Below are 56,815 nucleotides of genomic sequence, written 5' to 3'. Positions count from 1 at the left end.
ATTCGCACCTGTACAGCGGCTATTCGGTCCCGCCGAACTACGATTCGCTTATCGGCAAGCTGATCACCTATGGCGCCACCCGTGAAGAAGCCATGGCGCGTATGCGAAATGCGCTAGACGAAATCGTTGTCGATGGCATCAAGACCAATATCCCGCTGCACCGGGATCTGGTTCGCGACGAGGGGTTCTGTAAAGGCGGGGTGAACATCCATTACCTGGAAAAGAAACTGGGTATGGATAAGCACTAAGCTGCAAGCTGCAAGCTGCAAGCTGCAAGCTGCAAAAGTATGATGTTGGGGGATCGGCGCTAGCCGATCCCCTTTTTTTATCGATCGCTTCAAGCTTGCGTCTTGAAGCCGTTTGCGGAAGGAAACCCCATGCCCTGGTTACAACTTCGTCTCGCCATCTCTCCGGAACAGGCAGAGGGCCTGGAAGACGCACTGCTGAGCGTTGGAGCAGTGTCGGTCACCTTCATGGATGCGCAGGATCAGCCAATTTTCGAGCCTGACCTGGGCACCACGCCGCTATGGACGCACACTCATCTGCTGGCGCTGTTCGAAAGCGATGTAGATGAGAGCAACCTCCTCGCCCACCTGCAGCTACTGACCGGAGGCGAACTGCCCCAGTACCAGCTCGAGCACATCGAAGATCAGGACTGGGAGCGAAGCTGGATGGATAACTTCCAGCCCATGCGCTTCGGTCGACGGCTATGGATCGTGCCCAGCTGGCATGCAGCTCCTCAACCCGACGCGGTAAACCTCCTGCTCGATCCGGGGCTTGCCTTCGGCACGGGAACGCACCCCACCACCGCGCTCTGCCTGGAGTGGCTGGATGCGCAGACGCTAACGGGCCTGCAGGTACTGGATTTTGGGTGCGGCTCGGGCATTCTCGCCATCGCCGCCTTGCTTCTCGGCGCCGAACGGGCGATCGGCACGGATATCGACATCCAGGCGATCGAAGCATCGCGTGACAATGCGGGACGCAACGGGATAGAGCCAGAGCGCTTCCTGCTGTATCTGCCGGAGCAGTTGCCGGCAGGCCAGGCAGATGTCGTGGTTGCCAACATTCTCGCCGGCCCGCTCGTTACGCTGGCACCCCAAATCATCGAGCGGGTCAAGCCGGGCGGTCGGCTGGCCCTCTCGGGGATTCTGGCCGAGCAGGCTGACGAAGTACGCGCGGCCTATTCCGGGCAGTTCCACCTCGACACGACTGCAGAGAAGGATGGCTGGGTGCGCATCACCGGTACCCGTCACGCCTGACCCCACTCCTCAGCATGCATCTGTCGAGCCTGAGCGTTGGCACTGCCGCAGGCTAGCGGGGATGCGCTAGACTAGCCGGCATTTCCGCCGGACCAGCGCATGACCACTTTCGTCACCCAGTGCCCGCATTGCCGAACCCGCTTTCGCCTCAGCCGCACCCAGCTCACCGCTGCCCGCGGCGCAGTGCGATGCGGTGCCTGCCTTGAAATCTTCAACGCTGCCCGGGACCTGGAAAACGACGACGTATCGCTGGTAAAGGACGTGGGTGTTCGAAGCGCCATTCCTGGCGCTGCGAGCCCTCAACCGCCGTCACCGACGACACCTACTCCTACAGACGAGGCCCGTTGGCTTCACGACGATCTGGACCTTGATGAGCTGGATCTCGATGCAGAGCTGGCAAAGCTGGAGCGGGAGGAGCACGAGCTGGCTCGCGAGCTGCTCCAGCTGGACGCACAGCGAACCAAGGATGACGAGGCATGGGCCGAGCGCCTGATCAGCGCCGAGGATGACCGGCTGCCATCTACGGCAGTCGGCGCTGATTCGACCTCGGCAGCAGAGACCGAGCAAAGCCTCCAGTTGACGCATCTCACCCCTGTGACGACGGCCAACCCCGCTCCGCCAACCCCCTTGAAAGGCACCCACCGCGTTCTGAGCGAACCTGTCACGACGCAGCCCCCACCACGCGCTGAGCCGGCCCTTGGCGCGGGCCCGCCAGATGAGGACGACGAAACCGATGATGCCGTCAGGATCACCGCAACTGGCGAGACCCTCGACTCGCAACCAAGCTCCCGCAATCGGGAAGAGCCGCTGTTCGAACTTGACGAAGAACCCTTGCAGCTGGACTGGGAGGCCCGCCGCAGGCCATGGGGGCGCTGGCTCGGCTGGGGCCTGTTGAATCTGATCGCGCTCCTGGTGCTGGCCGCTCAGTACGTGACCTACAACTTCGACGAGCTCTCGCGCCAGGACGAATACCGTCCCTGGCTCGAAAAAGTCTGTTCATCGCTGGGCTGCGAGTTGCCAGCCAAGGTCGACATCGCCCAGATCAAGAGCAGCAATCTGGTGGTGCGCAGCCACCCGGAGTTCACCGGTGCGCTGGTAGTCGACGCGATCATCTACAACCGTGCCCCGTTCGCACAGCCGTTTCCGCTGCTGGAGGTACGCTTCGCCGACATCAACGGCCAGACACTGGCCAGCCGCAGCTTCAAACCAGGTGAATACCTATCCGGCGAACTCGCCGGGCAACGGGAGATGCCGTCACAGGTCCCCATCCACATTGCGCTGGACATCCTCGATCCCGGTACCAAGGCGGTTAATTACAGCCTGAGTTTCCGCTCTCCCGATTAGGGTTCAGCTTGCCGTAGCACCGCTCCTGGCATCGCGAAACCTGCCACCGCCGGTCGCATTGACGTGCCAATCCGGCTGCCGGTTATAAGCTTGAGGCTGTTCAGATTTTGTTCAGAACAGCCTTTAACCGGTCATGCGTAGCGGGTATTATGCACACCCTTTTTTGCTGTCCCGATCGACCTAACAAGCAGGCTCCAAGCAGGGAATCTCCATGTCAGCGGTACGTATCGGCCCCTACACTCTTCCCAATCGATTGATCCTCGCCCCCATGGCTGGCGTGACCGATCAGCCGTTCCGTCAGTTATGCCGGCGGCTGGGTGCCGGGATGGTGGTTTCGGAAATGGTGACCAGCGACGTGCGCCTCTGGAATAGCCGAAAGTCGCGGCTGCGCCTGCTGCACGACGGCGACCCGGAACCCCGCTCGGTGCAGATAGCGGGTGGCGATCCGCAAATGCTTGCCGAGGCAGCCATGCGCAACGTGGAGCTAGGCGCACAGATCATCGACATCAACATGGGTTGCCCGGCCAAGAAGGTTTGCAACAAGGCGGCCGGTTCGGCGCTGATGAAAGATGAAAGCCTGGTAGCCGAGATCCTCGAAGCGGTCGTAGGAGCGGTTGACGTTCCGGTAACGCTGAAGATCCGCACGGGCTGGGACAGACACAACAGAAACGGGCTGAAGGTGGCAAAGATCGCCGAGCAGTCCGGTATCGCAGCACTGGCCGTACATGGCCGAACGCGAGCGGACCTGTACACGGGAGAAGCCGAGTACGAAACCATCGCTGCGATCAAACAGGCGGTATCGATACCGGTTTTTGCCAACGGAGACATAGACACACCACAGAAAGCCAGACAGGTACTGAACGCCACCGGCGCCGACGCGCTGCTTATCGGCCGCGCCGCTCAAGGCAAGCCTTGGATCTTTCGCGAGATCAATCACTACCTGGCAACGGGCGAGCTGCTGGCGCCACCCACGCTGACGGAAGTCGAAAGCATCCTATTGCAACATCTGGAGGCGTTGCACGCCTTCTACGGGGATGTCATGGGCGTGCGTATCGCCCGTAAGCACGTCAGCTGGTATCTGGCGACACAACCCGGTGCGCGGGAATACCGTGCCCGGTTCAATGGTTTGGAAGACAGGGATGCGCAATGCGCCAGCGTGCGGGCATTTTTTGCCGAGCGCCGAACAGGCCCTGACTCGGGGGATGGAAAAGGGGTGGCTGCATGACGCTGTTGAACGAAACACTGTTAACTGGAACAACATCCGTGAGCGACAACGTAAACCTCAAGCAACACCTGAATACGCCGAGCGAAGCAGGCCAGACCTTGCGCGGGAGCGTGGAAAAGGCGTTGCATAACTATTTCGCCCACCTGGAAGGCGCGGATGTCACGGACGTCTACAACCTCGTGCTTTCCGAAGTAGAAGCGCCGCTGCTCGAAACCGTGATGAATTACGTCAAGGGCAACCAGACCAAGGCCTCGGAACTGTTGGGCCTGAACCGCGGCACCCTGCGCAAGAAACTCAAGCAGTACGACCTGCTGTAAGCCGGAAGTTTTTGCAGCCTCGACATACAGCCAGATCGCTAGCTTTTAGCTTTTAAGCTTCTAGCTTCTAGCTTCTAGCTTCTAGCTTCTAGCTTCTAGCTTCTAGCAAGCTGACCCGAATTGCCCAATCGACTGGAATAACAATGACCGACCAAAGCACTCGCCTTCCCGTCCGCCGCGCGCTGATCAGCGTGTCCGACAAGACCGGCGTCGTTGATTTTGCCCGCGCCCTCGCCGCCCTCGGCGTCGAAATCCTGTCCACCGGCGGCACCTTCAAGCTGCTGCAAGACAACGGCATCGCTGCGGTGGAAGTCGCCGATTACACGGGCTTCCCGGAAATGATGGATGGTCGGGTCAAGACGCTGCATCCGAAGATCCATGGCGGCATTCTTGGCCGCCGTGACCTGGATGGCGAGGTCATGGCTGAGCACGGCATCAACCCCATCGATCTGGTTGCCGTCAATCTCTACCCCTTCGCAGCCACCGTGGCCAAGCCCGGCTGCACGCTGCCCGATGCCATCGAGAACATCGACATCGGTGGACCTACAATGGTCCGCAGCGCAGCGAAGAACCACAAGGACGTCGCCATCGTGGTCAATGCCGACGATTATGACGACGTCATTGAAAATCTCGGAAATGGTGGGCTGACCTATGCCCAGCGCTTCGACCTGGCGCTCAAGGCCTTCGAGCACACTGCTTCCTATGACGGCATGATTGCCAACTACCTTGGAACGGTTGACCAGCGCAGCGAGACACTTTCCACAGAAGGTCGCAGCCTGCTGCCACGCACCTTCACCACCCAGTTCGTCAAGGCGCAGGACATGCGCTATGGGGAAAACCCGCACCAGATTGCAGCCTTCTATGTTGAAACCGCCGACGAAGCCTGTATCGCCACGGCTCGTCAGCTGCAAGGCAAGGAACTCTCGTTCAACAACGTCGCCGACACGGACGCCGCGCTGGAATGCGTGAAAAGCTTCGTCAAGCCAGCCTGTGTCATCGTCAAGCATGCCAATCCTTGTGGCGTTGCGGTGGTTCCGGAAGCCGATGGTGGCATTCGTCAGGCCTACGAACTGGCCTACGCCACCGACAGCGAATCAGCCTTTGGCGGCATCATCGCCTTCAACCGTGAACTGGACGGCGAAACCGCGAAAGCCATCGTCGAGCGTCAGTTCGTCGAGGTGATCATTGCGCCGAGCATTTCCGCCGCAGCCCGTGACATCGTGGCAAGCAAAGCAAACGTGCGGCTACTCGAATGCGGACAGTGGCCAGCAGAACGGGCACCCGGCTGGGACTTCAAGCGAGTCAATGGCGGTTTGCTGGTACAGAGCCGTGACATTGCGATGATCAGCGAAGCCGACCTAAAGGTAGTGACTCGCCGCGCACCCTCCGAACAGGAAATCCATGATCTGATCTTCGCCTGGAAAGTGGCCAAGTTCGTCAAGTCCAACGCCATCGTCTACGCCAGGAACCGCCAGACCGTGGGCGTCGGTGCCGGCCAGATGAGCCGGGTCAACTCTGCCCGCATCGCTGCAATCAAGGCCGAGCACGCCGGGCTGCCGGTAGCTGGAGCGGTCATGGCCAGCGACGCTTTCTTCCCGTTCCGCGACGGCATCGATAACGCAGCCAAGGCGGGTATCACCGCAGTAATCCAGCCTGGCGGCTCCATGCGCGACGCCGAAGTCATCGCGGCTGCAGACGAGGCGGGAATCGCCATGGTATTTACCGGCATGCGCCATTTCAGACACTAACAGCGAGCCGCAGGCCACAAGCTGTAAGCCACAAGCGAGAAGCGTATATGCCTTTACTTGCAGCTTGCAGCTTGCCGCTTGCAGCTCTCTGCGCAGGAGAGACCCATGAATATCTTGATCATCGGCAGCGGCGGCCGCGAGCACGCGCTGGCCTGGAAGGTCGCGCAGGACCCACGTGTCGATAAGGTTTTCGTTGCCCCAGGTAATGCCGGCACCGCAACCGAGACAAAATGCGAAAACGTGGCAATCGACGTCCTGGCCATCGAGCAACTGGCAGACTTCGCAGAGAAGAATGTTCAGCTGACCATCGTGGGTCCTGAAGCCCCACTGGTCAAAGGCGTGGTCGACCTGTTTCGTAGCCGCGGCCTCGATTGCTTTGGCCCGACCGCTGCCGCTGCGCAACTGGAAGGTTCAAAGGCCTTCACCAAGGATTTCCTGGCTCGCCATCAGATTCCCACCGCCGACTACCAGAATTTCACCGAGATCGAGCCGGCGCTGGCCTACCTGCGGGAAAAAGGCGCACCAATTGTAATCAAGGCCGACGGCCTGGCGGCCGGCAAGGGCGTGATCGTCGCCATGACGCTGGCAGAAGCCGAGGAAGCGGTACGCGACATGCTTTCCGGCAATGTCTTCGGCAGTGCTGGCTCGCGGGTCGTCATCGAGGAGTTTCTCGACGGCGAAGAGGCGAGTTTCATCGTGATGGTCGACGGCGCGAACGTGCTGCCAATGGCCACCAGCCAGGACCACAAGCGCGTGGGCGATGGAGACAGCGGACCGAACACTGGCGGCATGGGGGCCTACTCACCGGCGCCGGTCGTAACCGCAGATGTGCATCAGCGGGTCATGGACGAAGTCATCTGGCCCACCGTCAAGGGCATGGCCGCCGAAGGCAATGTGTACACAGGCTTCCTCTACGCAGGCCTGATGATCGACCGCAGCGGCGCACCCAAGGTGATCGAGTTCAACTGTCGCTTTGGCGACCCGGAAACGCAGCCAATCATGCTGCGGCTGCAGTCCAGCCTTGTGCTGCTCGTCGAGGCAGCGTTGGCCAAGGCGCTGGACAGGATCGAGGCGCAGTGGGATCCACGGCCAAGCCTGGGTGTGGTGTTGGCGGCTGGCGGCTATCCCGGCGACTATGCCAAGGGGACCCCGATTCAGGGACTGGACGAGGCTGGCAAGCTGGACGGCAAGGTCTTCCATGCTGGAACGGGCCTGAAGGATGGCCAGATCGTGACTACCGGTGGTCGCGTATTGTGCGCCACGGCCATGGGCGAAACGGTAGCCGATGCCCAGCAGAATGCTTATGCGCTGGCCGCGCGCGTGGAGTGGGACGGGCATTTCTATCGTCACGACATTGGATACCGCGCCATTGCTCGCGAACAAGGCGAGAGCTGACGTCCCTGGACGTGATGCGCGCTGCTGCCTATCCGCTCGTGGTTGCGTGCATTACAGCATCTTGTTCTCATGCCTATAATCCGCCGTCAATGAGCTGAAGGGACTTCAATCGTGCGTCGACTCCGGGTCGCCATCGCTTTAACCTTCAGTCTCATGCTGGCTGCGCTGAGCGCTTCTTTGCCCAGCGTGGCAGCACCGGTCGAGCCCTCTGCCCCATCACCAGCAACCGACACCCAGGCTTCGCCGCAGAACTGGCGCCTGCTGATCGATCAATCAGGCCAACTCACACTCGAGGAGATACTCGGTCAACGCGGCCTGTTCCAGCGTATCGAAAAACTGTCCTACGCAGCGCCAGCCAGCGAAAATGCCGTCTGGCTACAGGTAAGCCTGCCACCCTTCGCCCACCCCAACTGGCTCTGGGTCTTCGCACCCCGTGTGCAATATCTCGATTTCTACCTCCTGCGCGACGGCGAGCTGGAGCGGCATGTTGAAACAGGCGAGCTGAAACCGCTTGAATCGCGCCCTCTGCCGGCCCGTGCGTATCTGTTTTCGTTGCCAAATGACGGGGCACCTCGCGAGGCGTACATACGCCTGCAGTCGTCGCATCCGATCACCGCCTGGTTCTATACGGTCGACGAGCGAGGCCTCGTGGAACAGGCCCGCCCGGCTTATCTATTCGGTGCATTGTTCGGCGCCTTGTCCCTGTTGCTGATCTACAACCTGCTGCGTTTCGCCTACACGCTCAGCTATAGCCATATCTGGCTGGCGCTGCTGCACGGCGCATTACTAACCTGCGCCGTAGCCAATCTGGGCCTGCTCGCTGTGTGGGTACCTCGGTTGCTTTACAGCCAGCCACTGGTTGCGGACATGGCTGCCCTGCTTGCCTGCATTTCGCTGCTGGTGTTCACCCTGGGCTTTTTCCAGCACCGGCGCAGGCGCTGGGTCAGCTGGATGCTGTCGACCCAGGTGGCCCTTGTCGTGGCACTGGCGGCGATCATCATCTTCACAGGCCAGCTTTGGTACAGCTGGCTTATCTATGTCATGGTCCTGGCGGCCGCCGCCAGCGTGACGCTGGTTGCCTTTCACCATTGGCGACTCCAATACGATCCAGCTCGGCTGCTGGTCGCCGGCATGCTCATCTTCGACGCAGGTTTCATATCTGTTCTGCCGGTTCTGCTGGGTTTGAGCGAACTTGATCCCAACTGGCTCACCGGTGTGGTGTTCAGCATGGCGACCTGTTCGGGGCTGATTCTTAGTTTCGCTCTGCTTGAGCGGCAGCGGCAGATCCAGGCTGACAATCGTAATCAGCACACTGCCGAGGCGGTCACCAGCGCAGAACTGCGCACCAAGGCAGACTTCCTGGCCAAGATCAGCCACGAAATTCGTACACCCATGAACGGCGTACTGGGCATGAGTGAGCTGTTGCTCAGCACTTCGCTGTCCGCGAAGCAGCGCGACTATGTCCAGACGATCCACAGCTCGGGCAACGAGTTGCTCAACCTCATCAACGAGATCCTGGATATTTCCAAGCTGGAATCGGGACAGATCGAACTGGATGACGTTCAGTTCGACCTCAACGCACTGATCGAGGACTGCCTGGGTATCTTCCGTGCCAAGGCGGAACAACAAAAGGTCGAACTCATCAGCTTCATCCAGCCGCAGATGCCGCATGTAGTCGCCGGGGACCCGACACGCCTGCGCCAGGCCTTGCTCAACCTGTTGGATAACGCATTCAAGCAAACCGACGAAGGCGAAGTGCTGGTGATTGCCGCCATCGATGACAGCAATGAGCAACCGCGCCTGCGCATAACGGTCCAGGACAGCGGCCGCCCGCTGGAAGCGCAGGAACGCGACGCGCTGCTCAATGCCGCCCTGGACAGTCGCGACTTCCTCGCCGCGACCCGTCATGGCGGTCGACTAGGCCTGATCATTGCCCGCCAGCTTGTTCATCTGATGGGGGGCGAGTTCGGCATACAAACCAGCGGTCTGGCCGGAAATACCCTTTGGATCAGCCTTCCGCTCGGCGCCGAGGTCCTCGAGCAGCCGCACGGAGATCTGGACCTTTCGTTGAAAGGCACCCGTTTGCTCGTTGTGGACGACAACGACACCTGCCGCAAGGTACTCAGTCAGCAATGCAGCAGCTGGGGCATGGAAGTCAGTGCCGTCGCATCCGGCAAGGAGGCTCTGGCGCTACTGCGCACCAAGGCCCATCTGAACGAGTATTTCGACGTAGTTCTGCTCGATCAGGACATGCCCGGCATGACGGGCATGCAGCTGGCCAGCAAGATCAAGGAAGATTTCAGCCTCAACCATGACATTCTCCTGGTGATGCTGACAGGCATGAGCAGCGCACCCAGCAAGATCATCGCTCGCAACGCCGGCATCAAGCGCATCCTGGCCAAGCCTGTTGCCGGTTATACCCTGAAGACGACACTGGCCGACGAACTGGCCCGACGCAACACAGTCCCGACGTTGCGTCCCACCACCACCCAGTCGAGCACGCCCTTGTCAGTACCGGATGACTTCCGGATTCTGGTTGCCGAGGACAACAGCATTTCCACCAAGGTCATCCGCGGCATGCTGAACAAGCTGAACCTCAAGCCGGACACGGCCAGTAATGGCGAGGAGGCTCTGGCCGCCATCAAGGCGCAGCCCTACGACCTGGTGCTGATGGATTGCGAGATGCCGGTGATGGATGGATTCCAGGCCACCGCACAGTTGCGCAGCTGGGAAATTGCCGAGAACCGGCCGAGAACGCCTGTGGTGGCGCTGACCGCTCACATTCTCAGCGAACATCGCGAGCGTGCCAGGGAGGCAGGCATGGACGGACATATGTCCAAGCCGGTCGAAATGTCCCAGCTTCGCGAGCTGATCGAGCACTGGGTCGAGGTTCGGGCCACCAAGACCGAGCCCGACCCGCAACCCTGAGTGCTCTACGCCCTCCTCTCGCGAACGTCGGCGATGATAAACAGGCTTTCCGGCTGCGCAGGCATCCGTGAGGGAGCCATCTGTAGTTCCTGAGCCGGCACCGCATAGTCCATATGGCGTGTCAGCATGCGCAGGGCAGCCATCAGCAAAGCGATGGCCAGGGGTTCCCCTGGACAACGGTGTCCGGTCGCAGCATCGCCCCCTCCCTGGGTAATGAAATTGAACGCCCCTTTATTCCACTCGTGAAAGCGCTCGGGGCGAAACTCTTCCGGATTCTCCCAGAGCCGTTCGTCACGGTTGGTGCCATAAAGATCCAGCAGGACCCGGGTTCCCTTGGGAAACAGGTAGCCACGCCACTCGAAATCCTCACGCACCCTCGCCGCGGTAAAGGGAAAGAAGGCATGGAGCCGCCGCACCTCCTGCGCAAAGGGTTCGAGCATGTCGTCATCCTGCTGCAGCCGTGCGCGCCACTGAGGATGGGCGAGCAATTCCAATGCGGCGTAGATGACAAAGCGCGCTACCGCAACCGTGGGCCGCAGCAGGTTGAGCATTTCTACCGCCGCGGTTTTCTCATCCAGTGGCTGTCCGTCCGCATCACGATGCCGTGCGACCACGGCCAACGCCCGAGACTCATCAAGCGCAACACTGCCGCTGCGAACCTCCGAAATCAGCGTGACGAGCCAGCTTTCGGCCTCCCGACGCGCCTTGCGTGCCTTCCAGTGCCGCGCACCAATGCCACCGGCCCCGTCGATCAATGCGGCCAACTGGTCACGTCGCACGGGCAACTCGTCCGCAGTTACCGGTACACCGGCCCACTCACATACTGAGCGTGCAAGTATCGCCTGTACTTCGGGCAGCAAGGTTATTCGCTCGCGGCCGGCCCAACCCGGGATCGCATCCTGCCAGTTGCGCTCGGTCAGTTTCACCAAGTCATGCACGGCACCATCTGTCAGCAATGACATGAACATTCGTTTGCGTTGCTTATGGCGCTCGTCATCTAGCCCTTGCACCCCGCCCTGACCAAAGAGGGTCTTTTGCAACATGCGTGGGGCGGCGTGCCGACGCTGGAACAGCCGCTCGTCATAGAACAGCTTTGCGGCGTCCTCGCCGGTCATGCAAATGGTGTCCTGCATCAGGAGGCGGACCTGAAATACATCGGTACCAAGTGCGCGACAACGGCTCGAAATGAAGGGGTATCCTTCCCGCAGCAATGCCAGGGAGCTGTCCACATCGGGAATGCGTGGAATATCGGCCATAAATCACACCTTTTCTGGAGACTGTTGTGGTGGACCACCCACGGCGCTGCGGGTGCCGCGTTTGCCGTGGCCGCAGGCAGCAAACTGAACAAATCGCGCCGCTAGCTGCCGATAACAGACCGGCTGAATGAATTCGCGACGCGCCACGCCTGTTATGCCAGCCTCGCCTGAGCCCTGCGCAGCGTCGCCAAGGAGCCCCACGCAATGATGAAGAGGAGCGATGTCGCCTGGACGCTGATCGGCATCACGGCAGTTCTGCTTTCCGGTTACCTGCTTTTCCAGGAGATACGCAATCTCTCACTCGCTGAACTCACCGACAGCCTTGACGCCATCAGCGATCGCAACTGGCTGCTGGCAGCAGGAGCGACGCTTGGTGCCTATGTCGCGCTGGCCTGGTACGACCGTATCGCCGTAGCGCATCTTGGCAAGAGCATCTCCTGGTGGTTCATCACGCTCTGCTCGTTTACGACCTACGCGCTAGCGCACAATATCGGCGCCTCGGTGTTTTCCGGCGCCGTGGTGCGCTATCGCGCCTATCGCAGCAAGGGACTGACTCCGCAGGAAATCGGCGTGCTCATCGTCTTCTGCTCTTTTACTTTTCTGCTGGGTACGCTCCTGGCTGGCGGCAGCGTTCTCTTGCTGCGGCCTGAATTGCTGGGAAGACTGGTCGATGCCGAGCCATGGGTTTCCCAGGCGATCGGCTCTGCGCTGCTGTGCCTGGTGGGCCTTTACCTGATCGGCGCATGGCGACAATTCCCACCGCTGCATCTTGGCAAGTGGCGTATCGAGTATCCCCGCCTGCCAGTTGTAGGCCGACAGCTGGTAGCGGCGCCCCTGGAGCTTGCCTGCGCTGCGGCCATCATCTACTTCACACTGCCCACCGCCGATAATCCCGGTTACCTGATCGTGTTAGGTGTGTTTCTGGCATCGTTCTCCCTCGCTCTGCTATCCCACGCTCCCGGCGGGCTAGGTGTGTTGGAAGTGACATTTCTCGCCGCCCTGCCCGGCATGAAGACGGCCGACGTGCTGGCAGCTCTGATTGTCTTCAGGGCCTTCTACCTCCTGCTGCCGTTCGCCCTGGCGATTCTGGTGGTAGCGGTATTCGAGGCCGGCCAATGGTCTACCAGGAAAAAACGCGGACAGACGCCTGGCCAGTGATGCCCTTTCGCAAAGACACCATTGGCCTATGGCCAAGCGAACGCCCACGGGCGATCATGCCTGTCCGCTAAAGACGAACTGAAAATCCATGACCGACGACACCCGCAGCAACCAACCGGGCACTACTCCAACGGCCGAGCACAAGCCCAGACCGCTGATGGATCTGGCGATCAGCATCGTGATTCCTTCGCTGATCCTGATGAAGCTCAGCAGCGAAGACCGTCTCGGTCCAGACGGAGCGCTGCTGCTGGCGCTGGCATTCCCGCTCGGCTGGGGCCTGTTCGAACTGGCCAGATACCGGAAGATCAACTGGATCGCGCTGCTCGGGCTGTTGAGCGTGCTGCTGACTGGCGGGATCGGCCTCCTCAAGCTCGACCCCCAATGGCTGGCGATCAAGGAAGCGGCAATCCCGGGCGTCATCGGGATTGTTATCCTGGCCTCGACGCGTACGCGCTTTCCTCTGATCCGCACGCTGCTTTACAACCCCAGGGTTCTAAACGTCACCAAGGTTCACCAGCAACTGGAACTGAGGGGGCATGTCGACTATTTCGAAACGCGCCTGTTACGCGCCACCTACTTTCTCAGCGGGACCTTTTTCTTCTCGTCGTTCATGAACTACGCCCTGGCCAAATGGATTGTCCACAGCCCGGCCGGCAGCGAGGCGTTCAATGACGAGTTGGGACGCATGACGCTGCTCAGCTATCCCATGATTGCCATACCCAGCATGCTGATGATGATGGCAATCTTTTACTACCTCTGGCGGACGATACACGGCCTGACCGGGCTCCGGCTGGAAGACATCATCGCCAACAACGCCCACCCCGATCACCAGGGCAAAAACGATTGAGCGTGCCGGTAGGGTTACGCTGACATCGAGAGCATCCATAACGGCAAACTGACCGCAGCCAGCACCGTGGAAAGAAACACCACGGAGCTCACCACGCGGGTATCTTCGGGGTTGTTTACGAACGCCAATACGTTGACCCCACTAGGACAGGCGGCGAGCAGTACCAGCACGCTACGGGCCTCCGCGCTTAACCCTGGCAGCCATCGGCTGAAATACCAGACCAGCAGGGGAAACAGCCCGAGCTTGACCAGCGTGAGTCCCAAGGCCGTTACGCTGGGGCGCAGCCGATAGCGTGAAAGACTTATACCCAGCACCATCAGCGCACAGGGAAGCGCCGCCTGTGCCAACCAGTCGGCGACACGCCAAATCGCTGATGGCAATTGCAAGCCGGACAGGTTGAGCAGCGCGCCAAGCATCAGGCCGACAATGAGCGGGTTGGCCAGATTCTTCGCTAATGCCCTGCCGCTGACCTGCTGACCGGAACCGAAAGCTGCATAGAAGCTTTGCAGGGAAAACAGGATCAGGCTGTGGAATACCAGCACGGAAAACACATATACCAGGCTGGCCGGTCCGAGCAGCGTGGTGACCAGCGGAATCCCAACCAGGACGTTGTTGGAATAGGCTGCGGTCAGTCCCAACGGGGACGCTCGGCCAAGAAAACGGTGCGCGACCACCCCGACCCCGGTGAAGACGGCCACTACCGGAACAAAATAGGCCAGCAGCAACATTGGCGACATGCCCTCACTCAACTCTGCCCGCGCAATGCCGGTAAACAGTACTGCAGGCATGAACAGTTTGAAGGTCACGTTGGCGAGACCAGTGGCCGCCTCGCCGGCTAGCCACTGCCGCCAGCCCAGCAGGTAGCCAAGCATGATCAGGCCAAATATAGGCAATATCGCCTGAAAAACTACCACTCGCCTTTCTCCACGACTACGGCAGCTGAATGCCGCCCTGCGGACCCAAGGTTACCTGACCGTCGGGTGCGAATCACGGTGCGCTTGAGTTGCCGTCAACAGTCGATGGCAAGCTCTTCGATTCGCTGAACCCCGTCTGCGATCAGGCCTGGGAATGATGGGTGGCTTCCAGCTGGCGAGCCTCGGCTTCGGCCAGGGCATCAAGCACAACCGAAAGCTCATCGCGCCAGTCTCGTGTTGGAATGCCAAAGGTGGCTTCGAACTTCGAACAATCCAGAACCGACCATGCAGGCCGGCGCGCTGGCGTAGGGTATTGCGCGGTAGTGATCGATGAAACCCGGGGCTGCTTGGCCAGCAACCCCTTGGCGACTCCCTGGCGGAAGATTTCCACCGCAAAGTCGTGCCAGGTACAAGGCGAACGGCCGGTGTAGTGGTAGAGACCCCAAGCGAGGCTACCGTCCTGCTCATAGCGTCGTGCCAACTCCAGCAGTACGTCAGCGATACTGCCTGCCTGGGTCGGGCAGCCATACTGGTCGGCGACCACTGACAGCGCATCGCGCTGACGCCCCAATCGCAGCATGGTCTTGACGAAGTTATGCCCGTGCACGCCATACACCCAACTGGTGCGCAGGATCAGGTGTCGATCCAGGCAGGTCTGGATGGCTTGCTCTCCAGCCAGCTTGCTCGCACCGTAGACACCGCCTGGTGCGACCGGATCAGATTCCTTGTAGGGCGTACGCGCGTCACCGGAAAAGACATAGTCGGTCGAAATATGAAGCAATGCGATGCCGGACTGCCGTGCCGCCTCGGCCAGGCGCTCCGCTCCGCAGTGATTCACCGCATAGGCTTTCTCTGTGTGAGTCTCGGCATTATCGACGTGGGTATAGGCGGCGGCATTGATAATCAAACCTGGCTTGAACTGACGGATAGCGTCCGCAACCTGTTCAGCGTGAGTAATGTCCAGGTGCGCGCGAGTCAAGCCAAACGCCTCAAGGCCATATGCCTGGGCGCGGTCTACCAATTCACGGCCAACCTGGCCGTTGGCACCGCATACAAGGATCCGCATCTGGTAGCGCCTCACAAATAGCCCGCCGGACAGCGCGGGCATGGTTTTTTACAACAGGTTCGATGCACGTCTGTGCCCTGCAGAAGCCCGTCAGCGCGGGACGTGCTTCGTTCAGGCCGAAATAAACGGCTTTTGTTCCCGTAAATCCAGAGAGCCGTAGAATTTTTCGAATTCACAGGACGGGGTGGTTGCTGCCTGAAACCAGCGATCTTGACGTATTCGTCACCTGGGTTCAGGAATGCCGCGCCATCCTACCATGGTGAAACTCGCGACCCGCCATGGACTCAAACATGACAAGCCCCAGCTGGTTAACGCCACCTTTCTGAACCTGGAGAAACGTCATGCCTAGAGGTGACAAGTCCAAGTACACAGAGAAACAGCAACGCAAAGCCGAACATATCGAAGAAAGCTACGAACAGCGCGGCGTTTCCGAAAAAGAGGCTGAGGCGCGAGCATGGGCGACCGTCAACAAGCAGTCCGGAGGCGGCGAGCGCAAGGGTGGCTCCGGACAGGGAAAAAGCGAGACCGCCAAGCGTGCCGACCGCAAGGACTCTGCGCATCGGGCAGCCAAGTCACGAGACGGCGAGTCTCCAAACAAGGGATCAGCAGCTCGCAACGATCGCTCCGGCAGTACCTCACTCACCGACCTGACCCGTGACGAATTGATGCAAAAGGCTCGGGAACGTGACGTTCACGGTCGATCGAAAATGCGCAAGGACGAGCTAATCAAGGCACTAAGCTGAGGTGATCAATCATGCAGGAGCCTGACCCGCGCGATGACGGGACACCCGCTCCGGTACCTGTCCCGGAGCGCGACGAGCCGGGCGAGCCGGTGCCCATCGAAGAACCGACACCACCCGGGCAGCCAGACCAGGCCCTCCTATAAAACTTTCCTCACACAGGCCTATCTCAATAAACGGCCTGCCCCAACCCGCTGGGCAGCAGTCAGCATGTGGTCACAGAACACCACAACGCATTACATCAAGGAGACCGTGATGAGTTTCGTACAACTAAGCGACAAGCAGACCCTGCGCGAGCGCGCACGCCAACATGTCGAAAATGGCGCAGTGACCGAAAGCTATTCGGCCGACCGCGACACCGTGATCAGGCTTCTCAACGAAGCATTGGCAACCGAGCTGGTCTGCTATCTGCGTTACAAGCGCCACTACTATATGGCCACTGGCCTCAAATCGAGCGTTGCAGCCGATGAGTTTCTAGAGCATGCCAATGAAGAGCAGGAACATGCAGATCGGCTGGCGGAGCGCATCGTCCAGCTTGGCGGCGAGCCCGACTTCAATCCGGACAGCTTGACCGAGCGAGCCCATGCGCAGTACGCCGAGGGCAACGGCCTGCGTGACATGGTCTTTGAAAACCTCGTTGCTGAGCGCATCGCCATAGACAGCTACCGCGAAATTGTCCAATACATCGGTGACAAGGACCCCACCACCCGCCGCATCTTTGAAGACATCCTTGCTCAGGAAGAAGAGCACGCCGATGACATGGCTGGCCTGCTCGACGGTATGAATTGACCCCAACGCAGCAATCGCAGGTCGGCTGTACTGTCGCCGCCGGACCCTTGGATAATAAAAAAGGCCACCTGAAAGGTGGCCTAAAAAGGAAGGAGGTACTACTCAGCCGGCAGCTGCCGGACGCATGTAGGAGATCGGTGCGGTCTGAGACTCCTCGAACGTCACCATTTCCCACGCGTCCTTCTGGTCCATCAGAGTGCGCAGCAAACGGTTGTTCAAGGCATGTCCGGATTTGAAGCCGCGGAATTCGCCGATCAGGCTGGTGCCCAGAAGATAGAGATCACCGATAGCATCGAGAATCTTGTGCTTCACGAATTCGTCCTCGTAACGCAGGCCGTCTTCGTTCAGCACATGGTCCTCATCCACCACGATTGCGTTGTCGACGCTGCCTCCCAGGGCCAGGTTGTGCGAGCGTAGGAACTCAATGTCGCGCATGAACCCGAAGGTCCGGGCTCGGCTGACTTCCTTGACAAAGGAAGTGCTTGAGAAATCCACGCTGGCAGTCTGGGTTCGGCCGCGGAAAACAGGGTGATCGAAATCGATTTCGAAGCTTACCTTGAAGCCTTCGAACGGCAGGAACGTGGCGCGCTTGTCGCCGTCCTCCACCGACACTTCACGGGTGATGCGAATGAATTTCTTCGGGGCGTCCTGCTCCTGCAGGCCGGCCGATTGAATCAGGAACACGAAGGGGCCAGCGCTGCCATCCATGATGGGCACTTCCGATGCGGAAAGCTCGACGTAAGCGTTGTCGATCCCGAGCCCGGCCATCGCCGAGAGCAGGTGCTCCACCGTATCGACCTTGACGTCACCACTGACCAGCGTCGTTGACATAGTGGTTTCGCCAACGTTCTCGGCCCGTGCGGCAATCTGCACGGGCGGATTGAGATCGGTGCGACAGAACACGATTCCGGTGTCCACGGGTGCGGGCTTCAGAGTGAGATATACCTTTTCACCCGAATGCAGGCCAACGCCCGTAGCGCGAATGATGTTCTTCAGTGTGCGTTGTCTGATCATGGCTTGGTTTCGCTATATCGCTGTTGCGAATGGTTTCCAACAAAGGTGGCGATCATAGCAGAACCCAACTTTGCTGAATACCAATCACCCCAATAGTCCTGATACATGCAATCAATCAGCCTGACGACGCAGGAACGCAGGAATATCCAAGTAGTCAAGGTCCTCCTGGGGGTTCATCTTCGCTGCAGTCGCGGCGGCATGAGCCTGGTTGCGCATGACCGTTGGGCGGTCCAGGTCGCGGTAATTCACAGCCGCCTGGTCCTGACGAGGCGCAGGTGCCGGCTGGGCGGCTACCGCAGCGGTATGGAGGGTGTTATCAACGACTTTCACGGGCTTCTCGTTGCGCGGACCGAGACCCGTGGCGACCACTGTCACATGCAGCTCGTCGAGCATGTCCGGATCGATCACGGCACCCACCTTGACGGTCGCTTCGTCGGATGCGAAGGCCTCGATGATTTCGCCGACTGCTGCGTATTCGCCCAGCGAAAGGTCCAGACCAGCGGTGATGTTGACCAGAATGCCGCGCGCGCCCTGCAAGTTGACGTCTTCGAGCAGCGGGTTGCGAATGGCTGCCTCGGTCGCTTCGCGAGCCCGGTTCGGACCAGAAGCGCAACCGGTGCCCATCATGGCCATGCCCATCTCGCCCATGACGGTTTTCACGTCAGCGAAGTCGACGTTCATAAGGCCGGGGCGCTGCATGATGTCGGAGATGCCGCGGACCGCACCGGTCAGCACGTCATCGGCTTTGGCGAAAGCGGACAGCAGACTGGCGTCCTTGCCGAGAATGGTCAGCAGCTTCTCGTTGGGGATGGTGATCAGCGAGTCGACGCACTCGGACAGCTGACGGATACCCTCGTCAGCCACCTGCATACGGCGGCGCCCTTCAAACGGGAACGGACGCGTCACCACAGCAACGGTCAGAATGCCCATTTCCTTGGCAACCGAGGCGATGACAGGCGCAGCACCAGTACCGGTGCCACCACCCATACCGGTGGTAATGAATACCATGTCAGCGCCCTGGAGTACTTCGGCGATGCGCTCACGATCATCCATGGCAGCCTGACGTCCGATGTCAGGATTGGTGCCAGCGCCCAGGCCTTTGGTAATGGCGGAACCCAGTTGCAGCACGGTCCGCGCTTCGATTTTCTTCAGCGCCTGGGCATCGGTGTTGGCGCAGATGAATTCCACGCCTTCGACGCTGTTGCGCACCATGTGATTGACGGCGTTGCCGCCACCTCCGCCTACGCCAATGACCTTAATCACTGCATTTTGCGGGGTATGATCTACGAGTTCGAACATTTCCCTCTCTCCTTCCAGCTTTCTAGTTTTAGGTACAGCCACACTGCTCAGAAATTGCCCTGGATCCAGCTCTTGAGCCGGTCCACGACAGATGTTTTGGGTTCTTCGCTGAAGTTGCCGAGACCCGACATCGGTACGCCGTCGGTCTGCTTGCGCATGCCATAGAGCAAAAGGCCTACGCCTGTTGAATAGATGGGGTTGCGCACTACGTCCGCCAGCCCTTTGATGCTGTGCGGTACGCCCAGGCGCACCGGCATATGGAATATTTCTTCGGCGAGCTCGACGGCGCCTTCCATTTTCGCCGTGCCACCGGTCAGGACGATCCCGGCCGGTACGAGGTCTTCGTAGCCACTGCGACGAAGCTCGGCCTGAATCAGGGTAAAGAGCTCGTCGTAACGAGGCTCGACAACTTCGGCCAGTGCCTGGCGCGAGAGTTCCCGTGGCGGACGGTCTCCGACGCTCGGTACCTTGATGGTCTCACCCGGCCCCGCCAGCTTGGCCAATGCACAGGCATAGCGGATCTTGATCTCTTCGGCGTATTGGGTTGGCGTGCGCAACGCCATTGCGATGTCGTTGGTGACCTGGTCGCCGGCAATGGGAATGACCGCGGTATGGCGGATGGCGCCTTCGGTAAAAATGCAGATGTCGGTCGTACCGCCGCCGATGTCTACCAGACACACGCCCAGCTCCTTTTCGTCATCGGTCAGTACCGCATGGGCCGAGGCGAGTTGCTCGAGAATGATGTCGTCGACTTCCAGCCCGCAGCGGCGTACGCATTTCTCGATGTTCTGGGCGGCGTTCACTGCGCAGGTGACCACGTGCACCTTGGCTTCAAGGCGGACACCCGACATGCCCAGCGGCTCGCGAACACCTTCCTGATTGTCGATCACGTAATCCTGCGGCAACGTGTGAAGCACGCGCTGATCAGCCGGTATCGCCACGGCCTGTGCCGCATCCAGCACCCGTTCGAGGTCGGCACTGCTCACTTCCCGATCGCGAATCGCGACGATGCCGTGGGAATTGAGACTGCGAATATGGTTGCCGGCCAGACCGACAAAGGCGGAATGGATACGGCAGCCCGCCATCAACTGCGCTTCTTCGACGGCGCGTTGAACGGACTGCACCGTCGACTCGATATTCACCACCACGCCTTTCTTCAGGCCACGCGACGGATGAGTGCCGATCCCGACGATTTCGAGTTCGCCGTCCGGGGTCACTTCGCCCACCAGCGCCACCACTTTGGAGGTGCCGATATCAAGACCGACGATCATCTTGCCGCTTTGCACGCTAGACATGTGTTTCATTCCTCAATTCTTCGCCACGACGGCTTCATCCGCCGTGGTCGGATTCGGCTCGCGCCAGCCCACGGCAAGGCCATTGGCATAACGCAGGTCGATCCGCGCAATTTTCTCGCTGTCCTGCACCAGCGATTGCTGGTAGATGGCAGTGAAGCGACGCATTTTTTCGACTACCTGATCACGCCCCAGCAGCAACTCGACGCCTTGTTTGGTCGTCAGAAACCAACTGCCCCGAGCCCGGAGTTCCAGGCGGGCAATGGAAAACCCAAGGGGTCGGAGCATCTGGCTGAGCATCTGGTATTGCTGCATCACCCGCTGCTGGGCCCGCTTCGGACCGTACAACTGCGGCAAGTGTTCATATTGAGTCAGGTCATTCGGCGCAAAGGCCTGGCCGTTATTGTTCAGCAGCGCTTCGTCGCCCCAGCGGGCGATCGGCAAGTGCTCGTCGAGGCGCACCATGACCTGATCCGGCCAGACCCGGCGGACCTCGACATGGGCAATCCAGGGCATCTGTTCAAGGTCATGCCGCAGGCCATCGAGATCAACCTTGAAGAAGCTGGCTTCGACGAACGGTGCCATGCGGGCCTGAACGGCTTGCTGGTCGACGTAGGTCAGGTCGCCACGCACGCTGACCTGCGATATGGGGCGATCGGCATAGGGCGCCAGGTACCGGCCCAGTTCGTAGAGTCCCACTATCAACACGACCAGCAGGATCGGCCAGAGCCCCCGTTTCAATGCGGTCAGGCTAGGGCGTGGCAAGCGCGCCGACAACGGCTCGCGCTGGACCAGTCGGCTCGCACCCCGCTGCACCGGCTTGCGTGAGGCGCGACCAGTCGATGGCTGGGAATGACGCAGCGTGGCGATCATCGATCAGCTCCCTGCCGCCATGCTGGCATCGAGGATGGCCAGCACCAGCTCTTGGAATTCCAGACCGGCTGCACGAGCAGCCATGGGAACGAGACTGTGGTCGGTCATGCCGGGAACCGTGTTGACCTCCAGCAACCAGAAGGCCCCGGCCAGGTCCTGCATCACGTCGACACGCGCCCAACCCTGGATGCCTACAGCTTCGCAGGCCCGCGCAGACAGGTTCTTGAGCTCCTGCTCCTTTGCGGCGTCCAGTCCACACGGGATGCGGTACTGGGTATCGTTGGCCAGGTACTTGGCATCGTAGTCGTAGAAGGTATGCGGCGTGCCCAGCCCAATGGGCGGCAGGACCTCCCCACGCAAGGTCGCAATGGTGAATTCCGGCCCCTGGATCCACTGCTCCACCAGCACCTGGGCGTCATAAGCGCTCGCGGCACGCCAGGCCTCGATCAGTTCGGCGATGCCGCTCACTTTGGCCATGCCGATGCTCGAACCCTCGTGTGCGGGCTTGACGATCAACGGGAAGCCCAGCGCGTCAGCCGCAGCATGGCAATCGGCCTCGCTCGCCAGCACCGCATGCCGCGGGGTAGGCAAACCAAGGCTCTGCCAGACCTGCTTGGTACGCAGCTTGTCCATGGCCAGCGCCGAGGCAAGAATGCCGCTGCCGGTGTAGGGGATCCCTGCGCACTCCAACAGCCCCTGCATGCTGCCGTCCTCGCCGCCACGACCGTGCAGCACGATGAAGGCTCGATCGATGCGCTCGTTGCTCAGGCGCTTCAGGAAATCATCGCCAACGTCGATGCCGAACGCGTCGACGCCAGCCGATTGCAGCGCCGATAGGACGGCGGCGCCGGATTTGAGAGATACCTCACGTTCGGCGCTCTTGCCGCCGAACAGCACGGCGACTCGACCAAACGCCTTGGGATCGCGAGTCGATTGCAGGGCCGTCATTCGCTTTTCCTCGCGGCGAGCACATCGCCAGCAAACAGTGGGCTGTTGATCAGTTGCGGGGCCAGGCCGCCAATATCGCCGGCACCCTGACACAGCAGGATGTCCCCAGCGCGCAGCAACGGCTTGACCAGCGGCGCCAGGTCGATACCCCGCTCGATGTAGATCGGGTCGAGCTGGCCTCGCTGGCGAATGCTGTGGCACAGGTGACGGCTGTCTGCACCGGGGATCGGTTCTTCGCCGGCGGGATAGACTTCCATCAGCAAGAGCACGTTGGCGTCGTTCAATACCTGGACGAAGTCGTCATAGAGATCCCTCGTGCGGCTGAAGCGATGTGGCTGGTAAACCATGACCAGCCGCCGCTCGGGCCAGCCACCACGGACCGCCTGGATCACCGCGGCGACTTCCCGCGGGTGATGACCGTAATCATCGACAAGCATCACGCTGCCACCATCAACCGGCAGCTCGCCATAGACCTGGAAACGACGGCCCACGCCGCCGAACTCCGACAGTCCGAGCACGATGGCTTCGTCATCGATGCCCTCGTCGGTGGCAATGGCAATGGTTGCCAGTGCATTGAGCACGTTGTGGTTGCCGGGCATGTTCACCGACACATCGAGGGGAGCAAAGCCATCCCGAAGCACGGTGAAATAGGTCCGCATACCCTCCTGGCGCACATTGATCGCGCGGACATCGGCATCTTCGCTGATGCCGTAGGTCGTGATCGGACGGCCGACCTGCGGGATGATCTCACGTACCACCGGATCGTCGACGCAGAGCACCGCCAGGCCGTAGAACGGTAGGTTATGGAGAAACTCGACGAAGGTTTTCTTCAGCTTCCCGAAGTCTCCGCCATAGGTGCTCATGTGGTCAGCGTCGATGTTGGTCACGACAGCGACCATCGGCTGCAGGTGCAGGAAGCTGGCATCGCTTTCGTCGGCCTCGGCGATCAGGTAACGACTGCTGCCAAGCTGGGCATTGGTGCCGGCTGCAGTCAGCCGCCCGCCGATCACGAAGGTCGGGTCCAGGCCGCCGGCGGCAAATACTGACGCGAGCAGGCTTGTAGTAGTGGTCTTGCCATGGGTACCGGCGACGGCGATGCCATGGCGATAGCGCATCAATTCGGCAAGCATCTCGGCACGCGGCACGACCGGGATCCGCTGCTCCAGCGCGAATGCCACTTCAGGGTTGGCTGAATTCACCGCACTGGACACCACCAGCACGTCGGCCCCAGCCACATTGCCGGCCTGATGACCGATGAAGATGTGCGCACCGAAATTCTGCAGACGTTCCGTGCTGGCCGAGGTTTTCAGATCCGAACCCGACACATCGTAACCGAGGTTCAGCAGCACCTCGGCGATACCGCACATGCCCACCCCGCCGACGCCGACGAAATGGACCCGGCGGATCCGGCGCATGCGGCGCACTTCTGCCTTGACCGCTGCGGGAGATTTAGCCATGGGCCACCTCCAGGCAAATGTCGACGACTGTACGCGTAGCGTCTGGCCGGGCCAGACGGCGAGCCGTAGCCCCCATGGCCTTAAGTGTGTCCGGCTGCATCATTACCTCGGTAAGCCGCGCGGCGAGCGCGGCGGCATCAGTGTTGGCCTGGGGCAGGAGCACGGCGGCACCCTCCTTGGCCAGATATTCGGCGTTGCGGGTCTGGTGATCATCAATGGCATGTGGCAAGGGCACCAGAAACGACGGCAACCCAGCGGCAGCCAGTTCGCATACCGTCAAGGCGCCGGCACGACAGATCACTAGGTCGGCCCAGGCATAGGCGCGCGCCATGTCCTTGATGAACGGCGCCACCTCGGCCTCGACACCAGCGGCGGTATAGCGCTCCTGAGTAAGGTCGGCATGCAGCTTGCCCGCCTGGTGGAATACTTCCGGGCGCAGCGCCTGCGGCATGAGCCCCAGCGCCTCGGGAAGCAACTTGTTGAGCGGCTCCGCCCCCAGGCTGCCACCGAGGACCAGCAACCGCGGCCGACGATTGGCCAGCGTTTGCCGTGGCGTCTCGAGGAACAGCTCATGCCGCACCGGATTGCCCGTGGTACGGCGCTTGTCGCTGTTGCTGAAGGTATCCGGAAAGGCTTCGCAAACCCGGCAGGCAAACGGCACCAGGCTGCGATTGGCAGTGCCCGCCACCGCGTTCTGCTCGTGAATGATCAGCGGGACGCCAGCCAGCTTTGCAGCCAGACCGCCAGGCCCCGTGACGTACCCGCCGAGTCCCAGCACGCAAACCGGCTTGAGCTCTTGCATGATCCGCCGTGCCTGCCAGAGCGAGCGCAACAATTGTAGCGGAGCCTTGAGCAGGGACACGACGCCCTTGCCGCGCAGTCCGCTGACCTGAATCAAGTGCAATGGCAGACCCGCAGCGGGAACCACCTCGTTCTCTATACCGCGCGGCGTGCCCAGCCAATGCACCCTGTAACCCCGGTCCTCGAATTCCCGGGCGCAAGCGAGGGCAGGAAACACGTGGCCTCCGGTACCGCCAGCCATGATCAGCACATTACCGCCCATGCGGAACCCCCTTGGCCTTCGCCGGAGGGGCTTCAGCGAAATCCTCCTCGCTGAACTCGGCATCCTCGCTGCCCAGCACGGTGCGACTTTCCCATTCGATGCGCAGCAGTAGCGCCATACTGGCGCAGGTCACCACCAGCGAGCTGCCGCCATAGCTGAGAAATGGCAATGTCAGCCCCTTGGTCGGTAGCAATCCCACGTTTACGCCGACATTGATCAGAAACTGACCCAGCCAGAGGAAAGCGAGGCCCCAGGCGATGTAGGCGGCAAAGAACTGCCGCGCCCGCTCAGCGGCCAGGCCGATATACAGGGCGCGCACGCCAACGAAGGCAAACAGCAGGATAGTCAGCAAGGCACCCACCATGCCCAGCTCTTCCGCTAGTACGGAAAACACGAAGTCGGTATGCGCTTCCGGCAGATAGAACTGCTTCTGCACGCTGTTGCCCAGACCAACGCCCAGCCATTCACCTCGCCCGAACGCGATCAGCGCCTGGGTCAGCTGGTAGCCGGCGCCATACTGATCGGCCCAGGGGTCGGTAAAGGTGATCAGGCGCTGCAGTCGGTATTCCTGGGTTTGCACCAGCACGAAAACGGCCCCCACGGCCAGCAGCACGAGCAGGCTGAAGCGGATCAGGCCGACGCCTCCGAGGAAGAGCATCGCCACGGCGGCGCCCATCATCACCACGGTCGCACCGAAGTCAGGCTCAAGCAGCAAGAGGAATGCCATCGGCAGCAGAACGAGGAACGGCTTGAGAAAGCCCCAGAGGCTTTCCCGCACTTCTTCCTGACGCCGCACCAGATAACCCGCCAGGTAAACCACGACGAACAGCTTGGCCAGTTCGGAAGGCTGGATATTGAATGCGCCGAAGCCGATCCAGCGCATTGAGCCGTTTACTTCACGACCGACCCCGGGGATCAGTACCAGGATCAGCAAGGCAAAGGCAGCCAGTAGCAGCATCCAGTCCAGCCGTTGCCAGGCCGATAGCGGGACCATCAGTACAGCAGCCGCCGCTCCCAGCCCGAGCACCAGGTATACCAGGTGGCGGATCATGTGATACATGGCGTTGCCGGAATTCACCGCAGCCACCTCTGACGACGCCGAGGTGATCATGACCAGGCCGAGGCCCAGCAACGCCAGGCAGCCGGCCAGCATCGAAAAGTCCAGATCCAGACCGCGACGACTGAACAACGGCGAAGGCGCACCACGCAGGAAAGCCAACATCAGCTAAGGGCCCCCACTGCAAGGGCGAACTGCTGTCCGCGATCTTCGAAGTTGGCAAACATGTCGAGACTGGCGCAGGCCGGCGAAAGCAACACCGCGTCTCCCGACTGAGCAATCTTGGCCGCCTGCTGTACGGCTTCCTGAAGCGTTTGCGCACGCTGGATCGGAGCCGCTCCGTCGAGCGCCTGCTGCAGACGGTCCGCATCCCGACCAAGCAGGACAACGGCCCTGCAGTGACGGCTCACAGCACTGTGCATGACCGAAAAGTCAGCGCCCTTGCCGTCGCCGCCAGCAATCAGAACCAGCTTGCCGTCGATATCACCACCCAAGCCGTCGATCGCCGCCAGTGCCGCGCCGACATTGGTCGCCTTGGAGTCATCGTAGTAACTCACGCCCCGACGCTCGCCGACCCACTGACAGCGATGGGCCAAACCGGCAAAGTTGCGCAAGGTTGTCAGCATCGGCTCGAACGGCAGGCCTGCAGCATACCCAAGGGCCAATGCGGCCAACGCGTTCGATTGGTTATGTGCGCCACGGATCTTCAGCTGATTGGCGGGCATCAGGGCGTCGAACTGGAATGCCAGATACTTTTCCCCACGTTCCTCGAACAGGCCGAAACCCTTGAAATCAGGTTTGCCCAGGCCAAAGGACCACACCGGCACATCATCGCCAATCAGCGGACGGCTCAGCCGGTCGTCCCGGTTGATCACCACCTGCCTTGCGCCGCGGAAAATGCGGTGCTTGGCCTGATGGTAGGCCGGCAAGCCGTCGTAGCGATCCATGTGGTCTTCGCTGATGTTCAGACAGGTCGCGATCTCGGCGTTCAGCTGATCGGTTGTTTCCAGCTGGAAACTCGACAGCTCGAGTACGTACAGCTCGACCTCATCATTCAACAGATCCAGCGCGGGCGTGCCAAGGTTGCCACCGACTGCAACCTTTTTTCCGGCCGCGATGGCCATCTCGCCGACAAGCGTGGTGACGGTACTTTTCGCGTTCGATCCGGTGATGGCGACGATCGGCGCTTTGGCCTCACGGGCGAACAGCTCGATGTCTCCGGACAGCTTCACGCCCCGGGAGGCAGCCACCTGCAGCGCCGGTGTGCTCAAAGGCAGCCCGGGGCTGACCAACAGCTCGCTCGCACGACAGAGGAAGTCGGCGTCCAGCTCGCCACAGCGAACCTCGATATCGGGGTACTGCGCCTGCAGAGCGGCCAACTCCGGCGGGTTCGCGCGCGTATCAGCCACGGCAAACGGCTGCCCCCGGCGCGCCAGATAGCGAACCAGGGACATACCGCTCTTGCCGAGACCGACGACGATGCGGAACTGATCGGAAGCGATGAGCACTCTTTATTACCTCAGTTTCAGGGTGGCGAGGCCGACCAGCACCAGGATCACTGTGATGATCCAGAAGCGCACGATGACCCGAGGCTCGGGCCAGCCTTTCAATTCGAAGTGGTGATGGATCGGCGCCATGCGAAACACGCGCTTGCCGGTGAGCTTGAAAGAGGCGACCTGGATCATCACCGACAGCGTTTCCATGACGAATACGCCTCCCATGATGAACAGCACGACCTCCTGCCGGACGATCACCGCAATGGTGCCCAAGGCAGCGCCGAGCGCCAGTGCGCCAACATCGCCCATGAACACCTGCGCGGGATAGGTGTTGAACCAGAGGAAGCCAAGCCCGGCGCCAATCAACGCGCCGCAGAAAACGATCAGCTCGCCGGCACCAGGGATATAGGGGATAAGGAGATATTCGGCGAAGTTCACGTTCCCTGACAGGTAGCAGAAGATGCCGAGGCCGCCACCCACCATCACCGTAGGCATGATCGCCAGCCCGTCGAGGCCGTCGGTGAGATTCACGGCATTACTCGAGCCGACGATGACGAAATAGGTCAGCACTACGAAGCCGATGCCCAGCGGGATCTCGATGTTCTTCAGCAGCGGCAGGATAAGCGTCGTCTCGACCGGCGTCTGGGCAGTCGTATAAAGAAAGACTGCGGCGCCAAGCCCGAACACCGACTGCCAGAAATACTTCCAGCGACTCGGCAGACCACGGGAGTTCTTCTCGATGACCTTGCGATAATCATCTACCCAGCCAATCGCGCCGAACAGCAGGGTAACCGCCAGCACCACCCAGACATAGCGGTTGGCCAGATCGGCCCAGAGCAGGGTGCTGATGCTGATAGCGCTGAGGATCAGTGCACCGCCCATCGTCGGGGTGCCTGACTTGGAAAGGTGGGATTGCGGGCCATCGGTCCGCACGGACTGCCCTATCTGGCGCATCTGCAGCGTGCGGATCAGCCATGGCCCCATCCACAGGGAGAGCACCAGAGCGGTCAATACACCGAGAATGCCGCGCAGCGACAGGTACTGGAAAACTGCGAATCCCTTGTGGAATTGCTGCAGATACTCGGCAAGCAACAACAGCATCAGTGTTTCTCCATGCCGGACGCGGAAAGCGCGGCGACAACCTTGTCCATCGCGGCGCTCCGTGATCCCTTGATCAAGAGGGTGGTCCCGTTGCCCTGCTCCAGGCGCAACGCGGCGATCAGGCTCTGCTGATCGGCAAAATGTCGTCCACCGGCGCCAAAGGCGTCGACTGCAGAATTCATGAGCGGGCCAACTGCGAACAAGGTGTCCACCTTGCCTACCGCGTACAGGCCGACCTCACGGTGACCCTGTTCGGCCCATTCTCCCAGCTCACCCATGTCTCCCAGCGCCAGCACCTTGCGTCCGGCAAAACTGGTTAGCACATCGATTGCCGCGCAGATGGAAGTCGGGTTGGCGTTGTAGGTGTCGTCGATCAGGCGTACGCCGTTGGCGAGCATCTGCGCAACGCCACGGCCCTTGACTGGCTGCAAGCTCTCAAGCCCGGCGACAATGTGTTCCGCCTTGACACCCAGCGCATACGCCGCTGCGGCGGCCGCCAGGGCGTTAGCCACGTTATGGCGCCCAAGCAGGTTGAGCTGGACGCGTACGGCTCCAAAGGGACCGGTAAGCACGAAATTTGGACAGCCGCGCGGGTCATAGCCGATCGAACCGGGGTGGAAGTCAGCAAGCGGACTCTGCATGGCAAAGCTCAGCACGCGCCGACCTGCTGCGCGCTGCTCCCACGTCGGGTAGGCCTTGTCGTCGCGATTGAGCACGGCGATGCCAGCGCCGGAAAGGCCATCAAGGATCTCGCCCTTGGCTTCGACGATGTTTGCAGGGCCGCCGAACTCACCAACATGAGCGGTACCGGCATTGGTAATCAGGCTGACATCCGGCGCTGTCAGGCTGACGGTATAGGCGATCTCGCCAACCCGCGAAGCACCGAGTTCGATGACCGCAGCCCGATGCTGTGGCGCCAGTTCGAGCAAGGTCAGGGGTGCGCCCAGGTCGTTGTTCAGATTGCCACGCGTGGCGAGCACTGCATCGTCGCCATAGGCCGCCCGCAGAATGCTGGCCAGCAGTTCCTTAACGCTGGTCTTGCCACTGGAGCCGGTTATGGCCGCGACCGGTCCCGAAAATGCTGTGCGATTGAGCGCACCCAGTTGCCCCAGCGCCATGCGAGTATCGGCTACTACCAGCTGCGGCAATCCGGCACCTTCGACGTAGCGCTCGACCAGCGCCGCCGCCGCGCCCTTGGCGGCGACGTCGGCCAGGTATGAATGGCCATCGAAGCGGGGGCCAGCCAAAGCCACGAACAACTGGCCCGGCTCCACCGCACGGCTGTCCGTACTGACAGAGCGGAACGAGGCATCGGCGCCGATCTGCGCACCTGACAATGGCATGACGAGATCGCTCAAGCGAAGGGCATCAAGCATGAGCATTTCTCCAGGCAGTCAGGGCCATCGCGGCCTGTTCGAGGTCGGAGAACGGCAGACGCTCACCTTTGATTTCCTGATAGTCCTCATGGCCCTTGCCGGCAAGCAGCACCACGTCCTGGACTTCGCTGTCGGCAATGGCACGAGCGATCGCATCGCCACGGCCCGGTATAAATGTCACGCGCTCCGGTGCGCTGAAACCAGTACGAATATCGTCGAGAATGGTTTGCGGATCTTCATTTCGCGGATTGTCATCGGTCACCACGACTCGATCTGCCAGCCGCTCGGCCACTTCTGCCATCAACGCCCGCTTGCCGCGGTCGCGCTCGCCACCGCAACCAAACAGGCATGTCAGCGTTCCCTGAGTGTGGGGACGCAACGCGGACAGAACCTTTTCCAGCGCGTCTGGCGTATGGGCGTAGTCCACCACCACCAGTGGCTGGTCTCCACCGCCGAGACGCTGCATCCGCCCAGCCGGGCCCTGGAGCTCAGGCAGCACCGAAAGGATCTCGTCCAGCGGATAGTTCATACCCATGAGGGCACCAACTGCCGCCAGCACATTGCTGACATTGAACCGTCCGAGCAGCGGGCTGCGCAAGGAGCGCTCCCCTTGCGGGGTAACCAGCCGTGCGTGGATACCATCGTCATCCAGACGCGCATCGATGCAATACAGATGGGCAGCGGAGTCTTCGAGGCTGTAGGTAATGAGGCGCGATTCATCCTGTTGGACGGCCAGGGAGCGTCCGAACGGATCGTCCAGATTGATCACCCGACAGCTGACACCAGGCATGCTGAACAGGCGGGCCTTGACCTCACCATAGGCCTCCATCGAGCCGTGGTAATCAAGGTGATCACGGGACAGATTGGTGAACACGGCGACATCGAACGCCAGCGCGGCCACTCGCCCCTGTGCCAGACCATGGGACGACACCTCCATGGCAACGGCTCGAGCGCCAAGCTTGCGTAGACCCGCCAGGTTCGCCTGTACACCGATCGCGTCTGGCGTGGTGTGACGCCCAAGAACCAGCTCACCATGAAAACCCGTACCCAGTGTGCCGATGATGCCGCAGCGCTCATTCAATCGATCAAGCGCCTGGGCGATCAGGTAGGTCACGCTGGTTTTGCCGTTGGTGCCGGTCACACCGACCAGATGCAGGCTACGACTGGGCTCCCCATAGAAACGCCCGGCAATGCCGGACAACTGCCCTGCCAGGTTGCGTACCGGCACCAGCACAGCGCTTGCTGCGCTCACCTCGGGGGCGCCGCTTGCTTCGTAGGCTACCGCGGACGCGCCGCGGGCTATGGCGTCCGCGATATGAAGCCGACCGTCCTGCTGCAGACCAGGCACGGCGAGAAACAGATCCCCCGGACGTACCTTGCGGCTGTCGAGTGTCATCTCGCGTATCAGGGTCGAACTATCGGCCTGAGGAAACAGCTGATTCAGGGGCATCGACATCAGATCCGTCCTCCCTTCGCCTTGGCGGTCTGAGCGGTCTGAACCTCTTCCGGTGGCGGCAGATTGTCAGGTGCGATGTTCATCAGGCGCAGCGCACCGGACATCACCCGGCTGAACACCGGGGCAGACACCAGACCACCGTAGTAACCACTCTTGCTCGGCTCATCGATGACCACCGCAATGGCGATACGCGGATCCTTCATGGGTCCGAAACCGGCAAACATCGAGCGATAGGCGTTTTCCTGATAGCCACGACTGCTCGTCGAGGCCTTGCGCGCGGTACCGCTCTTGCCTGCTACGTGATAACCCGGCACCTGGGCGCGAAACACCCCGCGCGGCGCCTCGATGACTTCCTGCAGCATGCCTTGAAGTGTCTTGGCGACCTCCGGCGAGACCACTTCGACGCCTTCCGGCTGCCGGTCGACCCGGGTCAGTGACATCGGCACCAGGCGGCCATCGTTGGCCAGGGCCCCATAGGCATGGGCCAGCTGGACGGCCGTTACCGACAGTCCGTAGCCATAGGACAGCGTGGCGGTTTCGGCCTGGCGCCATTCGCGATGGGTAGGCAGATTGCCAACCCGCTCACCAGGGAAGCCCAGGCCGGTGTCCTGCCCAAAACCGATCTTGCGCATGACGTCGTGGATTGCCGCACCACCAATGTCGAAGGCGACCTTGCTCATGCCGACGTTGGACGAGTTGATCAGGATACCGGTCAGACTCAACTCCCGGCCCTCCGTCCTCGAGACGTCCCGAATGGTGTAGCGGCCGATGCGCATTGACCCAGGCCAGACCTCGACGAGGTCGCTCGGTTTCCAGCGGCCCGTTTCGAGCGCCGCACTCATGGAAATGGGCTTCATGGTCGACCCCGGCTCGAAGAGGTCGGTCATCGCTCGGTTACGCATCGCCGCCGGTTGCAGGTTGCGGCGGTTGTTCGGGTTGTAGGTCGGCTGGTTGACCATGGCCAGGACTTCCCCGGTCTTCACATCGAGCATCACCAGACTTCCGGCCTTGGCGCCGAACTCCAGCAGCGCATTGCGCAACTCGCGGTGCGCCAGGTACTGCAGACGCAGGTCGATGGACAACGCCAGGGCCTTGCCGGCCTTGGCATTCTTGACCACCTGCACATCCTTGATCAGCCGCCCGCGCCGGTCCTTGAGCACCTGGCGCTTGCCGGGCACCCCGGCCAGCCACTCGTTGTACGCCAGCTCCATGCCTTCTCGGCCATGGTCATCGATGTCGGTGAAACCGACCACATGGGCGGCCACTTCGCCGGCGGGGTAGAAGCGACGGAACTCTTCCTGGGCATAGACACCCGGAATGCCGAGATCCAGGACACGCTGTCCCTGCTCTGGAGTCAGCCCACGCACAAGGTAGGTGAACTCCCGCTCAGCCTGCTCCTTCAGACGCTGTTGCAAGGTGGCGGCATCCTGCCCGAGCGCCTGTGCCAGTTCGGGCCAGCGCGCCTGGGCAGCTTGCAGCTCCCGAGGGTTGCCCCAAAGCGTGGTGACCGGTGTGCTGACGGCCAGCGGTTCGCCATGACGGTCGGTGATCAGGCCTCGATGCGCTGGGATGGGGATATGCCGCACGCTACGCGCATCGCCCTGACCTTTGAGGAACGCCTGGTCGAGCACTTGCAGGTCGACGATTCGCCAGGCAATGGCGCCAACCATCAGCGCCAATAGGGCCAGCACGATGCGGAAACGCCACGGGTACAGCGCGCCTTCAAGCCTCATGGCGCCACCAGCCTGACGTCAGCAGCCGCCGGGATGTTCATTTTCAGCTGCTCGGCGGCTAGCGTCTCGATCCGGTTATGGGCCGTCCAGGTGCTCTGCTCCAGGATCAGCCGCCCCCACTCGGCCTGCGCCTTGTCGCGCACGCTGAGTTCACCGTACAGCTCGTTCAGCAGCTGGCGATTCCAATGCGCGCTGTAAGCGACCCCGATGGCGGACAGCAGCACCGCTATGAACAGCACCAGCATCAGCAGGCTGCCACGGGGCATCTGACGGCGAGACGTGCTCATCGCAACTTCTCCGCGACACGCATGACGGCACTGCGCGAGCGAGGGTTGTGCTTTACCTCTTCGGCGGAAGCGTATTGCGGCTTGCCCAACACCTTGAGGCGGGGCACAAATTTCTCGGGAATGATCGGCAGGTCGCGAGGCAGCGAGTCGGCCTCGCCTTTCGCATGGCGGCGCATGAACTGCTTGACGATGCGGTCTTCCAGCGAATGAAAGCTGATGACAACCAGTCGCCCACCCACCTCGAGGGCTTCAAGCGCTGCTTCCAGGCCTGTTTCCAGGTCTCCAAGCTCGTTATTGATGAAGATACGCAAGCCCTGAAAAGCGCGTGTCGCCGGGTTCTTGCCTTTCTCCCAGGCGGGGTTGGCAACTGTCAGCACCTGAGCGAGGTCGGCGGTGCGCTCAAAAGGCTGCTCGGCGCGGCGCTGAACGACCGCACGCGCCATACGCCTGGCGAAGCGCTCCTCGCCATACTCCTTGAATACGCGGGCAATCTCGTCTTCAGCAGCGGTTGCGATCCAGTCGGCAGCGCTCTGCCCCCGACCCGGGTCCATGCGCATATCGAGTGGGCCATCATGAAGAAAACTGAACCCCCGCCCCGGATCATCCAGCTGCGGCGACGACACACCCAGATCCAGCAGCACACCGCTCAAGGTCCCGTCCCAGCCGCGCTGCGCGACCTCAATACCCAGCTCGGCGAAACTTCTCTGCACAACGACAAAGCGGCCATCCTCGGCCGCCAGTGCTTGCCCCGTAGCGATTGCTAGCGGGTCTTTGTCGAACCCTAGCAAACAGCCATCAGGCCCTAGCTGGCGTAGCAGGAGCCGGCTGTGGCCGCCGCGACCAAAGGTCCCGTCCAGGTAACGGCCGCTCGGGCGCACGGCCAATGCCGCAACGGCCTCGTTGAGCAATACGGTCACATGGGTGTAGGGGCTGGTCTGGGTCACAGGATTAGGTCACGCAGTTCTTCCGGCAAGGCACCGGGTTGTTTTATGGCCGCCAGGTCCGCATCGGCTTGTGCGTTCCAGTCGTCTTCGTTCCACAGGCTGAACTTGTTCAGCTGGCCGACCAGCATGGCCCGCTTGTCCAGCCCGGCGTATTCGCGCAGCCGCGGCGGCACCAGTACACGCCCGCTGCCGTCCATTTCCAGATCGACAGCGTTACCAATCAACAAACGCTGCAGCCTGCGGCTCTCCTCTCGCAAGGAAGGCAGCTCCCTCAGCTTGGCTTCGATCTGTTCCCACTCGGGCAAGGGATAAAGGCAGAGGCACCGATCGACCGCGTCGATGGTGATGATCAACTGGCCTTCGCAGCGCGAAACGAGCTCGTCGCGGTACCGGCTGGGCATGGCTAGCCGGCCTTTTGCGTCGAGACTGATGGCGTTTGCTCCGCGAAACACGGCTGCGCTTCCCCTGAACTAGCTATCCTTGCCCATAAATACCCACTTCGTTCCACTTTCTACCACTTGTGCGCACTATAGAAATGCTGCCGCCCCACCGTCAAGGTGAGCCTGACGGGAAAAACCCTTATGTGACGGGAATTTAGCTTTCCGCTCAGCGACGAACGGTCGGCCATAGAGAGTGGCCGCTGGAGAACCTGAAGACGACCAGAAACCTGCGCTTCAAAGTTAAAGTGCTTTGTTAAGAGCAAGAATTTTTTGGACTAAAGATGCGGGATGTTTCTGCAGGGAATCGGAGAGTCGATCTGTAAGCCGGGTTCTGTCGAGGACAGTCATTCCTCTACGACAGCCATCACTGACTGCCTCTAGCAACCTACCCGGATCCAGCGCGGGCCACGCCAATGGATCCCTATTTGGTCTTGCTCCAGGTGGGGTTTACCTAGCCACGAACTGTTGCCAGCCGCGCGGTGCGCTCTTACCGCACCTTTTCACCCTTACCGGCGCCGAAGCGCTTAGGCGGTTATTTTCTGTGGCACTTTCCGTAGGCTCGCGCCTCCCAGGCGTTACCTGGCACCTCGCCCTATGGAGCCCGGACTTTCCTCCCTCCCTTCTTGCGGAACAAGAAGAGACAGCGACTGTCCGATCGACTCTCCGGCCGTCAGGGTACGTGGACGGGCTGTAACCTGCAAGCTGATCGTCCGCGCCAGGCCGAGGCAAAACGGCATGAAAACCGGCCACAAACTTACTCGGGATTCGGCTGCTTTTGCTGAAGCGCCAGCTGATAGAGCAGATTCTTGCGAACCCCGGTGATCTCAGCCGCCACAGCGGCCGCCCGCTTGACCGGCAACTCATCCAGAAGCAGCAGCAAGATCCGGCGCGCGTTTGCGTCGACAGCCTCGTCTCCCTGAGGTGCTTGCCAGCCACCTACCACCAGCACGCACTCACCCCGCTGCTGGTTAGGGTCGGACTCTACCCAGGCGCGCAGGTCGGCCAGTGGCAGGCCCTTCAGTGTTTCGAATGTCTTGGTCAACTCGCGCCCCAGCACGGCAGGCCGGTCGCCACCGAAGATCGTTTCCATGTCCTGCAGACATTCAAGGATGCGGTGCGGGGCCTCATAGAAGATCAGCGTTCGCGACTCCTCGCGCAAACGGTCCAACCGAACCCTGCGCGCCACCTGCTTTGCCGGCAGAAATCCCTCGAAGCCGAAGCGGTCTGATGGCAGCCCGGCCGCGCAAAGCGCCGCGACAAGAGCGCAGGCCCCAGGAACCGGAACCACTCGGATACCGGCGGCACGGGCCTGGCGCACCAGATGGAAACCGGGATCGGAAATCAGTGGCGTGCCAGCATCTGAAATCAGAGCCACATCCTGCCCCGCCTGCAGTCGCCCGACAAAACGCCCGCCGTCATCACGCTCGTTATGCTCATGGCACGCCGCCAGTGGCGTGGTGATCCCGAAGTGCTGCAGTAGACGCACCGAATGCCGGGTATCTTCAGCAGCAATCAGCGCAACCTCCTTCAGGACGCGCAAGGCACGGGCACTGATGTCCTCCAGGTTGCCGATCGGCGTGGCCACCACGTAGAGCGTGCCTGCAACGGAATTCACGGCATCTGGCGCAGTCACAGGGCGTACCTCGACAAAGGAAAACGCGCATTGTAGCCCGTTTGGCGTCGACGACATCGCGACACCAGGATCGCTTGGGTACAATCCGCCGAGACCGCTAATGTTTCACAGGGAAACCATTACATGATGGCTCGCTTTCGCCTCCTTCTACTTGTTTGCGTTGTCGCCGTCCTGGCGGCCTGCGCCAGCTCGCCCTCCTCGACACTGGGTGAGCTGCCACGCACGCCCCAGGCCTCGGCGCAGCAATTGCTGAAGGAAGCCCAGGACAGCGATCCAGCCAAGGCAGCGCTGCTGCGTTTGTCGGCAGCCGACCAGAGCATCCGCCAGGGCAATCCGGCACAAGCAAGGCAGATACTCGAGCAGGTAAAGCTGGACTCGCTGATGCCCGCCCAGCAGATGTTTGCCAGAACGCTGCTGGCTGAGCTGGCACTGGCCGATAGCGACCCCGAGCGCGCTCTTCAACTGCTTCAGCACCCGTCCTTCGAGCGGATTGCCGAGCTTCCGATCGAGCAGCAACTGCGCACCCAACTGGCACGCGCCAACGCTCTGGAAATGAACGACCAGCTGCTCGAGGCAGCTCGCGAGCGCACCTTTATTGCACCGCTGCTTAGCGGCACTGCCGGCGAGGAGAACCACGAGAAAATCTGGGCTCTGGTTTCTGCCATTTCGCCAACCCCACCGCAACCCACAACCGATACCGACCTGTCCGGCTGGCTTGCACTCGCCGCAGCCGTGAAGCAGGCCGGGACACTTGGCCAACAGCAGCGCGCCATTGACGCCTGGACACAACAGCACCCGAACCACCCTGCGGCCCGACAGTTGCCCGACCCTTTGGTAAAGCTACGCGAGCTGGCGGACCGACCTCTCTCTCATGTTGCGCTGTTGCTTCCCATGGAAGGGCCGCTGGCCAACGTCGCGCGCGCTTTGCGTGATGGCTTCCTAGCCGCCCACCTGCAGGCGCAGCAGAAGCTGAACATCGAAATCCATGACAGTACACGCCTGTCTTCGCTGGATGACTTCTACCGGAAGGCAGCGGCAGCGGGCGTCGAACTGGTGATTGGCCCCCTGGATAAAGACCTGGTACGTCAGCTTGCCGACCGCGAAGAGCTGCCCATCACCACCCTCGCGCTCAATTACAGCGACGCCAACCAGAGCACCCCCGCGCAGCTGTTCCAGTTTGGCCTTGCCGCGGAGGACGAAGCACGCGAAGTCGCCCGCCGCGCCTGGGACGATGGCCACCGTCGTGCCATAGCCCTGACGCCACGGGGAGACTGGGGCAACCGTGTCTTCGATGCGTTTCGCCAGCAATGGCAGGAACTGGGCGGCACGGTAGTGGCCGCCGAACCGCTCGCCGAGCCGATCGAACTGGCCAATCAGATAGCGCGCCTGCTTCAGGTACGCAGTGGCGAAGGCCAACAGCCCTCGCGCCGCCAGGACGTCGACTTCCTCTTTCTAGCGGCGACCCCTCAGCAGGCACAGCAAGTGAAGCCAACGCTGATCTTTCAGTACGCAGGGGACCTGCCGGTCTATGCAACCTCGCACCTGCATGCCGCCACTGACAATCGCAGTCAGTACCTGGACCTCGAGGGCATTCGCTTCGCCGAGACGCCGTGGCTCCTGGATCCGCAACTGCCACTGCGCCAGGCGATCGAAAACAAATGGCCACAAGCCCGTGGCAGCCTTGGCCGCCTATATGCGATGGGAGCGGACGCGTACCTGCTGGCGCCGCGCCTGAACCAATTGCTGGCCCTGCCGGATACCCGCCTCGAAGGTCTTTCCGGAACGCTCAGCCTGACGCCGCAACAGCGCATCGAGCGGCAGCTACCCTGGGCCGAGTTTCATGATGGACAGGTTCAGCCACTACCGGACCTTTCCTATTGAGCAGCACCGGCAAGCAGCAGAGTGGTCAGCAGGCCGAGGACCGCGCACAAGCGCAGCTGGAGAAGGAGGGGCTCCGCCTGCTTGCACGCAACTGGTCCTGCCGCAGCGGGGAGCTTGATCTGGTCATGCTCGATGGCGATACAGTAGTATTCGTCGAGGTTCGCTACAGGCGCCATGCCGAATGGGGCGGCGCACTTGAAAGCGTCGACCGGCGCAAGCAGCAGAAGCTTATCAAGACTGCCCAGCTGTTCCTGCAGAAGGAAAGTCGCTGGGCGAGACACCCCTGCCGTTTCGACGTCATCGCCATCGACGCAGCGTCTGGCAGGCAAGCACCCAACTGGATACGCAATGCGTTCGAGAGCTAATCGCTGCATCGGCGCTGCCAGGGGCGTTTAACGACTGTTTTCGGCTTGGCCACCACTTTGCCCAGCCCGTCATTTGAAAGGTCAACATAGATGGACATGCAATCCCGTATCCGCGAGCTGTTCCAGGCCAGCATCGAAACCAAGCAGCAGGCCATGGAAGTACTTGCTCCCTGCATCGAGCAGGCCGGACAAGTCATGGTCAACACGCTGCTCAGCGAAGGCAAGATCCTGACCTGTGGCAACGGGGGATCAGCCGGCGACGCGCAGCATTTTTCATCCGAACTGCTGAACCGCTTCGAGCGGGAGCGCCCCAGCCTGCCGGCAATTGCCCTGACGACGGACAGCTCGACCATTACCTCGATTGCCAACGACTACAGCTACAACGAAGTATTCTCCAAGCAGATCCGCGCACTGGGGCAGCCCGGTGATGTACTTCTTGCCATTTCCACAAGTGGGAATTCGGCCAACGTCATCCAGGCGATCCAGGCAGCCCACGACCGAGAAATGGTGGTCGTCGCATTGACTGGACGAGACGGCGGCGGCATGGCCTCGCTGCTACTGCCGGAAGACGTCGAAATACGCGTCCCGGCGAAGGTAACCGCGCGCATTCAGGAAGTGCATCTGCTGGTGATTCACTGCCTGTGCGACCTGATTGATAACCAACTGTTCGGGAGTGAAGAATGACCTCGGTGCGATTTCATGCGGTTACGCTTGCGTTGTGCCTGGCAGCCACGGGCTGCAGCTCAGTACTGACCGCCACGCGCGATGACCCGATCAACGACAATCGTGGTACCCGCACCATCGGCAGCAAGATCGATGACTCGCTGATCGAAACCAAGGCCGCGGTGAACATCGCCAAGGCTCACCCGGACCTGGACAATGCATCCCACATCATTGTGGCAAGCTACAACGGAGTGGTGCTGCTAGCGGGCCAGACACCACGTAATGAGCTCAAGCAAATGGCCGAGCAGGCGGCCAGTGCTGTCCAACGCGTGAAGCGGGTACATAACGAGCTGCAGGTGATCCAGCCATCGTCAGCGCTGGCACGAAGCAACGACTCCTGGCTGACCACCAAGATCAAGGCACAAATGCTGGCGGACAACAGCGTGCCGGGCTCCCGCATCAAGGTCATCACGGAAAACGGTATCGTCTATCTGCTCGGTCTAGTGACGCGGCAGGAAGGCAACCAGGCAGCAGGCATCGTGCAAGGCGTGTCAGGCGTGCAGCGTATCGTCAAACTCTTCGAATACATCGACTGACATCCACAGGGCTGATATGACGTGGCGGCCGGCGTTAACAGCCGCCACGCCACATATCGTCCAGCTGCAGCTTCTCGCAGCCTAAGCTTATTTGACAACCTTCAGACTGGGACGCCCCGCCGAAGCCGGGCGCGCCCCTGCTTTTGCCGAATCATCAGCGGAGCCATCATCCGGCGCATCGTCATCGGGAGGTGTTGGCTCGATCTCGAACACCATTCCCTGCCCGTTCTCGCGGGCATAGATTGCCATGATGGCCGCCGACGGCAGATGGAGACTATGCGGTACGCCACCAAAGCGCCCTTCGAAGCTGACGGCATCATTGCTCATCTGCAGGTTACGAACTGCACCCGGCGCGACGTTCAATACGATCTGGCCGTCATTGGCAAAACCTGCAGGCACCTGAACACCCGGGTGCTCGGCGTTGACCAGCAGGTGCGGCGTGTGTTCGTTGTCCACGATCCACTCATAGAGTGCACGGACCAGATAGGGACGACTAGAAGTCATATACAGCCTCTCTTAGCGCATGCCGCGCTCAACGGCGGATAGACTGACCTGAAAGGCCTCGCGAGCGAAATTGGTGTCCATGTAGTCGAGCAGCGGCTTGGCCGCTCTTGGCAACTCGATCCCAAGTCTGGGCAAACGCCACAGGATAGGCAACAGGCAACAATCCACCAGAGTGATCTCGTCGCTCATGAAGAAAGGCTTCTCACCAAACACCGGAGACACACCCGTCAGGCTCTCGCGCAGCTCTTTTCGCGCCAGCGCACGATCGGCCTCTGACGTGCGCCGATCCGTGATCCGATCGACCAGCGAGCACCAGTCACGCTGGATTCGATGAACCAGAAGCCGTGTATTCGCCCGAGCCACCGGATAAGCCGGCAACAGCGGTGGATGAGGATAACGCTCCTCGAGATATTCGCTGATGACCCCGGGCTCATAGAGCGCCAGATCACGATCAACCAGCGTAGGTACACTGGCGTACGGATTCACCTCGGTCAGCTTGACCGGACAATTCGCCGGGTCCACATCGATTATTTCGACGCTGACACCCTTTTCGGCGAGCACATAACGCACCCGGTGCGAATAATGGTCGGCGGGATCGGAATAGCAGGCCAACCAGTTGGTCACGGCCATAGGGTCCCTCCTCATTGGAATTATTGAGTCGCAGAAAAAAACGCGCGCCCAACAGGGCGCGCGCAGAGTAACGCATTACAGCCTGACGTCAGTGAACGTCTTTCCAGTATTCGCGCTTGAGCAGATAGGCAAATACAAAGAAGACCGCCAGGAACAGCAGCACGTAGGTGCCGATGCGCTGACTTTCAAGCTTGACCGGGTTGGCCGAATAGGCGAGGAAGGTCACAAGGTTCTTGATCTTCTCGTCATACTCAGCCTCGGTCAGCTCGCCTGTTCCCGGAACGACCGTCATTGCATGGCAGTCTTCGTGAGTTATCGGCGTGCCTGTCAGCGGATCGAACTGCTTGCGACCATCCTCGACCACCTGAACCTGCTTGCATGCAACCGACTCGCCCTCAGGCAGCTTGCTCGGCAGCACCTGGCGCCCCTGAAGGGGTGCCAGGACATGCGGCATACCCACATTGGGGAAGACAGTGTTGTTGACGCCATACGGACGGCTCGGGTCTTCGTAGAAGCTGCGCAGATAGGTATAGAGCCAGTCGTTACCACGCACGCGCGCGACCAGGGTCAGGTCAGGCGGCGCAGCACCAAACCAGGTTTTAGCCTCCTGCGGGTCCATGCCGATCTTCATGTGATCGCCGATCTTGGCACCACTGAAAACGACGTTGTCCAGCATGACCTCTTCCGGGATACCCAGGTCGGTCGCGACACGCTCGTAACGTTGGTACTGGGCGCTGTGGCAACCCATGCAATAGTTACTGAAGGTACGCAGGCCGTCCTGCATCGCGGCCTTGTCGGTCAGGTCAATATCGACTTGATCCAGATGGACACCAGTACCAGCGGCAAAGCCGAATGCTGGGACCAGCGCAAGGATCAACGCAGCAAATTGCTTTTTCATCAGCCATCCACCCTTTGCGGAACTACTTTAGTCTTCTCAAGCTTGGTGTAGAACGGCATCAGGATGAAGTAGCCAAAGTAGACGGCTGTACAGATCCGAGATACCAGCGTGCGCTCCGGCGTCGGAGACAGCACACCCAGCACGCCGAGGATGACAAAGGAAACACAGAACAATAGCAGCGCAATCTTGCTCAACCAGCCCTTGTAGCGCATCGCCTTGACCGGACTACGATCCAGCCAGGGCAGCACGAAGAGCACTGCGATCGCTGCGCCCATGGCGATAACGCCCAGCAGCTTGTCCGGAACCGCGCGCAGGATGGCGTAGAACGGCGTGAAATACCAAACCGGTGCGATGTGCTCAGGCGTCTTGAACGCGTTCGCTACTTCGAAGTTGGGTTTTTCCAGGAAGTAGCCGCCCATTTCCGGGAAGAAGAACACGATGGCGCAGAACACGAACAGGAACACCACCACACCCACGATATCTTTCACCGTGTAGTAGGGATGGAACGGGATGCCATCCAGTGGTACGCCTGCCTCGTTCTTGCTCTTCTTGATATCCACACCCATCGGGTTGTTCGAGCCGACTTCGTGCAGCGCCAGAATGTGCAGCACGACCAGCCCCAGGATCACGATGGGCAGCGCAATCACATGGAGCGCGAAGAAGCGGTTGAGGGTGATACCTGAGATCAGGTAGTCACCACGGATCCACTGGGTCAGATCATCACCGATGACCGGGATGGCCCCGAACAGCGAAATGATCACCTGTGCGCCCCAGTAGGACATCTGGCCCCAAGGCAGCAGGTAGCCCATGAAGGCTTCGGCCATCAGCGCCAGATAGATCATCATCCCGAAGATCCAGACCAGCTCGCGAGGCTTCTGGTAGGAACCATAGAGGATGCCACGGAACATGTGCAGATAGACGACGACAAAGAATGCCGAAGCACCGGTGGAGTGCAGGTAGCGGATGATCCAGCCGTACTCGACGTCACGCATGATGTATTCGACGGACGCGAACGCACCTTCGGCCGAAGGTTCGAAGCTCATCGTCAGCCACACTCCGGTCAGGATCTGGTTGACCAGAACCAACAGGGCAAGCGAGCCGAAGAAATACAGAACGTTGAAGTTCTTCGGTGCGTAGTACTTGCTCAGATGGTCTTCCCACATCTTGGTCGCGGGGAAGCGCGCATCGACCCATTCCATGAACTTACTCATCATGCGCTCTCCTGATCCACGCCGACGATGACGATGGAATCCGTCTCGTATGTATGCGGGGGAACTGGCAAGTTCAACGGAGCGGGCTGCCCCTTGTAAACACGGCCAGCCAAGTCATATTTCGAGCCATGGCAGGGGCAGAAATAGCCGCCCAGCCAATCGGCACCCAGATCAGGCGCCGCCACTTCCGGACGGAACGACGGGGAGCAACCAAGATGGGTACACAGCCCGACCACGATCAATACTTCCGGCTTGATCGAGCGAACCTGAGGGTCCACGTAGGCAGGCTGCACGGAGGCTTCGGATTTCGGGTCTGCGACCGTACCGGTGAGCTTGTCCAGATTCGCCAGCGCCTCTTCGGTACGACGAAGAATAAACACCGGCTGACCACGCCACTCGGCAACCATTTGCTGGCCCGGCTCGATCTTGCTGATATTCACCTTTACCGGTGCACCGGCCGCCTTGGCCTTGGCACTTGGGAACCACGATCCCACGAACGGGACCGCGGCACCCACCGCTCCTGCAGCACCTACTACCGAAGTAGCGGCTACAAGGAAGCGACGCCGGCCAGCATTCACGCCGTCATTGCTCATTCAGTCGTCTCCCATCAGTTTCTTATGGCCCACCGAAAGCAGGCGTCTACTACGTAAAATCAGGCCGCGAAAAATTCGCCAAATGGTAAAGAAAACCCCCTCCCATGACAAGGTAATAACCGGATACAACCGGGCGGCAGGCCGCGAAAATCGGGGCCTGCCGCGTGACAAGCTGTCGCAGCACAGAAAATGAACCACAAAAAAAACGCCCAGCTCCGTGAGAAGCTGGGCGTTTTTTGGGAAGCCTGAATTAGCGCTTCGAGTACTGCGGACGCTTACGCGCTTTACGCAGACCGACTTTCTTACGCTCGACTTCACGCGCATCACGCGTCACGAAGCCAGCCTTGCGCAGAGCAGGGCGCAGGGTCTCGTCATACTCCATCAGGGCACGAGTGATACCGTGACGGATCGCACCGGCCTGACCGCTGACACCACCACCGAGAACGGTGACGTAGATGTCGAACTTTTCGACAGTCTCAGTCAGCTCGAGCGGCTGACGAACAACCATGCGAGCAGTCTCACGACCGAAGAAGTTGTCCAGCTCACGGTTGTTGATGGAGATCTTGCCAGTACCCGGGCGCAGGAAGACGCGCGCGGTTGCAGTCTTGCGACGGCCAGTGCCGTAGTTTTGAGTCGCCGACATAATGAACTATTCCGTTAAATCTTCAGTTCTTGGGGCTGCTGAGCGGTGTGTGGATGGCTGGCACCCCTGTACACCTTCAGCTTACGGTACATGTCGCGACCCAGCGGATTCTTGGGCAGCATGCCCTTGACCGCGGTCTCGATCACACGCTCTGGCGCCTTGGCGATCAGCTTTTCGAAGTTGATCGACTTGATGCCACCCGGGAAACCGGAGTGGGAGTAGTACATCTTGTCGGTGGTCTTGGCACCGGTAACACGCACTTGCTCGGCATTGATAACGACGATGTAATCACCGGTATCGACGTGAGGGGTGTATTCCGCCTTGTGCTTGCCACGCAGGCGGCTAGCGATTTCGGTTGCCAGACGACCCAGGGTCTGGCCGGCAGCGTCGACGACAAACCAGTCGCGCTTGACGGTTTCCGGTTTAGCAGTAAAAGTCTTCATTCGTTATAGCCTCAGGGGCCGCCCTGAAAATAAGACGGCGAATCTTACTGAATGGTGCTCGCCCTGGCAAGGCCAGGACAGCCGGAAACAGACGCTATCGGGGGCTCGGGTCAGCGCGTCCGCTACGGCAGTGGTTCGGTAGGCTAGGCATCCCCTACCTTGGTTTTGCGTCAGCGGGCTAGGCATCCCCGGCGACAGGCTGCGGAATTATCCTGATTACGAGCAGAATAGCAAGCGACTTCGCCGCTTCTGGCGCACCCAGGTGCCCAGGCGGGACGACCGGTAGTCATCACACCATGATCGGCCGCAAGGGTGCGACAGCCCGCCAACCAGAGGCAGGAAACTTATCCCCCTGCGTTACCATCCCACTTTCCAGAGCACTCACCCGACTAAGGAAATCGAATGGACAAGCGCCCGCTAGGCCGCACCGAACTCAATGTCACCAAGCTATGCCTGGGCACCATGACCTGGGGAGAGCAAAACACCGAAGGCGAAGCCTTTGCGCAGCTGGATTGCGCCAAGGCAGCCGGCATCAATTTCATCGACACCGCGGAAATGTATCCGGTACCGCCCAGACCCGAGACCTACGCCACCACCGAGCGCTACATCGGTAACTACTTCAAGGCCCGCGGGAACCGCGCCGACTGGATTCTGGCAAGCAAGATCGCCGGGCCTGGCAATGGCATTACTCACATTCGCGACGGCCAGCTGAAGATGAACCGGCAGCACATCGTCGCCGCGCTCGACGCGAGCCTGGAACGACTGCAGACGGACTGGATCGACCTGTATCAGCTGCACTGGCCCGAGCGCAGCACCAACTTCTTCGGGCAGCTCGGCTACCGTCACCAGGAGCAGGACTTCACGCCTCTGGAGGATACCCTCGAAGCACTGGACGAACAGGTCAAGGCAGGCAAGATCCGTCACATCGGCCTGTCCAACGAAACCCCCTGGGGCACGATGAAGTTCCTGGAGCTGGCCGAAGCCAGGGGCTGGCCGCGAGCGGTATCCATCCAGAACCCGTACAACCTGCTCAACCGCAGCTTCGAGGTCGGCCTCGCGGAGATTGCGATTCGTGAACAGTGCGGACTGCTGGCCTATTCGCCCCTGGCGTTCGGCATGCTCAGCGGCAAATATGAAGACGGCGCCAGCCCTGCCGGCGCCCGCCTCACCCTGTTCAGCCGCTTCGCCCGCTATAACAACCCGCAAGCACGTACCGCCTGCTCCCGGTACGTCAGCCTGGCTCGCGAACACGGCCTCGACCCCGCACAGATGGCCTTGGCCTATGTGACCCAACAACCCTTCGTCACCAGCAATATCATTGGTGCAACATCCATCGAGCAGTTGGAAAGTAACCTTGCTAGCGCCGAGCTCCAGCTGTCCACCGAGGTCCTTGAAGCCATCGAGGCGATTCATATCGCGCAGCCCAATCCGGCACCGTGACTGATCGATACTGGCTGTAGCAGGAGGGATAAGGATGATAACCGCAGAGCTGCTGGCGCCTTCCAGCCTTGTACTGGGCTGGCTGTTGTATGCCGCCGGGCTTGCCTGGGCCTGCCTGCGTGCGCCCTGGGTCGAGCTGTTCAGCGACACGCGGCGACAGCACCTGTTGTTCGGCGCCGTGCTGGCGATATTCCTGCTCTGGCTGGTTCGCCGGGATTTCGATTCCGGCCTTTCCTTTCACTTCATTGGACTGACTGCCGTCACGCTGCTACTGGATTGGCCGCTGGCAATCCTGGCGGCCTTCCTTGCCCAGCTTGGCCTGACCCTGACCGGACACCAGCAACTGAACGCACTCGGCGTCAATGGCGCGCTGCTGGTGCTCATTCCCGTGGCGGTCACGGAAGGCTGCGCGCTGCTGGTCGAGCGCACTCAGCCCAAGAACCTGTTCGTCTATATCTTTTTTTCGGGCTTCTTTGCCGCAGGACTCGCGGCCCTGTTCTGCATCCTGGCCGGGCTTGGCGTGCTACTGCTCGATGGACGCTACTTGATGCCGCCCTGGCTGGATGACTTTGCCGGCTACATCTGGCTGGTCATGTTCCCGGAAGCCTTCATCAACGGCACCGTGGTCAGTGCGCTGGTGGTCTTCTACCCGGACTGGATGGAGACCTTCAACCGCAGCCGCTATCTCCAGGCGCCCTGGAAGGACGACGGCAACAAGAAAGCCTGAGCTGCCCGTCAATGCTGCCGAGGCGGCATGTCCTCCGAGAAAAGATCATCCTCAAGCTCATTACCCGGGATCGCATGCTCTTCCGATGCCCAGGCACCTAAGTCGATCAGCTTGCACCGCTCGGAACAGAACGGCCGGCTGGGGCTCTGCACGCCCCACTCCACCGGCGCACCGCAGGTTGGACACTCAACTACTGTTGCATTCACGCCTGACCTCCTCGTAGCGTCAGATAAAATTGGTGCAGCCGCTCGACCTCGGTCTTCAGCCACCCCAGGTCACGGTCATTGACCAGCACATCATCGGCATGGCGGAGCCGGTCTTCCCTGCTGGCCTGGGCCTTGAGAATCGCGCGGATCTGTTCTTCGCTGGCCTGGTCACGCTGCATCGCGCGCTGCAATTGAAGCGGCTCGGGCACATCCACCACCAGCACACGACTGGCCTGCCGGTACTGCCCGGACTCCACCAGCAGGGGCGACATCATGATCGCGTAGGGCGACCCGGCCCGGGCCAGGTGCTCGGCCACTTCCTGAGCGATCAAGGGGTGCAGCAAGCCTTCGAGCCACTTGCGCTGCTGCGGATCTTTGAAGACCAGTTCGCGCAGGGCCGGACGATTCAAGGTGCCATCGGCGGCGATGACCCCTTCACCGAAACGCTGCTCGATCAGCGCCAGCGCCGGCCTGCCCGGCTCCACCACCCAACGGGCGGCGTGGTCGGCATCCACCCAATGCACGCCAAGCGCGCCGAAATGTTCGGCTACAGCGGACTTGCCACTGCCGATACCGCCGGTCAACCCGAGAACCCAAGGCTTCATCGTCAACTGCCCAAACCAGAACGACGCGCAGTAGTAACGTCTGTGGCTCGTGGATGCAAGAAGGAGAAGACAAAAGCTGGAAGCTGGAAGCTGGAAGCTGGAAGCTGGAAGCTGGAAGCTGGAAGCTGGAAGCTGGAATTCAGTGTGAGGGCAGACGCTACCTGTACTGACAGAGAACAGAGCTTTGCAGGAACCCACCGCGCCAGCTGTGCGATGAGCTCTGCCCCGGCGTCAGAACCTGACGAACTGAAGGTAACTGGCGGTGATCTGATCACCCCATAACAGCGCGATCCAGCCGGCTATCGCCAGATAGGGCCCGAACGGAATCGGCGTATCGGTCTCAGCCTTCTGCATGCGCAGCGTGATAGACCCAAGCACCGCGCCCACCACGGATGACAACAGGATGGTCAGCGGCATTATCTGCCAGCCGCCCCAGGCGCCAAGCATGGCAAGCAGCTTGAAATCGCCATAGCCCATGCCCTCCTTGCCTGTCACGAGCTTGAACAGCCAGTACACCGACCACAGGCTCAGATACCCTGCCACGGCGCCCCACATGGCATCCGCCAGAGATGCAAACAGGCCGACGCTGTTGAGGATCAACCCCAGCCAGAGTAGCGGCAGCACGATGGAATCGGGCAGCAGCTGGTGATCGACGTCGATCATGCTCATCGCCAGCAGGCCCCAGGTCAGCAGCAGCATTGCCCCGGCCTGCCAGGAGAAGCCGAAGTGCCATGCCACGTAGCCGGACAGCAACCCGCAGGCCAGTTCTACCAACGGATACCGCCGGCTGATGGGCGCACGGCAGGACGAACACTTGCCACGCAGTGCCAGCCAGCTCATCAGCGGAATGTTTTCCCAGGAGCGAATCCTGTGATCGCAGTGCGGACAATGGGAATGCGGCAAGACCAGGTTGAAGGTCATTGCAGGCTCGGCCGGCAGCTCGAGAAACTCACGCGCCTGCGCGCGCCAGTCGCGCTGCATCATGATCGGCAGACGATGAATCACCACGTTTAGAAAGCTGCCCACCAGCAAACCCAGCACCAGCGCGCACAAAACAAAGGCCAGCAGGTTGCTGGCCAATAAGTTGACGACATCCATGGTCAGACCACTGCACCCAGCTGGAAGATCGGCAGGTACATGGCGATGATCAGGCCGCCCACCAGCACGCCCAGCACCGCCATGATCATCGGCTCCATGAGGGCGGTCAGGCCATCGACCATGTTATCGACCTCTTCCTCGTAGAAGGTGGCCACCTTGGCCAGCATTTCGTCCAGCGAGCCGGACTCCTCGCCGATGGCAGTCATCTGGATAGCCATGCTGGGAAAGGTCCCCGTGGTGCGCATGGAGAAGTTCAGCTGCATGCCGCTGGAAACGTCACCCTTGACCTTCATCGTGGCATTGCGGAACACCACGTTGCCCGTAGCGCCGGCCACCGAATCCAGGGCATCGACCAGGGGCACGCCGGCCGCGAACGTGGTTGCCAATGTCCGTGCAAAGCGTGCCACCGCCGACTTGTAGAGGATGTCGCCCACCACCGGCATCTTCAGTAAGAGGCGGTCGAACCAGTTACGAAAACGCTCGGATTTGCCATGGGCGGCCTTGAAGGCATAAGCAGCGCCGAACAAGCCAAGCAGCACGACATGCCACCAGGCCTGCAATGCTTCCGATAAACCGATGACCATCAAGGTAAAGGCCGGCAGCTCGGCGCCAAAGTTGGCAAACACATCCTGGAACTGTGGCACCACCTTGATCAGCAGGATGGCCGACACGATGATCGCCACCAGCACCACCGCAATGGGGTAGTTCATGGCCTTCTTGATCTTGGCCTTCAGCTGCTCGGTCTTTTCCTTGTAGGTGGCGACCCGGTCCAGCAGGGTTTCCAGCGAGCCGGACTGTTCGCCCGAGTCCACCAGGTTGCAGTACAGATCATCGAAATACTGCGGCTTCTTGCGCAGGGCCGCGGCAAAGCTGTTACCCGCCGCCACCTCCTGCTTGAGGTCGTCCACCAGCTTGCGCATGGTCGGGTTATCGAAACCCTCGCCAATGATGTCGAAGGATTGCAACAGCGGAACGCCGGCCTTCATCATCGTTGCCATTTGCCGGGTAAACAGCGCGATGTCCATCGGCTTGATCTTCTTGCCGGCGCTGAACAGCGACATCGACTTCTTGCGCACCTTTTGCGGGTTGACGCCCTGCTTGCGCAGTTGCGCCTTGACCATCGCCGGGCTCACACCGCTGAGCTCGCCCTTGATCTTCGCGCCCTGCCGGTTGATGCCTTCCCAGGTGAACACACTGGTTTTGATCGCTTTCTGCGCCATGTTAATCCTTGGTCACCCGGTTGACTTCTTCCAGGCTGGTCACGCCCTGCATGGCTTTTACCAACGCCGATGTACGCAGATCGTTGAAGCCGTCTTTACGCATCTGGGTGGAAATGTCGATGGAGTTGCCGTCCTCCATGATAATCCTGGCCAGTGCGGGCGTGTTTTTAACCACTTCATAAATACCGACACGGCCCTTGTATCCACCCTTGCAGTTGTCACAGCCGACCGGCCCGTAGATCTTGAAGGTGCCGATCCTGTCGGCAGGGAAGCCTTCTTCCAGCAGGGCTTCACGCGGCAGATCCACTTCCTTCTTGCAGCTGCTGCACAGCTTGCGCGCCAGGCGCTGGGCGATGATCAGGTTGACCGAAGTAGCGATGTTGAAAGCCGCCACGCCCATGTTGCGCAAACGGGTCAGGGTTTCCGCCGCGCTGTTGGTGTGAAGGGTAGACATCACCATATGCCCCGTCTGCGCCGCCTTGATGGCGATCTCGGCGGTCTCCAGGTCGCGGATCTCGCCTACCATGATCACGTCCGGGTCCTGCCGCAGAAACGCCCGCAACGCCTGGGAGAAGTCCATGCCCTGGCGCGGATTGACATTGACCTGGTTGATCCCCTCAAGGTTGATCTCCACCGGGTCTTCGGCCGTAGAGATGTTCACATCGACGGTATTGAGGATGTTAAGGCCGGTGTACAACGACACTGTCTTTCCCGAGCCGGTGGGGCCGGTCACCAAGATCATGCCCTGCGGTTGCTTGAGGGCATTCATGTACAGCTCTTTCTGATCCTCTTCGTAGCCCAGCGCATCGATGCCCATCTGCGCGCTGGAGGGGTCGAGAATCCGCATCACGATCTTTTCGCCCCACAGGGTCGGCAGCGTGTTCACGCGAAAGTCGATGGCCTTGGTCTTGGACAGCTTCATCTTGATCCGGCCATCCTGCGGCTTGCGCCGCTCGGAAATATCCAGCCCGGCCATGACCTTGAGCCGCGCCGAGATACGCGGCGCCAGCTGGATCGGCGGGCGGGCGACCTCATGGAGAATGCCATCGGTACGCAGGCGCACACGGTAGGCTTTTTCATAAGGCTCGAAATGCAGGTCGGACGAGCCACCGCGAATGGCATCGAGCAGCATCTTGTTGACGAAACGCACCACAGGGGCGTCATCGGCAGCCTCTGTGGCCTCCTCGCTCGCGCCATCATCCGACACCGTCTGGACATCGACGCCGTCCAGATCCACGTCACCCAGCTCTTCCAGGCCGGTCGTAGCGCTCTCGTAAAACTGTTCGATGGCCACCCCAAGCTTGTCGTCCTCGACGAGAATCGCCTCGGTCGTCAGCCCGGTGCTGAACTGGATGTCCGTGACGGCCTGGTGGTTGGTCGGGTCCGACACCGCCACGAACAGCTTGTGGCCGCGCCTGATCAGCGGCAGCACCCGATGCTGCCGGGCGAGCTTTTCGGACACCAGGTCCCTGGGCTGGCTCTCCCTGTCCAGCGCGCTGAGGTCCATATAGGCCACGCCAAACTGGTCGGCCGCAAGCTCCGCAACCGCCCGGCCATTGGCGAGCTTGTTCTGTACCACATAGGTCACCAGCGACAGCTTGTTGCTCGCCGCCTGCTGCTGCGCCTGCTGCGCCATGCGCTCATCCAGCAGGCCGGTCAGCACCATCTGCCTGGCAAGGCCGGAAAGGACCATGTTGTCCGTCATGGGCGTGATTCTCCCGTATTAATCCCCGCCTTATAGCGCAGATAAGCGAGAGAGCCAAACGGCGTCAGACCGGGTGACGATATTTGTCACAAGGGCGCGAAACAAGGCAGCGTGCATGGTTCACAAAGGGGCTGCAGGCTGCATCCCGCGCGGGGTCGAGAAGTTGGCACGGCGGCTGCAGTAGGGAGAACAGGCTCAACCGCCTGAACATTTCAAGGAGAAACACATGAAAGCTCAGATGCAAAAAGGTTTTACCCTGATTGAATTGATGATCGTTGTGGCGATCATTGGTATTTTGGCTGCGGTGGCGTTGCCGGCTTATCAGGATTACACGAAACGGGCAAAAGTATCCGAAGGCCTGGCGTTAGCTTCCAGCGCTAAAACCGCGGTAGTTGAGAATGCCGCAAATGCAAAACCGTATAACGCAGGTTGGACCAGCCCGAGCGCTACGGCAAATGTGAAATCCGTGTCAATTGACAATACTAACGGGCAGATCACCATTACGTTTGACAAGCCAGTCCAAGACGATGCCACCTTGATTCTCAGACCATTTACTGGCCCTAACACTACACCAGTCGCTCTTCCGACATCCGCCGCTGCGTATACCCCGCCAGCGTCTAATATCTCTTGGGCTTGCGGAGCAAAGGGAGCAGCTGCCCCTGCTGTGGCAGGAACTCTGGAGGCGAACTTGGCCCCTAGCAATTGCCGTTAACACGGTTAGGCGGATCAATTCGTAAGATGGATTAGCGAAGCGTAATCCGTCACTTATCCGACCCGCCATGCAAATCAAACGCCTCGCCTTCGTGCGGGGCGTTTTGCTGTTTGTGGCCACTGCGGTACGGCGGATCGCTTTTCGTATGATGGAATCGCCGGAGGCGCTTCCGTCGTCGGTTACCGCGGTGTAGGCCCCGTCCTCTCGGCCAAACACCCCAATCGTCCCGCCCCTCCCGAACGTGGGAATACGCCTTCGGCTATTCCAACCTACGGTGGCTGGGCGTTGGTTGTGGTTCGTACGGCGCTTCCGTCGGTTGCCGCGGCATGGGCCACATCCTCTCGGCCAAGTACCTCAATCGTCCCGACCCCTCCCGAACGTCGGAATACGCCTTCGGCTATTCCAACCTACCTTGGCTGGGCATTGATTTCGGTTCGTACGGCGGTTCGGTCGGTTACCACGGTATGGGCCACATCCTCTCGGCCAATCACCACCATCGCCCCGACCCTCCCGAACGTCGGAATACGCCTTCGGCTATTCCAACCTACGTAGGCTGGGCACCGACTGATACCACGAAATGGGGCACATTGTCGCCGGCCGTCCCCGCCTACACTTCGGTTCGTAACTTACTTGGAGAGGCAAGGATGCCCAACTATCGTCGCGCCCACGCGCCCGGGGCGAGCTGGTTTTTTACCGTGAACCTGTTGCAACGGCGCAACAACGATCTGCTGGTGCGGCATATCGATGCTCTAAGGGCTTCGGTCCGGCGTGTACATCGGCTCCATCCGTTCTCCATCGATGCCTGGGTTGTGCTGCCCGAGCATATGCATTGCGTCTGGACGCTGCCTTCGGACGATGCCAACTATTCGCTGCGCTGGCGGTTGATCAAGACCTTTTTCTGTCGCGCCTTGCCTCCCGACGAATATCGTTCGGCCGTACGCCTGCAGCGGGGCGAGCGTGGCATTTGGCAGCGCCGTTATTGGGAACACCTTATCCGCGACGAGAACGATTTCCGGCGACATGTCGATTACGTGTATGTGAACCCACTCAAGCATGGCTTGGTTAGGCGCGTAGGCGACTGGCCTTATTCAAGCTTTCATCGTGACGTTCGCGCCGGGCTGTATCCGGCCGACTGGGCGGGTGATCCGGAGCTTGTTGTACCCGGAGCCCAGCATGGCGAATCGACGCGTCGGTATCTGTAGACGCAATGTCGGAATACGCCTTCGGCTATTCCAACCTACGGTGGCTGGCCATCGATTGAGGGTCGTCGGTTGGAATCGCCGTAGGCGCTTCCGTCGGTTGCCGAGGGTGGCGGCGGTATCCTTCGCTCCAACACTGCAACCGTTTTCACCTTCTCGAACGTCGGAATACGCCTTCGGCTAATCCAACCTACGGTGGCTGGGCATCTGGTTCTCGTGATGGAACGTCTAACAAAAACGCCCTACATTAGCAGGGCGTCGGGTGACTCACGTCGCTAGGTTAGATGGCGCCGCGCTTGCGTAGCAGGTCGATAACCTGCCTGGCACCCTCTTCCACGGTCAGCGACTCGGTGTCGATGACGAGGTCGGCGTTGCCCGGCACATCGTAAGGGAAGGATTCGCCCGGAATGTTATCTCCGCCTGCCGCGTACAACCCTTGCGGGTCGCGCTGCTGACAGGCCTGCGGGGACGCCTGGACGTAGACGGTGATGGCCCGGTCGTTGCCGATGAGCGCCTTGGCCTGTTCACGGCCTTCGGCATCGGGTGCGACGAAGGCTGCCAGGGTCAGCAGACCGGCCTCGTTGAACTGACGCGCGACCTGGGCGGCGCGGCGCCAGTTCTCGGTCCGACCGGCGCGGTCCTGCGGCAGGCCCTTGTTCAGGTCGTGACGGAGGTTCTGGCCGTCCAGTACATAGACCGCACGGCCCATATCGAACAGCTTGCGCTCGACCGCATAAGCCAGGGTGCTCTTGCCGGCGCCGGAGAGGCCAGTGAACAGCACGGTGGCCGGCTGCTGGCCGAAACGTGTCGCGCGCTCTTCGGTGGAAACATGCGCGAGCGCGCCGTGATGGCCTGAGGAGCCATGACTGACCGGGTCAGCGATGATCATGCCCGCGCCAACGGTGCCGTTGGTGAGGCGGTCAATGACGATGAAGGACCCGGTAGTACGGTTCTGTGCATAGCCGTCCAGCGCGATCGGCGCGTCGAGGCTGACCTTGACCCGGCCAATCTCGTTCAGGGCCAGGCTGCTGGCCGAGCCATGTTCGAGAGTATTCACATCGACCCGATGGGTAATGCTGGCGATGGAGCCCGGTACATAGCTGGTGGCGCGCTTGATGTCGTATTTCTTGCCGGGCAGCATCGGCTCTTCGGCCATCCAAACCAGCATGGCGTCGAAACCGTCCGTGATGCGTGGCTGGTTATCGGCATGCACCAGCATGTCGCCGCGGGAGACGTCGATCTCGTCTTCCAGGGTGAGCGTGATGGCTTCGCCCGGGGTCGCCTGCTCCAGTTCACCGTCATAGGTGACGATGGACTTGACCGTGCTGCGCTTACCCGACGGCAGCACAACCACTTCGTCGCCCTTGCGCACGATGCCGCTGGCCAGCGTGCCGGCAAAGCCCCGGAAGTTGAGATTGGGACGATTGACGTACTGCACCGGGAAGCGCAGGTCGTCGAAATTGCGGTCGCCGGCGATCTCGACGCTTTCGAGTATCTCCATCAGTGACTGCCCTTCATACCAGGGCGCACGCTCGGAGCGATTGACCACATTGTCGCCTTTGAGCGCGGACATCGGCACAAAGTGCAGCGACGACGGCTTGAGCTCGATGCGTTCGGCAAAGGCAAGGTAGTCGGCCTTGATGCGCTCGAACACCTGCTCGTCGAAGTCCATCAGGTCCATCTTGTTGATGGCCACGACGATGTGCTTGATGCCCAGCAGCGAGGTGATGAAGCTGTGGCGCTTGGTCTGGGTCTGCACGCCATAGCGGGCGTCGACGAGGATGATCGCCAGGTCGCAGGTGGATGCGCCGGTGGCCATGTTGCGCGTGTACTGCTCATGGCCGGGGGTGTCGGCGATGATGAACTTGCGCTTGGCAGTGGAGAAATAGCGGTAGGCAACATCGATGGTGATGCCCTGCTCGCGCTCGGCCTGCAGACCATCGACCAGCAGGGCCAGGTCGACATCGTCGCCCGTGGTGCCGGATTTCTTCGAATCGCGGGTGATGGCTTCGAGGTGATCTTCGTAGATCATCTTCGAGTCATGCAGCAGGCGCCCGATCAGGGTGCTCTTGCCGTCGTCGACGTTACCGCAGGTCAGGAAGCGCAGCAGCTCTTTGCGCTCGTGCTGGGCCAGGTAGGAGAGGATATCGGCGGAAATAAGGTCGGATTGGTGGCTCATTGCATTCTCCGAGCTGGAAGCTGGAAGCTGGGAGCTGGAAGTAGTAGCCCCTCACATCAGCAGCATGCTCTGCTATCAGTCTTTACGAATGGTTTGAATCAAGCTGGACAGCATGGCGGCGATTTCACGGGTCTCCTGAATGCTCGGCCTTGCAAACTCTTCAGTTACGAAACCTGCCTCACGACCGATATAAAGTTGCGTTCGCAGTTCCGCACAGGACCCTTTGGCAATCAATAAAAACCGTACCTTTTCCTTCGCTCCTTCCCTACTCATGCCTTCGGCAATATTGCTGGGAATTGATAAGCCTGAGCGGGTGATCTGGTCTTTGAAGCCTAACTCACGAGAACCACTCAGCTGCCGATACAAATTTACCGACAGCCTTGCCGATCGCTTCCATACATCTAACTTTTCGAAATCCATACAGCAATCCATGCTGCTTTCACTTCAAGCTTCCTGCTTCAAGCTTCCAGCTATTACTCGTTAAAAATACCCCTGCCGCTTTTTCTCCTCCATGGAACCTGCGCCATCGTGATCGATAACGCGGCCCTGGCGTTCGGAGGTACGGGTCAGGAGCATTTCCTGGATGATTTCCGGCAGGCTGGTGGCGGTGGATTCCACGGCGCCGGTCAGCGGGTAGCAGCCGAGAGTACGGAAGCGGACCATGCGCTTCTCGATGCGTGCCTTTTCCTCATCGGTGAGGTGCTCGAGGATGCGCTCGTCATCGATCATGATCAGGGTGCCGTTCTTCTCGATGACGTCGCGCTCGGCGGCGAAGTACAACGGCACGATCGGGATCTGTTCCAGATAGATGTACTGCCAGATGTCCAGCTCGGTCCAGTTCG

The 56,815-nt window shown here is 60.7% G+C and carries 56 protein-coding genes and 1 other RNA gene (2 of these 57 cut by a window edge); 21 read left to right on the top strand and 36 right to left on the bottom strand.

Features of this window, described 5'->3' with window-relative positions:
- The 8 genes from accC to AC4LFW_RS01555 all read left to right on the top strand — a co-directional run.
- Nucleotides 1–248, top strand: partial view of an acetyl-CoA carboxylase biotin carboxylase subunit gene (gene accC, locus AC4LFW_RS01590; RefSeq protein WP_491817210.1) — the 3' end only. The gene continues 1,102 nt to the left of window position 1, outside the view; the window shows 248 of its 1,350 coding nt (coding positions 1,103–1,350); its start codon lies off the left edge, out of view; its stop codon occupies nt 246–248.
- Between the two features lie 129 nt (nt 249–377).
- The gene (gene prmA, locus AC4LFW_RS01585) at nt 378–1,259 is read left to right on the top strand and encodes a 50S ribosomal protein L11 methyltransferase (protein WP_491817208.1); all 882 of its coding nucleotides are present in this window, start codon (nt 378–380) and stop codon (nt 1,257–1,259) included.
- A 99-nt stretch (nt 1,260–1,358) separates the two neighbouring features.
- Entirely contained in the window at nt 1,359–2,603 is a 1,245-nt protein-coding gene (locus AC4LFW_RS01580) for a DUF3426 domain-containing protein (RefSeq protein WP_491817206.1), read from the top strand.
- A gap of 211 nt (nt 2,604–2,814) precedes the next feature.
- On the top strand, nt 2,815–3,828 hold the full coding sequence (gene dusB / locus AC4LFW_RS01575) for a tRNA dihydrouridine synthase DusB (RefSeq protein ID WP_491817204.1): 1,014 nt from the start codon (nt 2,815–2,817) through the stop codon (nt 3,826–3,828).
- A complete protein-coding gene (gene fis, locus AC4LFW_RS01570; protein ID WP_021208373.1) occupies nt 3,825–4,145 on the top strand; it encodes a DNA-binding transcriptional regulator Fis in 321 nt (106 codons plus the stop codon). Before dusB ends, fis begins: the two co-directional genes overlap by 4 nt.
- 143 nt (nt 4,146–4,288) lie before the next feature.
- Entirely contained in the window at nt 4,289–5,893 is a 1,605-nt protein-coding gene (purH, locus tag AC4LFW_RS01565) for a bifunctional phosphoribosylaminoimidazolecarboxamide formyltransferase/IMP cyclohydrolase (RefSeq protein ID WP_491817202.1), read from the top strand.
- A gap of 105 nt (nt 5,894–5,998) precedes the next feature.
- Nucleotides 5,999–7,288 carry a phosphoribosylamine--glycine ligase gene (purD, locus tag AC4LFW_RS01560; protein WP_491817200.1) on the top strand — a complete coding sequence of 430 codons (1,290 nt, stop codon included), beginning with the start codon at nt 5,999–6,001 and terminating at the stop codon, nt 7,286–7,288.
- A gap of 111 nt (nt 7,289–7,399) precedes the next feature.
- Nucleotides 7,400–10,216 carry a response regulator gene (locus AC4LFW_RS01555; protein ID WP_491817198.1) on the top strand — a complete coding sequence of 939 codons (2,817 nt, stop codon included), beginning with the start codon at nt 7,400–7,402 and terminating at the stop codon, nt 10,214–10,216.
- A 5-nt stretch (nt 10,217–10,221) separates the two neighbouring features.
- On the opposite strand, the gene AC4LFW_RS01550 is transcribed toward AC4LFW_RS01555, so the two are convergent.
- Nucleotides 10,222–11,472: a cytochrome P450 gene (locus AC4LFW_RS01550; RefSeq protein WP_491817196.1), complete on the bottom strand. Its 1,251-nt coding sequence runs from the start codon at nt 11,470–11,472 to the stop codon at nt 10,222–10,224.
- Nucleotides 11,473–11,676: 204 nt separating this feature from the next.
- Between AC4LFW_RS01550 and AC4LFW_RS01545 the strand changes: the two genes are divergently transcribed.
- Together AC4LFW_RS01545 and AC4LFW_RS01540 are read left to right on the top strand one after the other, a co-directional pair.
- Nucleotides 11,677–12,630, top strand: coding sequence for a lysylphosphatidylglycerol synthase transmembrane domain-containing protein (locus AC4LFW_RS01545; protein WP_491817194.1), 954 nt, complete (start codon nt 11,677–11,679; stop codon nt 12,628–12,630).
- An 88-nt stretch (nt 12,631–12,718) separates the two neighbouring features.
- Nucleotides 12,719–13,477: a VC0807 family protein gene (locus tag AC4LFW_RS01540; protein ID WP_491817192.1), complete on the top strand. Its 759-nt coding sequence runs from the start codon at nt 12,719–12,721 to the stop codon at nt 13,475–13,477.
- 14 nt (nt 13,478–13,491) lie between these two features.
- Here AC4LFW_RS01540 and AC4LFW_RS01535 read toward each other — a convergent pair whose 3' ends face one another.
- Both AC4LFW_RS01535 and rfbD read right to left on the bottom strand, forming a co-directional pair.
- Nucleotides 13,492–14,391 carry an AEC family transporter gene (locus AC4LFW_RS01535; RefSeq protein WP_491817190.1) on the bottom strand — a complete coding sequence of 300 codons (900 nt, stop codon included), beginning with the start codon at nt 14,389–14,391 and terminating at the stop codon, nt 13,492–13,494.
- A 142-nt stretch (nt 14,392–14,533) separates the two neighbouring features.
- Complete coding sequence (gene rfbD, locus AC4LFW_RS01530; protein WP_491817189.1) at nt 14,534–15,457, bottom strand: dTDP-4-dehydrorhamnose reductase; 924 nt, start codon at nt 15,455–15,457, stop codon at nt 14,534–14,536.
- A 341-nt stretch (nt 15,458–15,798) separates the two neighbouring features.
- Between rfbD and AC4LFW_RS01525 the strand changes: the two genes are divergently transcribed.
- From AC4LFW_RS01525 to AC4LFW_RS01515, 3 genes are all read left to right on the top strand, one after another.
- Nucleotides 15,799–16,200, top strand: a complete 402-nt coding sequence (locus AC4LFW_RS01525; protein WP_491817187.1) for a Rho termination factor N-terminal domain-containing protein — start codon at nt 15,799–15,801, stop codon at nt 16,198–16,200.
- 11 nt (nt 16,201–16,211) lie between these two features.
- Nucleotides 16,212–16,343 carry a hypothetical protein gene (locus tag AC4LFW_RS01520; protein ID WP_491817186.1) on the top strand — a complete coding sequence of 44 codons (132 nt, stop codon included), beginning with the start codon at nt 16,212–16,214 and terminating at the stop codon, nt 16,341–16,343.
- Between the two features lie 109 nt (nt 16,344–16,452).
- A complete protein-coding gene (locus AC4LFW_RS01515) occupies nt 16,453–16,986 on the top strand; it encodes a ferritin-like domain-containing protein (RefSeq protein ID WP_491817185.1) in 534 nt (177 codons plus the stop codon).
- Nucleotides 16,987–17,088: 102 nt separating this feature from the next.
- On the opposite strand, the gene lpxC is transcribed toward AC4LFW_RS01515, so the two are convergent.
- The 18 genes from lpxC to rsmI all read right to left on the bottom strand — a co-directional run bounded on the left by lpxC (nt 17,089) and on the right by rsmI (nt 36,455).
- On the bottom strand, nt 17,089–18,000 hold the full coding sequence (gene lpxC / locus AC4LFW_RS01510) for a UDP-3-O-acyl-N-acetylglucosamine deacetylase (protein ID WP_491817183.1): 912 nt from the start codon (nt 17,998–18,000) through the stop codon (nt 17,089–17,091).
- Between the two features lie 111 nt (nt 18,001–18,111).
- The gene (ftsZ, locus tag AC4LFW_RS01505) at nt 18,112–19,299 is read right to left on the bottom strand and encodes a cell division protein FtsZ (protein WP_491817182.1); all 1,188 of its coding nucleotides are present in this window, start codon (nt 19,297–19,299) and stop codon (nt 18,112–18,114) included.
- A gap of 47 nt (nt 19,300–19,346) precedes the next feature.
- Complete coding sequence (gene ftsA / locus AC4LFW_RS01500; RefSeq protein ID WP_491817180.1) at nt 19,347–20,594, bottom strand: cell division protein FtsA; 1,248 nt, start codon at nt 20,592–20,594, stop codon at nt 19,347–19,349.
- Between the two features lie 12 nt (nt 20,595–20,606).
- Nucleotides 20,607–21,464, bottom strand: a complete 858-nt coding sequence (locus AC4LFW_RS01495; protein ID WP_491817178.1) for a cell division protein FtsQ/DivIB — start codon at nt 21,462–21,464, stop codon at nt 20,607–20,609.
- Between the two features lie 3 nt (nt 21,465–21,467).
- Entirely contained in the window at nt 21,468–22,412 is a 945-nt protein-coding gene (locus AC4LFW_RS01490) for a D-alanine--D-alanine ligase (RefSeq protein ID WP_491817176.1), read from the bottom strand.
- Nucleotides 22,409–23,869: a UDP-N-acetylmuramate--L-alanine ligase gene (murC, locus tag AC4LFW_RS01485; RefSeq protein ID WP_491817174.1), complete on the bottom strand. Its 1,461-nt coding sequence runs from the start codon at nt 23,867–23,869 to the stop codon at nt 22,409–22,411. Before murC ends, AC4LFW_RS01490 begins: the two co-directional genes overlap by 4 nt.
- Nucleotides 23,862–24,932: an undecaprenyldiphospho-muramoylpentapeptide beta-N-acetylglucosaminyltransferase gene (murG, locus tag AC4LFW_RS01480; RefSeq protein WP_491817172.1), complete on the bottom strand. Its 1,071-nt coding sequence runs from the start codon at nt 24,930–24,932 to the stop codon at nt 23,862–23,864. Before murG ends, murC begins: the two co-directional genes overlap by 8 nt.
- Nucleotides 24,922–26,157, bottom strand: coding sequence for a putative lipid II flippase FtsW (gene ftsW, locus AC4LFW_RS01475; RefSeq protein WP_491820089.1), 1,236 nt, complete (start codon nt 26,155–26,157; stop codon nt 24,922–24,924). Before ftsW ends, murG begins: the two co-directional genes overlap by 11 nt.
- Nucleotides 26,154–27,497, bottom strand: coding sequence for a UDP-N-acetylmuramoyl-L-alanine--D-glutamate ligase (gene murD, locus AC4LFW_RS01470; protein ID WP_491817170.1), 1,344 nt, complete (start codon nt 27,495–27,497; stop codon nt 26,154–26,156). Before murD ends, ftsW begins: the two co-directional genes overlap by 4 nt.
- A 6-nt stretch (nt 27,498–27,503) precedes the next feature.
- Nucleotides 27,504–28,586 (bottom strand): phospho-N-acetylmuramoyl-pentapeptide-transferase, encoded by a 1,083-nt coding sequence (gene mraY / locus AC4LFW_RS01465; RefSeq protein WP_491817168.1) that lies wholly within the window; start codon nt 28,584–28,586, stop codon nt 27,504–27,506.
- Nucleotides 28,586–29,962, bottom strand: coding sequence for a UDP-N-acetylmuramoyl-tripeptide--D-alanyl-D-alanine ligase (locus AC4LFW_RS01460; protein WP_491817166.1), 1,377 nt, complete (start codon nt 29,960–29,962; stop codon nt 28,586–28,588). The genes mraY and AC4LFW_RS01460 overlap by 1 nt, the downstream gene beginning before the upstream one ends.
- Nucleotides 29,955–31,418, bottom strand: a complete 1,464-nt coding sequence (locus tag AC4LFW_RS01455; RefSeq protein WP_491817164.1) for a UDP-N-acetylmuramoyl-L-alanyl-D-glutamate--2,6-diaminopimelate ligase — start codon at nt 31,416–31,418, stop codon at nt 29,955–29,957. The genes AC4LFW_RS01460 and AC4LFW_RS01455 overlap by 8 nt, the downstream gene beginning before the upstream one ends.
- On the bottom strand, nt 31,418–33,151 hold the full coding sequence (locus AC4LFW_RS01450; RefSeq protein WP_491817163.1) for a peptidoglycan D,D-transpeptidase FtsI family protein: 1,734 nt from the start codon (nt 33,149–33,151) through the stop codon (nt 31,418–31,420). Before AC4LFW_RS01450 ends, AC4LFW_RS01455 begins: the two co-directional genes overlap by 1 nt.
- Nucleotides 33,148–33,438: a cell division protein FtsL gene (gene ftsL / locus AC4LFW_RS01445; protein WP_491817161.1), complete on the bottom strand. Its 291-nt coding sequence runs from the start codon at nt 33,436–33,438 to the stop codon at nt 33,148–33,150. Before ftsL ends, AC4LFW_RS01450 begins: the two co-directional genes overlap by 4 nt.
- Complete coding sequence (gene rsmH, locus AC4LFW_RS01440) at nt 33,435–34,382, bottom strand: 16S rRNA (cytosine(1402)-N(4))-methyltransferase RsmH (RefSeq protein WP_491817160.1); 948 nt, start codon at nt 34,380–34,382, stop codon at nt 33,435–33,437. The genes ftsL and rsmH overlap by 4 nt, the downstream gene beginning before the upstream one ends.
- Nucleotides 34,379–34,834: a division/cell wall cluster transcriptional repressor MraZ gene (mraZ, locus tag AC4LFW_RS01435; protein WP_491817158.1), complete on the bottom strand. Its 456-nt coding sequence runs from the start codon at nt 34,832–34,834 to the stop codon at nt 34,379–34,381. Before mraZ ends, rsmH begins: the two co-directional genes overlap by 4 nt.
- A 292-nt stretch (nt 34,835–35,126) precedes the next feature.
- An RNA gene (rnpB, locus tag AC4LFW_RS01430) (RNase P RNA component class A) lies at nt 35,127–35,485 on the bottom strand.
- A 91-nt stretch (nt 35,486–35,576) separates the two neighbouring features.
- A complete protein-coding gene (rsmI, locus tag AC4LFW_RS01425; protein WP_491817156.1) occupies nt 35,577–36,455 on the bottom strand; it encodes a 16S rRNA (cytidine(1402)-2'-O)-methyltransferase in 879 nt (292 codons plus the stop codon).
- Nucleotides 36,456–36,578: 123 nt separating this feature from the next.
- Between rsmI and AC4LFW_RS01420 the strand changes: the two genes are divergently transcribed.
- The 4 genes from AC4LFW_RS01420 (at nt 36,579) to AC4LFW_RS01405 (ending at nt 39,960) form a co-directional block, all read left to right on the top strand.
- The gene (locus AC4LFW_RS01420; RefSeq protein ID WP_491817154.1) at nt 36,579–38,336 is read left to right on the top strand and encodes a penicillin-binding protein activator; all 1,758 of its coding nucleotides are present in this window, start codon (nt 36,579–36,581) and stop codon (nt 38,334–38,336) included.
- The gene (locus tag AC4LFW_RS01415; protein ID WP_491817153.1) at nt 38,333–38,701 is read left to right on the top strand and encodes a YraN family protein; all 369 of its coding nucleotides are present in this window, start codon (nt 38,333–38,335) and stop codon (nt 38,699–38,701) included. The genes AC4LFW_RS01420 and AC4LFW_RS01415 overlap by 4 nt, the downstream gene beginning before the upstream one ends.
- A 90-nt stretch (nt 38,702–38,791) precedes the next feature.
- A complete protein-coding gene (locus AC4LFW_RS01410; protein ID WP_491817151.1) occupies nt 38,792–39,385 on the top strand; it encodes a phosphoheptose isomerase in 594 nt (197 codons plus the stop codon).
- Nucleotides 39,382–39,960, top strand: coding sequence for a BON domain-containing protein (locus AC4LFW_RS01405; RefSeq protein WP_491817149.1), 579 nt, complete (start codon nt 39,382–39,384; stop codon nt 39,958–39,960). The genes AC4LFW_RS01410 and AC4LFW_RS01405 overlap by 4 nt, the downstream gene beginning before the upstream one ends.
- An 87-nt stretch (nt 39,961–40,047) precedes the next feature.
- On the opposite strand, the gene AC4LFW_RS01400 is transcribed toward AC4LFW_RS01405, so the two are convergent.
- The 7 genes from AC4LFW_RS01400 to rplM form a co-directional block, all read right to left on the bottom strand.
- On the bottom strand, nt 40,048–40,464 hold the full coding sequence (locus AC4LFW_RS01400; RefSeq protein ID WP_491817147.1) for a ClpXP protease specificity-enhancing factor: 417 nt from the start codon (nt 40,462–40,464) through the stop codon (nt 40,048–40,050).
- 12 nt (nt 40,465–40,476) lie between these two features.
- Entirely contained in the window at nt 40,477–41,094 is a 618-nt protein-coding gene (locus AC4LFW_RS01395; protein ID WP_491817145.1) for a glutathione S-transferase N-terminal domain-containing protein, read from the bottom strand.
- 88 nt (nt 41,095–41,182) lie between these two features.
- Nucleotides 41,183–41,992 (bottom strand): cytochrome c1, encoded by an 810-nt coding sequence (locus AC4LFW_RS01390; protein WP_491817144.1) that lies wholly within the window; start codon nt 41,990–41,992, stop codon nt 41,183–41,185.
- Nucleotides 41,992–43,203, bottom strand: coding sequence for a cytochrome b (locus AC4LFW_RS01385; RefSeq protein WP_491820087.1), 1,212 nt, complete (start codon nt 43,201–43,203; stop codon nt 41,992–41,994). Before AC4LFW_RS01385 ends, AC4LFW_RS01390 begins: the two co-directional genes overlap by 1 nt.
- The gene (petA, locus tag AC4LFW_RS01380; protein ID WP_491817142.1) at nt 43,203–43,796 is read right to left on the bottom strand and encodes a ubiquinol-cytochrome c reductase iron-sulfur subunit; all 594 of its coding nucleotides are present in this window, start codon (nt 43,794–43,796) and stop codon (nt 43,203–43,205) included. The genes AC4LFW_RS01385 and petA overlap by 1 nt, the downstream gene beginning before the upstream one ends.
- 250 nt (nt 43,797–44,046) lie before the next feature.
- Nucleotides 44,047–44,439, bottom strand: coding sequence for a 30S ribosomal protein S9 (rpsI, locus tag AC4LFW_RS01375; protein WP_021209313.1), 393 nt, complete (start codon nt 44,437–44,439; stop codon nt 44,047–44,049).
- Between the two features lie 14 nt (nt 44,440–44,453).
- On the bottom strand, nt 44,454–44,882 hold the full coding sequence (gene rplM, locus AC4LFW_RS01370; protein ID WP_491817139.1) for a 50S ribosomal protein L13: 429 nt from the start codon (nt 44,880–44,882) through the stop codon (nt 44,454–44,456).
- Between the two features lie 402 nt (nt 44,883–45,284).
- Here rplM and AC4LFW_RS01365 point away from each other — a divergent pair, with 402 nt between their 5' ends.
- The gene (locus AC4LFW_RS01365; RefSeq protein WP_491817137.1) at nt 45,285–46,322 is read left to right on the top strand and encodes an NADP(H)-dependent aldo-keto reductase; all 1,038 of its coding nucleotides are present in this window, start codon (nt 45,285–45,287) and stop codon (nt 46,320–46,322) included.
- A gap of 34 nt (nt 46,323–46,356) precedes the next feature.
- Nucleotides 46,357–47,049, top strand: a complete 693-nt coding sequence (locus tag AC4LFW_RS01360) for an energy-coupling factor ABC transporter permease (RefSeq protein ID WP_491817136.1) — start codon at nt 46,357–46,359, stop codon at nt 47,047–47,049.
- 8 nt (nt 47,050–47,057) lie between these two features.
- Here AC4LFW_RS01360 and yacG read toward each other — a convergent pair whose 3' ends face one another.
- From yacG to pilB, 5 genes are all read right to left on the bottom strand, one after another.
- Nucleotides 47,058–47,255 (bottom strand): DNA gyrase inhibitor YacG, encoded by a 198-nt coding sequence (yacG, locus tag AC4LFW_RS01355; RefSeq protein WP_491817134.1) that lies wholly within the window; start codon nt 47,253–47,255, stop codon nt 47,058–47,060.
- Nucleotides 47,252–47,860, bottom strand: coding sequence for a dephospho-CoA kinase (gene coaE, locus AC4LFW_RS01350; protein WP_491817132.1), 609 nt, complete (start codon nt 47,858–47,860; stop codon nt 47,252–47,254). The genes yacG and coaE overlap by 4 nt, the downstream gene beginning before the upstream one ends.
- Nucleotides 47,861–48,091: 231 nt before the next feature.
- Nucleotides 48,092–48,958 (bottom strand): prepilin peptidase, encoded by an 867-nt coding sequence (locus AC4LFW_RS01345; RefSeq protein ID WP_491817130.1) that lies wholly within the window; start codon nt 48,956–48,958, stop codon nt 48,092–48,094.
- Nucleotides 48,959–48,960: 2 nt separating this feature from the next.
- Nucleotides 48,961–50,178, bottom strand: coding sequence for a type II secretion system F family protein (locus AC4LFW_RS01340; protein WP_491817128.1), 1,218 nt, complete (start codon nt 50,176–50,178; stop codon nt 48,961–48,963).
- Nucleotide 50,179: 1 nt separating this feature from the next.
- Nucleotides 50,180–51,883 carry a type IV-A pilus assembly ATPase PilB gene (pilB, locus tag AC4LFW_RS01335; RefSeq protein WP_491817126.1) on the bottom strand — a complete coding sequence of 568 codons (1,704 nt, stop codon included), beginning with the start codon at nt 51,881–51,883 and terminating at the stop codon, nt 50,180–50,182.
- 226 nt (nt 51,884–52,109) lie between these two features.
- Between pilB and AC4LFW_RS01330 the strand changes: the two genes are divergently transcribed.
- A complete protein-coding gene (locus tag AC4LFW_RS01330; RefSeq protein WP_491817124.1) occupies nt 52,110–52,595 on the top strand; it encodes a pilin in 486 nt (161 codons plus the stop codon).
- Nucleotides 52,596–53,239: 644 nt separating this feature from the next.
- Nucleotides 53,240–53,797, top strand: coding sequence for an REP-associated tyrosine transposase (locus AC4LFW_RS01325; protein WP_491820086.1), 558 nt, complete (start codon nt 53,240–53,242; stop codon nt 53,795–53,797).
- A gap of 277 nt (nt 53,798–54,074) precedes the next feature.
- Here AC4LFW_RS01325 and cysN read toward each other — a convergent pair whose 3' ends face one another.
- From cysN to cysD, 3 genes are all read right to left on the bottom strand, one after another.
- A complete protein-coding gene (gene cysN / locus AC4LFW_RS01320; RefSeq protein WP_491817122.1) occupies nt 54,075–55,973 on the bottom strand; it encodes a sulfate adenylyltransferase subunit CysN in 1,899 nt (632 codons plus the stop codon).
- A gap of 75 nt (nt 55,974–56,048) precedes the next feature.
- A complete protein-coding gene (locus AC4LFW_RS01315; protein ID WP_491817120.1) occupies nt 56,049–56,393 on the bottom strand; it encodes a four helix bundle protein in 345 nt (114 codons plus the stop codon).
- A gap of 60 nt (nt 56,394–56,453) precedes the next feature.
- Nucleotides 56,454–56,815 carry the final stretch of a sulfate adenylyltransferase subunit CysD gene (cysD, locus tag AC4LFW_RS01310; RefSeq protein WP_491817118.1) on the bottom strand. It continues 556 nt past the right edge of the window, so 362 of the gene's 918 nt are visible here — the last part of the coding sequence; its start codon lies beyond the right edge, outside the window; its stop codon occupies nt 56,454–56,456.

It is taken from the genome of Stutzerimonas sp. C6.4V (genome assembly GCF_058536345.1).
This window is presented reverse-complemented; position numbering and strand designations above follow the sequence as displayed.

Excerpts from the sequence above, each read along its gene's own strand:
- ftsL (WP_491817161.1), bottom strand. The coding sequence starts at position 33,438 with ATGAGCACGTCTCGCCGTCAGATGCCCCGTGGCAGCCTGCTGATGCTG.
- AC4LFW_RS01495 (WP_491817178.1), bottom strand. The coding sequence starts at position 21,464 with ATGATCGCCACGCTGCGTCATTCCCAGCCATCGACTGGTCGCGCCTCA.
- AC4LFW_RS01450 (WP_491817163.1), bottom strand. The coding sequence starts at position 33,151 with ATGAGGCTTGAAGGCGCGCTGTACCCGTGGCGTTTCCGCATCGTGCTG.
- rpsI (WP_021209313.1), bottom strand. The coding sequence starts at position 44,439 with ATGTCGGCGACTCAAAACTACGGCACTGGCCGTCGCAAGACTGCAACC.
- fis (WP_021208373.1), top strand. The coding sequence starts at position 3,825 with ATGACGCTGTTGAACGAAACACTGTTAACTGGAACAACATCCGTGAGC.
- petA (WP_491817142.1), bottom strand. The coding sequence starts at position 43,796 with ATGAGCAATGACGGCGTGAATGCTGGCCGGCGTCGCTTCCTTGTAGCC.
- AC4LFW_RS01365 (WP_491817137.1), top strand. The coding sequence starts at position 45,285 with ATGGACAAGCGCCCGCTAGGCCGCACCGAACTCAATGTCACCAAGCTA.
- coaE (WP_491817132.1), bottom strand. The coding sequence starts at position 47,860 with ATGAAGCCTTGGGTTCTCGGGTTGACCGGCGGTATCGGCAGTGGCAAG.
- AC4LFW_RS01330 (WP_491817124.1), top strand. The coding sequence starts at position 52,110 with ATGAAAGCTCAGATGCAAAAAGGTTTTACCCTGATTGAATTGATGATC.
- lpxC (WP_491817183.1), bottom strand. The coding sequence starts at position 18,000 with ATGATCAGACAACGCACACTGAAGAACATCATTCGCGCTACGGGCGTT.
- mraY (WP_491817168.1), bottom strand. The coding sequence starts at position 28,586 with ATGCTGTTGTTGCTTGCCGAGTATCTGCAGCAATTCCACAAGGGATTC.
- AC4LFW_RS01360 (WP_491817136.1), top strand. The coding sequence starts at position 46,357 with ATGATAACCGCAGAGCTGCTGGCGCCTTCCAGCCTTGTACTGGGCTGG.
- purD (WP_491817200.1), top strand. The coding sequence starts at position 5,999 with ATGAATATCTTGATCATCGGCAGCGGCGGCCGCGAGCACGCGCTGGCC.
- AC4LFW_RS01490 (WP_491817176.1), bottom strand. The coding sequence starts at position 22,412 with ATGACGGCCCTGCAATCGACTCGCGATCCCAAGGCGTTTGGTCGAGTC.
- dusB (WP_491817204.1), top strand. The coding sequence starts at position 2,815 with ATGTCAGCGGTACGTATCGGCCCCTACACTCTTCCCAATCGATTGATC.
- AC4LFW_RS01420 (WP_491817154.1), top strand. The coding sequence starts at position 36,579 with ATGATGGCTCGCTTTCGCCTCCTTCTACTTGTTTGCGTTGTCGCCGTC.
- AC4LFW_RS01455 (WP_491817164.1), bottom strand. The coding sequence starts at position 31,418 with ATGTCGATGCCCCTGAATCAGCTGTTTCCTCAGGCCGATAGTTCGACC.
- ftsZ (WP_491817182.1), bottom strand. The coding sequence starts at position 19,299 with ATGTTCGAACTCGTAGATCATACCCCGCAAAATGCAGTGATTAAGGTC.
- rplM (WP_491817139.1), bottom strand. The coding sequence starts at position 44,882 with ATGAAGACTTTTACTGCTAAACCGGAAACCGTCAAGCGCGACTGGTTT.
- AC4LFW_RS01540 (WP_491817192.1), top strand. The coding sequence starts at position 12,719 with ATGACCGACGACACCCGCAGCAACCAACCGGGCACTACTCCAACGGCC.
- AC4LFW_RS01385 (WP_491820087.1), bottom strand. The coding sequence starts at position 43,203 with ATGAGTAAGTTCATGGAATGGGTCGATGCGCGCTTCCCCGCGACCAAG.
- AC4LFW_RS01520 (WP_491817186.1), top strand. The coding sequence starts at position 16,212 with ATGCAGGAGCCTGACCCGCGCGATGACGGGACACCCGCTCCGGTACCT.
- AC4LFW_RS01315 (WP_491817120.1), bottom strand. The coding sequence starts at position 56,393 with ATGGATTTCGAAAAGTTAGATGTATGGAAGCGATCGGCAAGGCTGTCG.
- prmA (WP_491817208.1), top strand. The coding sequence starts at position 378 with ATGCCCTGGTTACAACTTCGTCTCGCCATCTCTCCGGAACAGGCAGAG.
- murC (WP_491817174.1), bottom strand. The coding sequence starts at position 23,869 with ATGGCTAAATCTCCCGCAGCGGTCAAGGCAGAAGTGCGCCGCATGCGC.
- purH (WP_491817202.1), top strand. The coding sequence starts at position 4,289 with ATGACCGACCAAAGCACTCGCCTTCCCGTCCGCCGCGCGCTGATCAGC.
- AC4LFW_RS01410 (WP_491817151.1), top strand. The coding sequence starts at position 38,792 with ATGGACATGCAATCCCGTATCCGCGAGCTGTTCCAGGCCAGCATCGAA.
- AC4LFW_RS01340 (WP_491817128.1), bottom strand. The coding sequence starts at position 50,178 with ATGGCGCAGAAAGCGATCAAAACCAGTGTGTTCACCTGGGAAGGCATC.
- AC4LFW_RS01390 (WP_491817144.1), bottom strand. The coding sequence starts at position 41,992 with ATGAAAAAGCAATTTGCTGCGTTGATCCTTGCGCTGGTCCCAGCATTC.
- AC4LFW_RS01400 (WP_491817147.1), bottom strand. The coding sequence starts at position 40,464 with ATGACTTCTAGTCGTCCCTATCTGGTCCGTGCACTCTATGAGTGGATC.
- cysN (WP_491817122.1), bottom strand. The coding sequence starts at position 55,973 with ATGAGCCACCAATCCGACCTTATTTCCGCCGATATCCTCTCCTACCTG.
- AC4LFW_RS01395 (WP_491817145.1), bottom strand. The coding sequence starts at position 41,094 with ATGGCCGTGACCAACTGGTTGGCCTGCTATTCCGATCCCGCCGACCAT.
- AC4LFW_RS01460 (WP_491817166.1), bottom strand. The coding sequence starts at position 29,962 with ATGCTTGATGCCCTTCGCTTGAGCGATCTCGTCATGCCATTGTCAGGT.
- AC4LFW_RS01525 (WP_491817187.1), top strand. The coding sequence starts at position 15,799 with ATGCCTAGAGGTGACAAGTCCAAGTACACAGAGAAACAGCAACGCAAA.
- pilB (WP_491817126.1), bottom strand. The coding sequence starts at position 51,883 with ATGACGGACAACATGGTCCTTTCCGGCCTTGCCAGGCAGATGGTGCTG.
- AC4LFW_RS01405 (WP_491817149.1), top strand. The coding sequence starts at position 39,382 with ATGACCTCGGTGCGATTTCATGCGGTTACGCTTGCGTTGTGCCTGGCA.
- ftsA (WP_491817180.1), bottom strand. The coding sequence starts at position 20,594 with ATGTCTAGCGTGCAAAGCGGCAAGATGATCGTCGGTCTTGATATCGGC.
- murG (WP_491817172.1), bottom strand. The coding sequence starts at position 24,932 with ATGGGCGGTAATGTGCTGATCATGGCTGGCGGTACCGGAGGCCACGTG.
- AC4LFW_RS01345 (WP_491817130.1), bottom strand. The coding sequence starts at position 48,958 with ATGGATGTCGTCAACTTATTGGCCAGCAACCTGCTGGCCTTTGTTTTG.
- AC4LFW_RS01580 (WP_491817206.1), top strand. The coding sequence starts at position 1,359 with ATGACCACTTTCGTCACCCAGTGCCCGCATTGCCGAACCCGCTTTCGC.
- AC4LFW_RS01325 (WP_491820086.1), top strand. The coding sequence starts at position 53,240 with ATGCCCAACTATCGTCGCGCCCACGCGCCCGGGGCGAGCTGGTTTTTT.
- AC4LFW_RS01550 (WP_491817196.1), bottom strand. The coding sequence starts at position 11,472 with ATGGCCGATATTCCACGCATTCCCGATGTGGACAGCTCCCTGGCATTG.
- AC4LFW_RS01545 (WP_491817194.1), top strand. The coding sequence starts at position 11,677 with ATGATGAAGAGGAGCGATGTCGCCTGGACGCTGATCGGCATCACGGCA.
- rfbD (WP_491817189.1), bottom strand. The coding sequence starts at position 15,457 with ATGCGGATCCTTGTATGCGGTGCCAACGGCCAGGTTGGCCGTGAATTG.
- AC4LFW_RS01515 (WP_491817185.1), top strand. The coding sequence starts at position 16,453 with ATGAGTTTCGTACAACTAAGCGACAAGCAGACCCTGCGCGAGCGCGCA.